53 protein-coding genes and 2 tRNA genes (2 of these 55 only partly in view) are annotated in these 57671 nt (G+C 33.9%); 30 read left to right on the forward strand and 25 right to left on the reverse strand.

Annotated features, from left to right (window positions below; genetic code table 11):
- Positions 1-1673, forward strand: partial view of a leucine--tRNA ligase gene (locus Y10_RS04095; protein WP_281764092.1) — the 3' portion only. Its footprint begins 1363 nt before the window's first position; only the last 1673 of its 3036 coding nucleotides appear in the window; the start codon falls outside the window, past its left edge; its stop codon occupies positions 1671-1673.
- A 236-nt stretch (positions 1674-1909) separates the two neighbouring features.
- Here the strand turns inward: Y10_RS04095 and Y10_RS04100 are convergent, their stop codons facing one another.
- Positions 1910-2266: an MmcQ/YjbR family DNA-binding protein gene (locus Y10_RS04100; RefSeq protein ID WP_281764093.1), complete on the reverse strand. Its 357-nt coding sequence runs from the start codon at positions 2264-2266 to the stop codon at positions 1910-1912.
- Positions 2263-2616 carry a DUF4260 domain-containing protein gene (locus Y10_RS04105; RefSeq protein WP_281764094.1) on the reverse strand — a complete coding sequence of 118 codons (354 nt, stop codon included), beginning with the start codon at positions 2614-2616 and terminating at the stop codon, positions 2263-2265. Before Y10_RS04105 ends, Y10_RS04100 begins: the two co-directional genes overlap by 4 nt.
- A 175-nt stretch (positions 2617-2791) precedes the next feature.
- Here Y10_RS04105 and Y10_RS04110 point away from each other — a divergent pair, with 175 nt between their 5' ends.
- From Y10_RS04110 to Y10_RS04120, 3 genes are all read left to right on the forward strand, one after another.
- Complete coding sequence (locus tag Y10_RS04110) at positions 2792-3874, forward strand: diphosphomevalonate/mevalonate 3,5-bisphosphate decarboxylase family protein (protein WP_281764095.1); 1083 nt, start codon at positions 2792-2794, stop codon at positions 3872-3874.
- Positions 3875-3901: 27 nt separating this feature from the next.
- Entirely contained in the window at positions 3902-4840 is a 939-nt protein-coding gene (locus tag Y10_RS04115; RefSeq protein ID WP_281764096.1) for a mevalonate kinase family protein, read from the forward strand.
- 79 nt (positions 4841-4919) lie between these two features.
- On the forward strand, positions 4920-5831 hold the full coding sequence (locus Y10_RS04120) for a geranylgeranylglycerol-phosphate geranylgeranyltransferase (protein ID WP_281764097.1): 912 nt from the start codon (positions 4920-4922) through the stop codon (positions 5829-5831).
- Between the two features lie 58 nt (positions 5832-5889).
- Here the strand turns inward: Y10_RS04120 and Y10_RS04125 are convergent, their stop codons facing one another.
- Positions 5890-7374 (reverse strand): cellulose synthase family protein, encoded by a 1485-nt coding sequence (locus Y10_RS04125; protein WP_281764098.1) that lies wholly within the window; start codon positions 7372-7374, stop codon positions 5890-5892.
- 539 nt (positions 7375-7913) lie between these two features.
- Between Y10_RS04125 and Y10_RS04130 the strand changes: the two genes are divergently transcribed.
- The 8 genes from Y10_RS04130 (at position 7914) to Y10_RS04165 (ending at position 15672) form a co-directional block, all read left to right on the forward strand.
- Positions 7914-9407 carry a sensor histidine kinase gene (locus Y10_RS04130; RefSeq protein WP_281764099.1) on the forward strand — a complete coding sequence of 498 codons (1494 nt, stop codon included), beginning with the start codon at positions 7914-7916 and terminating at the stop codon, positions 9405-9407.
- Entirely contained in the window at positions 9407-9808 is a 402-nt protein-coding gene (locus Y10_RS04135) for a response regulator (RefSeq protein WP_281764100.1), read from the forward strand. The genes Y10_RS04130 and Y10_RS04135 overlap by 1 nt, the downstream gene beginning before the upstream one ends.
- Before the next feature lie 122 nt (positions 9809-9930).
- Positions 9931-10425, forward strand: coding sequence for a hypothetical protein (locus tag Y10_RS04140; RefSeq protein WP_281764101.1), 495 nt, complete (start codon positions 9931-9933; stop codon positions 10423-10425).
- Between the two features lie 333 nt (positions 10426-10758).
- Positions 10759-11547, forward strand: a complete 789-nt coding sequence (locus tag Y10_RS04145) for a DUF4382 domain-containing protein (RefSeq protein ID WP_281764102.1) — start codon at positions 10759-10761, stop codon at positions 11545-11547.
- Between the two features lie 196 nt (positions 11548-11743).
- Positions 11744-12916: an erythromycin esterase family protein gene (locus tag Y10_RS04150; protein WP_281764103.1), complete on the forward strand. Its 1173-nt coding sequence runs from the start codon at positions 11744-11746 to the stop codon at positions 12914-12916.
- A gap of 57 nt (positions 12917-12973) precedes the next feature.
- Complete coding sequence (locus tag Y10_RS04155; RefSeq protein ID WP_281764104.1) at positions 12974-13972, forward strand: hypothetical protein; 999 nt, start codon at positions 12974-12976, stop codon at positions 13970-13972.
- Positions 13973-14021: 49 nt separating this feature from the next.
- A complete protein-coding gene (locus Y10_RS04160; protein WP_281764105.1) occupies positions 14022-14654 on the forward strand; it encodes a hypothetical protein in 633 nt (210 codons plus the stop codon).
- 25 nt (positions 14655-14679) lie between these two features.
- Positions 14680-15672 carry a hypothetical protein gene (locus Y10_RS04165; RefSeq protein WP_281764106.1) on the forward strand — a complete coding sequence of 331 codons (993 nt, stop codon included), beginning with the start codon at positions 14680-14682 and terminating at the stop codon, positions 15670-15672.
- A 53-nt stretch (positions 15673-15725) separates the two neighbouring features.
- Here Y10_RS04165 and Y10_RS04170 read toward each other — a convergent pair whose 3' ends face one another.
- The 8 genes from Y10_RS04170 to Y10_RS04205 form a co-directional block, all read right to left on the reverse strand.
- Positions 15726-16109 carry a hypothetical protein gene (locus Y10_RS04170; RefSeq protein ID WP_281764107.1) on the reverse strand — a complete coding sequence of 128 codons (384 nt, stop codon included), beginning with the start codon at positions 16107-16109 and terminating at the stop codon, positions 15726-15728.
- A gap of 143 nt (positions 16110-16252) precedes the next feature.
- Positions 16253-17380, reverse strand: coding sequence for a tetratricopeptide repeat protein (locus Y10_RS04175; protein ID WP_281764108.1), 1128 nt, complete (start codon positions 17378-17380; stop codon positions 16253-16255).
- Between the two features lie 96 nt (positions 17381-17476).
- Positions 17477-17926 carry an energy transducer TonB gene (locus Y10_RS04180; protein ID WP_281764109.1) on the reverse strand — a complete coding sequence of 150 codons (450 nt, stop codon included), beginning with the start codon at positions 17924-17926 and terminating at the stop codon, positions 17477-17479.
- A gap of 100 nt (positions 17927-18026) precedes the next feature.
- Complete coding sequence (locus Y10_RS04185) at positions 18027-19181, reverse strand: M56 family metallopeptidase (protein ID WP_281764110.1); 1155 nt, start codon at positions 19179-19181, stop codon at positions 18027-18029.
- Positions 19182-19201: 20 nt separating this feature from the next.
- Positions 19202-20659, reverse strand: coding sequence for a M56 family metallopeptidase (locus Y10_RS04190; RefSeq protein ID WP_281764111.1), 1458 nt, complete (start codon positions 20657-20659; stop codon positions 19202-19204).
- Positions 20660-20665: 6 nt separating this feature from the next.
- Positions 20666-21040 (reverse strand): BlaI/MecI/CopY family transcriptional regulator, encoded by a 375-nt coding sequence (locus Y10_RS04195; protein ID WP_281764112.1) that lies wholly within the window; start codon positions 21038-21040, stop codon positions 20666-20668.
- Positions 21041-21200: 160 nt separating this feature from the next.
- Positions 21201-23156 carry a DUF5689 domain-containing protein gene (locus Y10_RS04200; protein ID WP_281764113.1) on the reverse strand — a complete coding sequence of 652 codons (1956 nt, stop codon included), beginning with the start codon at positions 23154-23156 and terminating at the stop codon, positions 21201-21203.
- 25 nt (positions 23157-23181) lie between these two features.
- Positions 23182-25992: a carboxypeptidase-like regulatory domain-containing protein gene (locus tag Y10_RS04205; protein ID WP_281764114.1), complete on the reverse strand. Its 2811-nt coding sequence runs from the start codon at positions 25990-25992 to the stop codon at positions 23182-23184.
- A gap of 128 nt (positions 25993-26120) precedes the next feature.
- Here Y10_RS04205 and Y10_RS04210 point away from each other — a divergent pair, with 128 nt between their 5' ends.
- The 3 genes from Y10_RS04210 (at position 26121) to Y10_RS04220 (ending at position 28824) form a co-directional block, all read left to right on the forward strand.
- The gene (locus tag Y10_RS04210; RefSeq protein ID WP_281764115.1) at positions 26121-27173 is read left to right on the forward strand and encodes an endonuclease/exonuclease/phosphatase family protein; all 1053 of its coding nucleotides are present in this window, start codon (positions 26121-26123) and stop codon (positions 27171-27173) included.
- 134 nt (positions 27174-27307) lie between these two features.
- Positions 27308-28432 (forward strand): GAF domain-containing protein, encoded by a 1125-nt coding sequence (locus tag Y10_RS04215; RefSeq protein WP_281764116.1) that lies wholly within the window; start codon positions 27308-27310, stop codon positions 28430-28432.
- Between the two features lie 11 nt (positions 28433-28443).
- On the forward strand, positions 28444-28824 hold the full coding sequence (locus Y10_RS04220) for a DUF423 domain-containing protein (RefSeq protein WP_281764117.1): 381 nt from the start codon (positions 28444-28446) through the stop codon (positions 28822-28824).
- A gap of 11 nt (positions 28825-28835) precedes the next feature.
- Here Y10_RS04220 and Y10_RS04225 read toward each other — a convergent pair whose 3' ends face one another.
- From Y10_RS04225 to Y10_RS04240, 4 genes are all read right to left on the reverse strand, one after another.
- A complete protein-coding gene (locus Y10_RS04225; protein ID WP_281764118.1) occupies positions 28836-28970 on the reverse strand; it encodes a hypothetical protein in 135 nt (44 codons plus the stop codon).
- Between the two features lie 9 nt (positions 28971-28979).
- Positions 28980-31076 (reverse strand): ferrous iron transport protein B, encoded by a 2097-nt coding sequence (gene feoB / locus Y10_RS04230; protein ID WP_281764119.1) that lies wholly within the window; start codon positions 31074-31076, stop codon positions 28980-28982.
- Entirely contained in the window at positions 31073-31318 is a 246-nt protein-coding gene (locus tag Y10_RS04235; RefSeq protein WP_281764120.1) for a FeoA family protein, read from the reverse strand. Before Y10_RS04235 ends, feoB begins: the two co-directional genes overlap by 4 nt.
- 110 nt (positions 31319-31428) lie before the next feature.
- Positions 31429-32127, reverse strand: coding sequence for an SCO family protein (locus Y10_RS04240; protein ID WP_281764121.1), 699 nt, complete (start codon positions 32125-32127; stop codon positions 31429-31431).
- Between the two features lie 332 nt (positions 32128-32459).
- Here Y10_RS04240 and Y10_RS04245 point away from each other — a divergent pair, with 332 nt between their 5' ends.
- The 4 genes from Y10_RS04245 (at position 32460) to Y10_RS04260 (ending at position 36225) form a co-directional block, all read left to right on the forward strand.
- Positions 32460-34382 carry a M1 family aminopeptidase gene (locus Y10_RS04245; protein WP_281764122.1) on the forward strand — a complete coding sequence of 641 codons (1923 nt, stop codon included), beginning with the start codon at positions 32460-32462 and terminating at the stop codon, positions 34380-34382.
- A gap of 90 nt (positions 34383-34472) precedes the next feature.
- Complete coding sequence (rseP, locus tag Y10_RS04250; RefSeq protein ID WP_281764123.1) at positions 34473-35786, forward strand: RIP metalloprotease RseP; 1314 nt, start codon at positions 34473-34475, stop codon at positions 35784-35786.
- Between the two features lie 73 nt (positions 35787-35859).
- Positions 35860-35933, forward strand: a tRNA-Asn gene (locus Y10_RS04255).
- A gap of 218 nt (positions 35934-36151) precedes the next feature.
- Positions 36152-36225: transfer RNA gene (locus Y10_RS04260), tRNA-Asn, on the forward strand.
- A gap of 92 nt (positions 36226-36317) precedes the next feature.
- On the opposite strand, the gene Y10_RS04265 is transcribed toward Y10_RS04260, so the two are convergent.
- Entirely contained in the window at positions 36318-37808 is a 1491-nt protein-coding gene (locus Y10_RS04265; protein ID WP_281764124.1) for a serine hydrolase domain-containing protein, read from the reverse strand.
- Between the two features lie 100 nt (positions 37809-37908).
- Here Y10_RS04265 and Y10_RS04270 point away from each other — a divergent pair, with 100 nt between their 5' ends.
- The gene (locus tag Y10_RS04270; RefSeq protein WP_281764125.1) at positions 37909-38046 is read left to right on the forward strand and encodes a hypothetical protein; all 138 of its coding nucleotides are present in this window, start codon (positions 37909-37911) and stop codon (positions 38044-38046) included.
- A 109-nt stretch (positions 38047-38155) separates the two neighbouring features.
- On the opposite strand, the gene Y10_RS04275 is transcribed toward Y10_RS04270, so the two are convergent.
- Both Y10_RS04275 and Y10_RS04280 read right to left on the reverse strand, forming a co-directional pair.
- The gene (locus Y10_RS04275) at positions 38156-38977 is read right to left on the reverse strand and encodes a GLPGLI family protein (RefSeq protein WP_281764126.1); all 822 of its coding nucleotides are present in this window, start codon (positions 38975-38977) and stop codon (positions 38156-38158) included.
- 142 nt (positions 38978-39119) lie between these two features.
- Positions 39120-39911, reverse strand: coding sequence for a GLPGLI family protein (locus Y10_RS04280; protein WP_281764127.1), 792 nt, complete (start codon positions 39909-39911; stop codon positions 39120-39122).
- 119 nt (positions 39912-40030) lie between these two features.
- Between Y10_RS04280 and Y10_RS04285 the strand changes: the two genes are divergently transcribed.
- The 5 genes from Y10_RS04285 to Y10_RS04305 all read left to right on the forward strand — a co-directional run bounded on the left by Y10_RS04285 (position 40031) and on the right by Y10_RS04305 (position 45371).
- Positions 40031-41530, forward strand: a complete 1500-nt coding sequence (locus Y10_RS04285) for a sensor histidine kinase (RefSeq protein ID WP_281764128.1) — start codon at positions 40031-40033, stop codon at positions 41528-41530.
- Positions 41523-42209, forward strand: coding sequence for a response regulator transcription factor (locus tag Y10_RS04290; RefSeq protein WP_281764129.1), 687 nt, complete (start codon positions 41523-41525; stop codon positions 42207-42209). The genes Y10_RS04285 and Y10_RS04290 overlap by 8 nt, the downstream gene beginning before the upstream one ends.
- Before the next feature lie 141 nt (positions 42210-42350).
- The gene (gene ald / locus Y10_RS04295) at positions 42351-43448 is read left to right on the forward strand and encodes an alanine dehydrogenase (protein ID WP_281764130.1); all 1098 of its coding nucleotides are present in this window, start codon (positions 42351-42353) and stop codon (positions 43446-43448) included.
- Between the two features lie 139 nt (positions 43449-43587).
- Positions 43588-44286, forward strand: coding sequence for a zinc metallopeptidase (locus Y10_RS04300; RefSeq protein WP_281764766.1), 699 nt, complete (start codon positions 43588-43590; stop codon positions 44284-44286).
- Positions 44287-44387: 101 nt separating this feature from the next.
- Positions 44388-45371 carry an NAD-dependent epimerase/dehydratase family protein gene (locus Y10_RS04305; protein WP_281764131.1) on the forward strand — a complete coding sequence of 328 codons (984 nt, stop codon included), beginning with the start codon at positions 44388-44390 and terminating at the stop codon, positions 45369-45371.
- Positions 45372-45375: 4 nt separating this feature from the next.
- On the opposite strand, the gene Y10_RS04310 is transcribed toward Y10_RS04305, so the two are convergent.
- Genes Y10_RS04310 through Y10_RS04320 form a run of 3 tightly spaced genes read right to left on the reverse strand, consistent with a single transcriptional unit; the run spans position 45376 to position 47824 of the window.
- Positions 45376-45774: a DUF4296 domain-containing protein gene (locus tag Y10_RS04310; RefSeq protein WP_281764132.1), complete on the reverse strand. Its 399-nt coding sequence runs from the start codon at positions 45772-45774 to the stop codon at positions 45376-45378.
- Positions 45774-47105, reverse strand: a complete 1332-nt coding sequence (locus Y10_RS04315; RefSeq protein ID WP_281764133.1) for a dihydroorotase — start codon at positions 47103-47105, stop codon at positions 45774-45776. Before Y10_RS04315 ends, Y10_RS04310 begins: the two co-directional genes overlap by 1 nt.
- A complete protein-coding gene (locus Y10_RS04320; RefSeq protein ID WP_281764134.1) occupies positions 47102-47824 on the reverse strand; it encodes a polyprenol monophosphomannose synthase in 723 nt (240 codons plus the stop codon). Before Y10_RS04320 ends, Y10_RS04315 begins: the two co-directional genes overlap by 4 nt.
- A 109-nt stretch (positions 47825-47933) precedes the next feature.
- Between Y10_RS04320 and Y10_RS04325 the strand changes: the two genes are divergently transcribed.
- Together Y10_RS04325 and Y10_RS04330 are read left to right on the forward strand one after the other, a co-directional pair.
- On the forward strand, positions 47934-48593 hold the full coding sequence (locus Y10_RS04325; RefSeq protein WP_281764135.1) for a DUF4271 domain-containing protein: 660 nt from the start codon (positions 47934-47936) through the stop codon (positions 48591-48593).
- 21 nt (positions 48594-48614) lie between these two features.
- Positions 48615-49364, forward strand: a complete 750-nt coding sequence (locus Y10_RS04330; protein WP_281764136.1) for a uroporphyrinogen-III synthase — start codon at positions 48615-48617, stop codon at positions 49362-49364.
- Between the two features lie 81 nt (positions 49365-49445).
- On the opposite strand, the gene pckA is transcribed toward Y10_RS04330, so the two are convergent.
- Positions 49446-51050 (reverse strand): phosphoenolpyruvate carboxykinase (ATP), encoded by a 1605-nt coding sequence (pckA, locus tag Y10_RS04335; RefSeq protein ID WP_281764137.1) that lies wholly within the window; start codon positions 51048-51050, stop codon positions 49446-49448.
- Positions 51051-51142: 92 nt separating this feature from the next.
- The gene (locus tag Y10_RS04340; protein ID WP_281764138.1) at positions 51143-51526 is read right to left on the reverse strand and encodes a DUF423 domain-containing protein; all 384 of its coding nucleotides are present in this window, start codon (positions 51524-51526) and stop codon (positions 51143-51145) included.
- Between the two features lie 93 nt (positions 51527-51619).
- Between Y10_RS04340 and Y10_RS04345 the strand changes: the two genes are divergently transcribed.
- The 3 genes from Y10_RS04345 to tyrS all read left to right on the forward strand — a co-directional run bounded on the left by Y10_RS04345 (position 51620) and on the right by tyrS (position 54946).
- Positions 51620-52990: a saccharopine dehydrogenase family protein gene (locus tag Y10_RS04345; protein ID WP_281764767.1), complete on the forward strand. Its 1371-nt coding sequence runs from the start codon at positions 51620-51622 to the stop codon at positions 52988-52990.
- A gap of 133 nt (positions 52991-53123) precedes the next feature.
- Complete coding sequence (locus Y10_RS04350) at positions 53124-53594, forward strand: Lrp/AsnC ligand binding domain-containing protein (protein ID WP_281764139.1); 471 nt, start codon at positions 53124-53126, stop codon at positions 53592-53594.
- A 56-nt stretch (positions 53595-53650) separates the two neighbouring features.
- A complete protein-coding gene (gene tyrS, locus Y10_RS04355) occupies positions 53651-54946 on the forward strand; it encodes a tyrosine--tRNA ligase (RefSeq protein WP_281764140.1) in 1296 nt (431 codons plus the stop codon).
- 107 nt (positions 54947-55053) lie between these two features.
- On the opposite strand, the gene Y10_RS04360 is transcribed toward tyrS, so the two are convergent.
- Both Y10_RS04360 and Y10_RS04365 read right to left on the reverse strand, forming a co-directional pair.
- Positions 55054-56031, reverse strand: a complete 978-nt coding sequence (locus Y10_RS04360) for a LuxE/PaaK family acyltransferase (protein WP_281764141.1) — start codon at positions 56029-56031, stop codon at positions 55054-55056.
- An 86-nt stretch (positions 56032-56117) separates the two neighbouring features.
- A protein-coding gene (locus Y10_RS04365) for a T9SS type A sorting domain-containing protein (protein WP_281764142.1) crosses the window boundary here: on the reverse strand, positions 56118-57671 show its 3' portion. 81 nt of this gene lie beyond the right edge of the window; the window shows 1554 of its 1635 coding nt (coding positions 82-1635); its start codon lies off the right edge, out of view; its stop codon occupies positions 56118-56120.

The raw sequence follows: 57671 nt of genomic DNA on the forward strand, positions 1-57671 counted from the left end.
TTAAAAAAGCTATTGAGCAATTAGAGGCTATAGGTGCTGGTGAAGCAAAAGTAAACTATCGTTTACGTGATGCTGTATTTAGCAGACAGCGTTACTGGGGAGAGCCTTTTCCTGTGTATTACGTAAATGGAATGCCGCAAATGATTGCCGATGCGCATTTACCAATTAAATTGCCAGAGGTAGAAAAGTATTTACCAACCGAAACAGGGGAGCCACCATTAGGCAATGCTACTGTTTGGGCTTGGGATACCGTAAATAATGAAGTAGTGGCAAATGATAAAATAGACCATGAAACGGTATTTCCTTTAGAGCTTAATACCATGCCGGGTTGGGCTGGTAGTAGTTGGTATTTTAACCGTTATATGGACGCTGGTAACACCGAGGCATTTGCATCGCAAGAAGCATTGAACTACTGGAAAGATGTAGATTTATATATTGGTGGTAGTGAGCATGCTACGGGGCACTTATTATACTCACGTTTCTGGCAAAAATTCTTGTTTGATAAAGGAGTTGTGCCGGTAGACGAATATGCTAAAAAGCTAATTAACCAAGGGATGATTTTGGGAACTAGTGCTTTTGTTTGTCGCGCTAGTATATCTTTTGAGCCAATTAGGGAGATAGGGTTGATTAATGATATGCAAAAAGTTTATGACGTAATTGATGAATATTGTCACAAAGTTATTGATAATAAGATATATATATCTGATTCATTAGTTGAAGAATATAAAACAAACAAGATAGCGTGGAATGAGAACAAGTGTATTATTCAATGGAAACAAGATTTGTTGAGTATATTGGTGGAGAAAGGTTTTGATATTGTAGGTCTAGACTTAGTTGTCTTGGCTGAATATCATTTATTGCATGTAGATGTTAATATGGTAAACTCTTCAAATGAGCTAGATATTGAATTGTTTAGACAATGGAGGTCTGAATTTAAAGATGCTGAGTTTATTTTAGAAGATGGTAAGTATATTGTTGGGCGTGAGGTAGAAAAAATGTCGAAGTCTAAGTACAATGTAGTAAACCCAGATGATATTTGTGCAGAATATGGTGCAGATACCTTACGTTTATACGAAATGTTTTTAGGGCCATTAGAGCAAGCTAAACCTTGGAATACTGCGGGTATGACAGGGGTTTCCGGCTTCCTTAAAAAACTATGGCGTTTGTATACCACTGATGAAGGTTTTAGTATTTCTGATGCAGCGCCTACTAAAGAAATGTACAAAGTATTACACCAAACCATTAAAAAAGCAACAGAGGATATTAAGAATTTCTCTTTTAATACTTCGGTATCACAATTTATGATTTGTGTAAACGAACTTGGAAAGCTAAAATGTAACCATAGAGCTATTTTAGAGCCGTTGGCAGTATTAGTTTCTCCGTATGCGCCACACATAGCAGAAGAGCTTTGGGCAGGTTTAGGGAACGAGGATTCTATTGCTACGGTTGATTATCCTAAATTTGAAGAGAAGTACTTAGTAGAAAGCAGTAAAGAATATCCGGTTTCCTTTAATGGTAAAATGCGTTTTAAATTAGAGTTGCCTTTAGATCTTACAAAAGAAGAAATAGAGAAAATAGTATTAGAAGAAGAACGTACCCAACAACAATTGGCAGGTAGAACACCTAAAAAAGTAATTGTTGTTCCTGGTAAAATTATAAATATTGTGGGGTAAAGCCTTGCAGTACAAAAACAAAAAAAGCACACGGTAATGCCTAACTTACTTGTGTGCTTTTTGTTTTTTTTGCTATTTAAAAAAGACCAAAATGAATTGGTCTTAATTTAAGCTTGGGGGTGTTAAAACCTGAAAAACTATTCTTAGGTTGCTCACCTGGAATCTAATGTAGTTTATAGGTGTTTTCTTGCCTAAAAATTACGACGAAGTGCGTAAAAATCGGAGGAAAGGTGTTTTTATAACGTTGCCCGAATTTTTTTTGGTAAGCTTTTTATTACTTCGGTATACGAATGTTTAATTAATTCTTTCAGTAGTTTTTCATCTACATCTTTAGTGGTATAAACTGTGTTCCAATGTTTTTTGTTCATATGAAACCCAGGTACTATGCCTTCATAATCTTGTCGTAAGATTGCAGATTTTTCCGGTTGGCACTTTAAGTTAAGTGTAGGTTCTCCACCTTCCCAGTTTTTAAGCGAGGTAAGACAAAACATTTTACCGGCAACTTTAAAAACCAGCGTATCATTATCAAAAGGGAAAGACTCGGTTACACCTTTCATTTCAAGACAAAAAGTATATAACTGTTCTATATTCATTCGTTTCCTAATTTTCCTAAGTGCGTAAATTTAAAACCTTTCTCATATTTTAGTCCGTACCCAAATATTCTGTCTAGTGAGGCATGTGCAAAGAGTATAATACCTATAATGAGTAATATATCATTACTAATATACCAGCCCATAGCATACATAGCTAATGCTAAACCTTTATGGTGAAAAATATTATAGCTGAAGGCGCCTATTTTATCATTTATCAAGTAGCCAATCATGCCAATATCAGGAGTTAATATGAGAAGAAAAAACCATGCAAAATGAAGGTCTTGCTGGTAAAATAAATAAGTAGCACCTAATAGCATAGCCAGTTCTTCTAACCGTAAAGTAGTTTTCATAAGGTTGTGTTTGAGAGTATTAGTAATGTAAAGGCTAAAAAGTTACAAAACGTAGCAATAATAATAATGGTTTAGTAGGAAGTCTTAGGATAAATAAAATTAGCAGGTTAAACAGAAGGTTATTCAAAGAAACCGTGTATATTTGTTTTAGTCAAAGACAATTTAAAACTCTAGAATGTCTAAGAAACAATTTACACCTTCTAAATACCCTAAAACGAGCATAGAAGGTAGTGTTACCTGGAAAGCTCCTAGTAATATTGCCTTGGTAAAGTACTGGGGTAAAAAGCCTGTGCAACTTCCTGCCAACACATCTATTAGTTTTACATTAGATGCGTGTGCAACTACCACTACATTGTATTACAAACCTTTAGAAAAACGTTCTAAAGAGTTTGAGTTTAAAGTAATGTTTGAGGGAGAGCGCAAAAAAAGCTTTGAACCTAAAATTAAAAAGTTTTTTGAAAACGTAGATGGGTACTTCTTATTTTTAAAGGAGTATGAGTTTACTATTGAAACGTCTAATTCTTTTCCGCATAGTAGTGGTATTGCTTCTTCTGCAAGTGGTATGAGCGCATTATCATTATGTTTAATGAGTATGGAAAAAGAATTACAACCAGATATGACTGATGACTTTTTTAGAAGAAAAGCATCATTTATAGCAAGGTTGGGGTCTGGTAGTGCTTGTAGAAGTATTGAAGGGCCTATGATGTTATGGGGAGAGAATGAAGATATTAAAGGAAGCACTCCTGAATATGCTATCAACTACCCTCATAAATTAGATGATGTGTTTAAAACATTTCAGGATACAATTTTGCTTGTAGACAAAGGGGAGAAAGAAGTGAGTAGTACTGTAGGGCACGATTTAATGCACTACCACCCATTTGCTAAAAAACGTTTTAAACAAGCAGAAAAGAACATAGCTGCTTTAAAAAGCATTCTTAAAAAGGGAGATTTAAAAGGCTTTATAAGATTGGTAGAGAGTGAAGCGTTAACGCTGCATGCTATGATGATGACAAGTTTGCCTTATTTTATTTTAATGAAGCCAAACACACTATCAATAATTAACAAAATTTGGGAGTTTAGAGCCGCTACAAAATTGCATCTTTGCTTTACGTTAGATGCAGGTGCTAATGTGCACTTATTATACCCTGAAAACGAGAAAGAACAAGTTTTGGAGTTTATTAAGAGCGAATTAGTACAATATTGTGAAAATCAGCACTATATTTGTGATCAAGTTGGTAAAGGAGCTGTAAAACTCTAAACAAACGTTGCTATAAAGAGGGACATTATGAAAGGACCATTATTTTATTCTAAGATTATTTTATTTGGCGAGTATGGTATGATCAAGGATTCTAAAGGATTGTTGGTGCCATATAACTTTTATAACGGAGCTTTGAAGAATGATGGTAATACCTCTGAAACTGCTCAAAAATCAAATGCTAACTTGTTAGCGTATGCGCAATATTTAGAAAAACTACAAATTGAGCAACCTCATTTGGTATCGTTTGATTTGGAAGCTTTGAAAAAAGATATAGCTGAAGGTATGTATTTTGATAGTACCATACCACAAGGGTATGGTGTAGGAAGTAGTGGTGCTTTAGTAGCTGCTATTTACGACCAATATGCGCATAACAAAATTACAGTACTTGAAAATCTTACGAGAGAAAAGTTGTTGGAGTTGAAAGCTATTTTTTCTGAAATGGAATGTTATTTCCATGGAAAATCTAGTGGTTTAGATCCGCTAAATAGCTATTTAAGCATTCCAATTCTTATCAATTCTAAAGATCATATAGAACCTGCTGGCATTCCTTCTCAAAAGGTAGATGGTAAAGGTGCGGTGTTTTTATTAGATAGTGGAGTAACCAGTGAAACGGCTCCGCTAGTGCAAATATTCATGGAGAATATGAAGCAAGATGGTTTCCGTAAAATGGTGAAAGATCAGTTTGTACTTCATACAGATGCTTGTATAGATGACTTTTTGAAAGGGAATGTAAAGTCGTTGTTCCAGAATATTAAAAAACTTTCTCATGTTGTTTTAGATAACTTTAAACCAATGATTCCTGCAAGTTTTCATGAGCTTTGGCAAAAAGGTATAGAAACAAACGATTATTATCTGAAGCTTTGTGGCTCTGGAGGAGGAGGTTATATTTTAGGATTTACAGAAGACTTTGAGAAAGCACAGAAAGCTTTAGACGGGCACGAGCTAAAAGTTATCTACAACTTTTAATTAACTTGCTTCAAAAAGCTTGCCTTGCAGTAGTAATTGCTGTTGTATTGTTTCATCCTAATTAAATATAGAATAGTATATGGCTACCCGTAGTCCTCGTAAAATGGCGGTTTTAAAACTATTAAGTTTATTTTCTGTTATTAGAGGCTATAATATACTTGTTATTACGTTAGCCCAATACTTGGCTTCTATATTTATACTTGCCCCTGATTATTTAACGGTAAAGGATGTATTATTAGACCCATATTTATTTATGATTGTAACGGCATCGGCCCTTGCAATTGCTGGCGGGTACATAATTAATAATTTCTACGATGCCGAAAAAGATATTATTAATAAACCGCTTAAATCTAAGATAGATAGGTTGGTAAAACAAAACACGCAGTTATCTGTGTATTTTCTATTTAACTTTATGTCCATTTTTGCGGCAAGTTACGTGTCGTTTAGATCGGTAGTTTTCTTTTCGTTATTTATATTTTGGATTTGGCTGTATTCCCATAGATTAAAAAAGGTAATAGTTGTAGGTAATATGATTTCTGCAACCTTGTCTATTATACCATTTTTTGCTGTATTTGTGCATTACAATCATTTTGATTCTGCCATCTTCTTACATGCAACTTTTTTGTTTTTGCTCATTTTGCTAAGAGAATTTGTAAAAGACTTGGAGAACCTTACCGGAGATTTGCTAAACGATTATAAAACCATACCTGTAAAGTATGGAGAGCGCACCTCTAAGTTTATTATAAGTATTACTACCATACTTACTTTGTTGCCTAGTACCTTGCTTATAACCTTTTATAACATTGGTAAAATGGAGTATTATTTTTATTTTGCTATGGTAATGCTTATTCTGTTTATGTTGTATTTATGGAAAGCAAAAGACAAAAGAGGTTATCTGTTACTACACAATATTTTAAAATTTATAATTGTAAGCGGAGTGTTTAGTATATTACTTATAGATACTTCACTGGTTATTAACCGTATATTCTAAAAAAAATAAAAGCCCTTTCTACTGAAAGGGCTTTTTATATTGTGAGTTAACTTCTGCTTTATGCTTTAGAAGTTAATGAGTTCCAGAATACAAAAGCGAAACCAGAAAACAACATAAAGTGGAATGGGAACATACCAAAGTCGTTTAACTGAGTTGCACTGTACATACCAAATAAGAAATAGCACATTAAAACACCTTCTAAAATCATGTTTGGTGATAATTTAGTGTTAATATATTTATTTCCTTTCCAGGTGTCTTTTAAGTTGTTGATGTTGAACTTAGGAGTTCTTACAAATTCACTTCTTTTACCCATGTGGCCTTGAATAACAGCTACTGAGTTGTGCAGCGAAAAACCTAATGCTACCGAGAAAAATGTAAAGAACAGTTTTACATAGGATACAAAGCTGTCAAAGCCACTACCCTGTATACTTTTATAGGTAAACCAATAGCAAACAAATAAAATAATGGTACTAGCAATAAAGAAACTAGTAACTTCAAATACCCAGCTTAAGTGCCCAAATGAGTTTTTAATGTAAAGCATAGGGATACTTAATACAGCTACAATAAATACAAATAAAAACATAGAGCTGTTTAATAAGTGTAAAATACCGTGACACTTGGTTTTGAAATCTATAGTGTCAGAAGCTAAAACACGTGTAGCAGTTTTTCTAAAGTTTTCTGCTCCACCTTTGTTCCATCTAAATTGCTGTGATCTTGCAGCACTAATAACAACCGGTAATTCAGCAGGCGTTTCAACATCCTCTAAATATTTAAACTTCCAGTTTTTAAGCTGCGCTCTATAGCTTAAATCAAGGTCTTCTGTAAGGGTGTCACCTTCCCAGTTACCAGCATCAAGAATACATTGTTTTCTCCAGATACCTGCGGTACCATTAAAGTTAATAAAGTGTCCTTTAGAGTTTCTACCCACCTGTTCTAAGGTAAAGTGAGCATCTAAGGCAAAAGCTTGTATTCTTGTAAGTATCGAGTAATCTCTATTAATATGTCCCCAACGTGTTTGTACCACACCTATTTCAGGGTCTTTAAAGTAAATAACAGTTTTCTTTAACCAATCACTATCTGGTAAAAAGTCAGCGTCAAAAATAGCTATAAACTCACCTTTAGCAATTTCCAAACCTTCTTTTAAAGCACCCGCTTTAAAGCCTTGTCTGTTGGTTCTTCGTATGTGTTGAATATCTATGCCTTTTTCCTGTAGCGCTGCTATCAGTACAGCTGTTTCCTCAACAGATTCGTCTGTAGAGTCATCTAGTACTTGAATTTCAAGTTTGTTTAAAGGATACTCAATTTTAGAAATATTCTCCAATAAACGCTCTACAACATATTTTTCATTGTATAGCGGTAACTGAATAGTTACCATTGGTATTTCTTTAGGATCAAGTAAATTAAATTTTGGGGCTTCGTCTGTCTTCTTTTTAAAACCAAGGTAATTAAAAAGCAGATTTAGCTGAGCTAAACTGTATGAAAATATTAGTAATAAAGACACACAGTAAATAGCAATAATAATGTAGGAAATAGCTAAATTCATTTACTGAAGAGTTATCTGTTATAAATAGGTTTGTTAGTTGCAAATATAGCATCTTTTGCCTATCATAGTAATTTCTGAGGTTAATTCTTTATAAACAAAATACAATGTCAGCTACTGTTTACGTGAAGTTTATGAGATATCTTTCTTAATATTTTAAGAATATTTTAAGATTTTTAATCTACAAGAATAAATTAGAAGTATAAGGGCATTAATTTTAGTAATAACGTAAAAATAGTATCAATTTCAGAATCTCACTAAATGAGAATTTAACCTTATAAATTTTATAGAAATTGTAGCCAATTAGTAGTTAAATGTATCTATTTCCATTAAAATGTTTAAACAGTTTAAGGTAAGTAAGATGTTTTTAAGTTATAAATATGTTAGTCTACATAAGTTTACCAGCGTTTTAAATGTCACTTTGTAAGTCCCATGCGTAAAAACAATGGGAAAAGAATAATAGTCAAAAAAAAATGTTTATTTTGGAAATAAATTGAAAGCCCCCTCAATTTTACCCTTGCTAAAATTCTTAACCTAGTTGAATGGAAAATGAAGAGAAAACTTATAGCTCGTTGGATTTTTCACGGCTTATAGATGGCATTTCTATAGATGCAACAGGCTCACTCATGGGTAGTTGGGATGTTGATTTAGTAGAGCGTAAGCTACTGTGGAGTAAAGAAACACGCGAAATACATGAAGTTTCTGAAAGCTTTAAATGTACCATAGAAGAGGCTTTTCAGTTTTATAAAGACGATCAGTTAGCGTTGCTAAGAGAAAAATTTCATACGGCTATTTCTAATAATGACAGGTACGATGTGCGGGTAGTATTAACCACCCAATCTGGTAAGCAGAAATGGGTGCGTACTGTTGGTATACCAGTTTTTGAAAACGGAATTTGTGTTAGAGTTTATGGCCTTATCCAAGATATCTCACAAGAGGTTATATTAGAGAATATTGATAGAAAGCAAAAGGAGTTTTTTAAGAAAACTTTTTACGAAGCTTCTACATGTATGGCAATAAGTAATTTACAAGCTCAGTTTGTGCTTGTAAATAATAGTATGATTAATTTATTGGGTTATACGGCTAATGAGTTGCTGAAATTTACCTTTAGAGATATTACGCATCCAGATGATTTGGAAACCAGTAATAGTTCGTTTAAAGATTTACTATCAGGAGAACTAAAGCACTACAATGTAGAGAAGCGCTATGTAGATAAGGCAGGGACCACTATTTATGCAATGCTTTCTGTTTCGGTAATTAAAGATGAGGTAGGAGAACCATTGTACTTCTTAGTTCAAATTACCAATATTAGTAAACGTATAGAGGCTACCCAAAAATTACAGTCGTTATTAAATGTAACCGCAGACCAAAATAAGAGATTGCTAAACTTTGCGCATATAGTTTCGCATAATTTAAGATCGCATTCAGGTAACTTATCTATGCTAATGGATTTGATACAACAACAGTATCCTGAAATTTACAGCAACGAAATGATGCCATATTTAGGTAAAGCCATTGGGGAGTTATCAGAAACCATAGCTCATTTGCAAGAAGTGGTGTCTGTGCACACTAGTAGTGCCGATAATATAGAAAGTCTTAATTTGAGATTTTATATTGACAAAACTGTTAATGTACTTACAGCCTCTATCTTAGAGACTAAATGTAATGTAGAGGTGGTTGTAAGTGGAAATGAATATGTGAATTTTATTCCTGCATATTTAGATAGTATTCTTTTGAATCTTTTAAGTAACGCCATAAAGTATAGATCGGATAAGAGACCACCTGAAATAAAAATATATACAGAGAAAGAAGATGAGTATCTTGTATTGGCAGTTGCCGATAATGGCCTTGGTTTAGATTTAGAAATGCATGGAAAACAATTGTTTGGAATGTACAAGACTTTTCATAGAAACAAGAACAGTAGAGGGGTAGGATTGTTTTTAACCAAGAATCAGGTAGAAGCAATGCAAGGAAAAATTACGGTTGAAAGTAAACCTGATAGCGGCGCAACGTTTAAAGTATATTTTAAAATTTAATGAAAAAAATTAATCTGGCATGTATCATAGATGACGATCCGATTTTTGTTTTCGGAACGAAAAGGCTTATGGAGTTGGTTGGCTTTTGTGATGATGTAGTGGTTTATCATAATGGGCAGGAGGCTATTGATGGGTTTGCAAAACGGATTAACGATGGGTTGGCAATACCTGAAATAATTATGTTGGATTTGAATATGCCTATATTAGATGGTTGGTGCTTTTTAGATAGATTGAACAATTTAGAATTGCCTAAGTTTATTACTATTTACTTGGTATCGTCTTCTATTGACCCTGCTGATATGAAACGGTCTGAAAACTACTCGATGATAACTAATTACATTGTTAAGCCTATAACCACCGATAAATTAATGGAGCTTTTAGAAGCGTTTCAGGGAGGTTAAATTTTATAGTGAATAAAATTGAGGTTTTAGTAGGATTTAAAGTGTAAAAATTATAAATTGCCAATTATAAGAAAGATTATTGAGAAATTATAAACCCCTAGTGGTTTTAATTGTTTGAAGATATGAGAAGTTTTCTATTATTATTTTTAGTGTCGTTTGTTACATTTGGACAAGAAGTTGTAGATAAAGATGCAATGTTTAGTCCGGAACGAAAACGTTTTACTGAAACTTGTGTGAATTTCGCAAACGATATAGTGAGTGCAGATAGCACTACAGATTTTAATAAATATTTTACCAATGGCGTTTCTGGGGCTTATGCTACAGATTTAGCTAAGATTAAAAATCAAATTACTTCATTTGATACTGTAAATTATAAAGTGACAGCCGATTTAAACAACGCTAATGTATATGTAGTAGTGTTTGAATTAGGGGAGAATGCAGCGAGTCTTAAAAAATTATTTTTGCTGTTTGATGATAACGATAACCTTGTAGATGATTACATGGTAATTGCTGAGGGGTTAGAGCAAAATACAAAAGAAGAAGTAGTACCGTATTCTGGAAATGAATTGGAAATACCTACTACAACGATTACGGTAAGAATTGCCGATGCAAATTAGTACTTGAGGATTATATTATAAATAGTTTAGTTATTAGAATTTCCGGGAATCTACAGCCTTAACTTATGAGTAACTTACATGTGTTAGAGGTTTCTGGAAATTCTTTTTTTTTGTTTTTTCATTTCATAAAATCATTTCCGCGATTTTAATTTTGTTCTGAGCAATTGTGTATTTGTAAATAGCTTATAAACAGTTACGTATAACGTTTTTGTCTATGTTTCACCTTGTAGAGAATCATTTTATATTTGTTAAAACAAAGGTTAATAAACGTTAAGAACTGTGTAAGTGCTTAATTTTCTTAGTATTCTAGCATCAAATAAAATTTGAATTGCTATGAAAAGAATAAAATTATTTGCGCTTTTAATTGCTGGTGTGTGCACCTTGGGGTCATGTAGTGATAATGACGATGATAGAGTAGAAAGTGGAACTGCCAAAATGAGTGTTAAAATGGTAGATGCACCTGGAGATTATGACGCAGTATTTGTTGAAGTTGAGGGAGTAGTAGTAAAGTATGCAGGAGATACTGAGGTTGCATTAAATGTAAATAGTAATATTTATAATTTATTGGAACTTACCGGTGGTACAAACGCTCAATTAGCGTTAGACGATGAGATACCAGCGGGTACAATAAACCAAATTAGATTGGTTTTAGGAGACGATAATACGGTGGTGATTGATGGGCAAACATATGAGTTGGCTACACCAAGTGCACAGCAGTCTGGATTAAAGTTAAACTTAAATGAAACTTTAGAGGCTGGTTATGAGTATGAGTATATTCTTGATTTTGATGTAGACGAGTCTATTGTAGAGCAAGGTAATGGAGGCTATTCTCTAAAGCCAGTAATAAGAGCTACTGCTACAGCAGAAAGTGGTATTATAATGGGTAGTATTGTAGCACCATCAAGTTTCCCGGTATTAGTAACGGCAACAAATGGAACTACGGTAGTTTCTAGCTATGTTGATGCAAACGGAAATTATGCGCTTTACGGTGTGCCTGAAGGAACCTATACAGTAACTTTTACACCAGAATTAGGTTTAGGATTTGATATTATGATAGTAGATGATATAGTAGTTGTAAATGGAGAAACATCAACGGTGAGTGATGTTACCTTTGAGCTATAAAGATTTAGTATAGTTTAGTTGAGTTTTTAAAAGCCCTATCTCTTCAAGGAGATAGGGCTTTTTTGATTGATAATTAATCGAGATTTAATGTTTTGTGGGGTTACTCTTAAGCTGGGTTCTATTTTAAAATCTTGTTAAAACCTGTATTTGGTATGTACGTATATGCTCATACGTTTATCTTAGTAAGAAAAAACCAATGTACAATAAACTAGTTCTCTTACTTGCTTTTTTTATAAGCACTTTAGTGTTTTCTCAAGACACAAATTTTATTCCTTTGTTAACTATAAATCCTGCTGAGACTAATTTTTCTGACCTTAAGAAATTAGATGTCTATTTAAAAGATAAAACAATTATAGGCGTTGGAGAGGCTACCCATGGAACAAGCGAATTTACTACAATGCGCCATCGTTTTTTTAAGTATCTGGTAACAACACATGGCTTTAATACATTTATTTTAGAAGCAGATTATGGTGGTTGCATGCGCATTAATAACTATATACACGGGGCAGATGATGTGGTAACCCAAGCGCTCAATGAGGTGCGTTTATACCCTTGGCTAACCCAAGAAATGGTAGCTCTTATAAATTGGATGAAAGCTTATAATGAGGAGCATCCAGAGCATCAATTAAACTTTGTAGGGGCAGATATGCAAATGGCAGATGTAAATATTAAGCAGTTGTATAGGCTTATACCAGATGGAGGTCTTAAAGCCGAATTACAACCCTATACAGAAGGATTTAGAATTGTATATGAAAAGCAAGCTGAAATTGTTCCTATTGTTAAAGAGATACAGAAAGCATATACTGGTAATGAAATACAGATATTAGCAAAAGCTACGTTGCAAAATTTGGAAGTAGACTTTAGAAATGGCAAGGCAAGAAAAATGGTTGTGTATAGAGATGAGTGTATGGCTAATAACATCCTTTTTTATAAGCAATTATATCCGGAAACAAAGGCTATGTTTTTTGCACATAATACGCATGTTTCTTATGAGAATGATGGTAGTAAAGGAAGTGCTGGATATCATTTAAAAAAGGCTTTAGGAGATGCTTATTATACTGTTGGAATGGAGTTTCATACCGGAACGTTTCAAGCTGTTAAAATAACAGGTAAAGACAAAGGGCAAATTGGGGTATGTACAATACCAGATTCTAAACATAATTATTTGGGTAAGTATTTGGCTGCTTACGGAGACCTATTGTTTGTATTACAAAATCAGTTGCCAGACGAAATAAATAAGATGCACGCTATAGGAGCTTCGGTGAATGAAAGGTTAGATAATATTAGAGGAGAAACCAAATGGTTCGATGCCTTTATTTTTGTAAAAAATAGCACGGCAACATCCTACCATACACCAAAAAGTAAATAGAAAGATAAGAGAGATGAAAATAAATTAGTAATTTTTCCCGTTTAAAAATAAAGACAAATGAAATTTCTAAAGCCCTATCTTTTTTTACTTATTACTAGTACTGTTTTTTTGGTTTCATGCACCAATGGTAAAAATGAAGTAACACAGCAAAAGCAAATACCAGAAGAGCTAACTGCTACCATTCAAAAGTTAGATAATAAGGTTATGGGAAGTTTGTTATCTGGTGAAAAAGGGTTGTTAAACCCAATTGTAGCGGCTGATTATAAAGATATACAAAATGGAATCATAGATACGCTTATAAGAGGAGTGCAATATGCAGGTTTACAAGATGATTTTAAGGTGTTTGATAGATTTTATATTTCTAATAAAGAGCTTGATACGCTAGTAATTAAAGCCCAAAGTGGTGTTAATGCCTTTACATTAAAAAATACGAACGCTTACAAAGAACAAGTGATTTCTTTATTGCTGGTTACCAATGATAAAGATGAGTACTTGGTTGCTAATGAGTATGCTAAGGTAGCAGGAGAATGGAAGCTTACAAGGTTACGTTTTGGACAATATACGGTAGCAGGTAAAACCGCAACCCAGTGGTATGAAGAGGCAAAGAAGAATAGAGAGAAAGGTTATTTGGTAGATGCGGTAAACAATTTGTTACTGAGTTCAGATGTTGCCTATCCAATTGCTGGAGGTACTTGGGAGTACACCTTAGCTCCCGAAATAAAAAAATTCTATACCAGTACCTTGAGAGAGGCAGCAAAAAAGTATAGGTTACCAATGGAGTTAAGTACTATTGAGAGTAAGCCTAAAATTATTAATATTAGTCAGAAGCGAGTTTATGAAGGATATTTTCCGGTGATAAAATACATCACTACTATTGATTTAGAAGACACCGAACAGGCACGTTTAGAGAACGATAAAATACATGCGCAAATAGATTCTATATGCAAAGGTATTACAGCAGATAAAAAGTATTTGTTCTATACTGCTATTAACAGATCTCAAGGAAATTTAAAGCCACGTAAATCGCATCAATTTGTTAAAGAGCTAACAAACTAAAAGTTAGATTTTTAAATTTAGTTACATTAGCAATTAAAATACATAGTTCATGAAGTTAAGTTTCACATATTTTTTGGTAGGGTTTTTGTTTTTAACCCAAATAGGAGTTGCTCAAGAAAAAGAAAAAAAGAATTATAAAGATATTGTTAAGGAGGGTTTTATAGCGTATGATAGTATTGTAGTAAGTGGAGACTATGAGAAGGCAAAAGCAAGTATAACACCAGCGTTCTTTGAGTATATTTCGGAAGAGTTATATGTTGATAAGATGAATGAAATATATAACAATGAAGATTTTCCTATTACTACGTATAAAGCAGAGAATGTTGTGGTAGGTGATACTATTAATGTAGAGGGTAAGTATTATACTATTATTACGTATGATACACATCAGGATATTCCTTATGTACCTAAAGAAGGGGAATCTAAAGAGAAAAGTCAGGCTAAATTTGGCTCTATTAGAACCTTTTTTAAAAAGCAATATGGAGCAGATAAAGTAGAGTTTAATAAGAAAACCCAAAACTTTGAGGTGAAATTGTCTAAAGAGGCATATGCCATTTCAGATAACTTAGCAGAGTGGAAGTTTTTGGCAATAAACATTGATGGTATGGAGGGTGTTTATAGAAGAATTTTACCAGAAGATGTGCTACCAAAGACAGAAGAAGAAGTAGAGGTTGAAAAATAAACCTTATAAAACAAAAGGTATTTACATGATAAGATTAGTAGTAGTATTTTGTTTGTGTTTTGTAATGCAAAGCTTTGCACAAACTACCTATAAAGAAACCATAACCTTATTAGCTAATGAAGAAAAAGTATATGAGGTGCCTGGTGCTGATGGAGATGCTATACAGATAGAATTAGAAAGAGAAAAAGGAAGCAAAATAGATATGGAAGTAACCATATATCCGCAAAAGCCTTTTTTTCATGAGGATAATTTTAAAAAGACCAAACGTATTATAACTGTTACAAGACGTGGGGTATATGTAATAAAATTAAAAAACCCTAACGATAAGGAAGCTGTATTTAATGTGAATATTTTTTCTCAGAATTTTACGGGGTTCCCCGTTACGTTAGAACATACCCTAGTAAGGGATACTACCTATGCTTATTCCACTAATCAAATGAAGCGTATAGATAAACTAGATGCGCAAACCGTTCAAACCGAAAAGTTTTATTTGAATAGTAGAAGTAACGCATATTTAAAAGGGGGAAAAAATAAGGTTTTAGTGCCTATTATTTTGCCAGACAATACACAAGAGTGGTATTATGTTTTTACAGCCAGTAGAGAAGAAAATGAAGTGAAACAAACTTTAAATAGTTTCAATTTTGTAGCAGCTTTAAGTGGTTATATTAAAGAAGATAAAGATTTAAAATCGTCTATAGCAAGTATGGCAGCCCCTCCTGGTGCAGAAATTTGTGATATTTATCTGTTAGATGAAAGCAATGCAAAATTGTTTTCTAAGGATGAAGATTATACGTACGACATGGATGCTTCCAGAGAGAATTATAAATCGGGGGTAGTAACCGTAAGGGATGTAGAGGCTAAGAAACAGTATCTAGTAATTAGTAACCCGGATAATTTACATGGTATACATATAGCTTTAGAAGTAGTAGCCATTGTAAAAACAGAAGAAACAATGTTGCAAAGGGTTAATGTACCCGTAATTACAAGCCAAATAATACCAGTGGTTAAAGATCTTTAAGGGGGGAATTCAAAATAAAATGCTTCGTGGTTTAGTAACGAAGTGATTTACCTTTATTCTTTTACAGTATTAATAATAATAGGTAGCTTGCATTTAGAAGCTACTTTAATACCTGTTTTCTGCGCAGGGTAAACGGTTGGCAGTGTAGCTGTTTTTGCTTTTAGCAAACTATCTAGTTGAGGAAACATAGTATTGATTTGAGTACTCTTAGCAGCTTTTTGAAATTGTATGTTACCTGTATTATCTATAATAAAATATACATAAATGGTATCTGTAATATCTTCTGTAACTGTTACTTCTGATGTATTAAATATTTCTGAAAAGTAAGTAGCTAAATGGGCTTCAAAACAATTTTTTTGTGCGGTTTTAGTACTTGTTTCATCACAACCCTGAAATAGCGGATATACATCAACATCGTTCATGTTAATCTCTGCCATTTTTTTCTTTACCAATTCGCTCTCAGAGATAGGCTCTTTTTTTGACCACTGGCAAGAAATGCATGTTAAAACTAATAGTATGACACTAAGAAACTTCATCCAAATCCTTCAATAGTGTCGAAAATACGATTTTTTTGATTAAACTAATTACTTGTAGTAGCTATTTGCTCATTAAGTTCTTTAATTCTTTTATCTATACCGTTTAAAAAATAAGGAATATCTACATGTTCCTTGGCTTTTTCATAGTAGGTAAGCACTTTTTTAGGGTTGGTATAAAGCTTGTCTGCATTAACAGCAATTTTATAATACATAAAGGTATTTTCCGGGTTTTCTTTTAAAACAAGTTCATAGTACTTAATAGCCTCTTTATATTTTTCTTGTTGCTGGTAAGCAAACGCTAGGGAGTTGTATTCTTCTGTAAAAGTTACCGATTTTAGTGTAATGGCTTCTAGCAGTTGCTCTTCTGCTTTTTCATATTCATTAAGTTTTAAATAGCACTTTCCTATTTGAAATGGAATGTCTGGGTTATAAGGTTCAAAGTATTTTTGATTAGTGAATGCGTCAATAGCCTTTTCAATTTCAATAGCTTTGTAATAGCAAATGCCCAATCGTCTATAAATCGTAGCAGAGGTTTGGTTGTGGTCTATGAGCTTTTCAAAATAAGGAATGGCTCTGTAGTAGTCAGATTCATTATAATAATACACCGCCATAAGATTTATAAAATCTAAATTATTAGGGTTTGTGGCTAAACCTTCCTTTATAAGTTTCAAGCAATAATCGTACTGATGATTTAATAACGCTGCTGCAGCAAGTTTATAGCTAGCTTTTAAATAGTTTGTATCTAGTCTATAGGCATTTTTATAGTACGTATATGCTAAAGGTTTTTGATTTGTGTTTTCATAGACTAAGCCAAGGTTGTAATGTAATGTAGGGTTTAGTGAATCTTTTATTATTAGTTTATTGTAAAGATTTATGGCCTTCGTATAATCACTTGTTTTGTAATATAATTTAGCTAGTTCAAACTGCTGGAAGCTACTGGTGCTATCAATCTTAATTGCCATTTCATAATGTTCTTTGGCTTTCTCATAATTTTCTAAATTATGATATGCTTTGGCTATCATTTGTTGGTTATATGCTTTGGTGCTATCTATGCTATAGGCTTCAATAGCTTTTGAATAGTTCCCCATTTGGTAAAGCGTATCTGCCTTTTTAGTTTGTGCTTGCAACTGAAAAAATAGCAGCAGAAAGAGTGTGTTATAAAGTGCTTTCATGGTGATTGATGATGGTAGGTATTTATAAAATTATGTGTATAGCAATGGTACCCTTGTTTTATAAGAGACGTGTTATATATGTAATATGAGTATATATTAGTGTAACCTATATACAATAGGATAATCTAGTACAACATCTATGGGGTTGCCATCTTTATCTTCTGCAGGTTGAACATCCGGAAGATTTTCAAAAATGGCTCTGGTATTATCTTCTAAAATTTTAAGATTATTAGATGCACCTAAAGCTTTAACGGCTTTGATTACTATCTTACCCTCTTTAGTAAAAAGTAGGGTAGTAACAATTCTACCTTGTATACCATTATCTCTTGCTTCTGCAGGGTATTTGAAATTTTTAATAGTATGTTCATCAAGTTGCTTTCTTAAACAGGCCTTGGCATCTTTAGCTTTTTTGCAGTCAGCAAACATGGGTAATTTATAAGCTTGCTCTAATTGCACTGGTGCTATAGTAGCGTTTTCTTGTGCATTTCCCTTTGTTACTATACCAGATAGCATACATAAAAAACAAACAAAGAAAGTATTTTTCATATAGTTCATTGTAATAATTTTCTTTAAATATAAATATTTTATAGTAATCAGAGGAGCTTCCAGTTGTAATTCTTAACATTTAATCTACTAACTGTTCTCCTTAAAAATCTTCGTTTTTTCTGCTTAAGTAGACTTCGTAAGTGGTATTGTTTATCTTATTTAATAAACTGTCTTTGGTGTCACTATCTTTAAAATTTTTTATAGTTTCTTGAAAAAGTAATTGTAGCTCGTAAAATTCTTCTTTGCTTAGTTTTCTTTCTTCATTTTCAGTAAACTGATGTTCTAACACGAGCTCCACTGGCGATTTTCCTAAGGCTAACTTCTCTTTCATATTATTTTGAGCTTTAGCTTTTATTTGCTCATCTGTTAGGGTGTTGCCAAGCTGTAAAGTATCTTCTGAATTAGAAGTACAAGCTATGTTTATTAGTGCGCAAATTATTAGTAATGGTATAATACTTAGGTACTTGTAGAGCACTACTTTTTTTGATTTGGATTTTTGTAACATGTCTATTCGTTTTTTGATGAGTGATTGATTATAAAATTGATTGATGATGGAGATGTTTGATGTTTGAAAAACTTCAAGTAGCATGGTATTGTATTGTGCTGTACTGTGAGTATTAGTACAGCTGCTATCTGCTATAAATTCATGAAGCTCTGAAATACGCTTTTGATATATATACACTAAGGGATTAAACCAAAATAGTATGCGTTGTATTTCAAAATACAGTAGGTCATAGGTGTGTTTTTGTTTTATATGAACCAATTCATGACTTATTATATATTGGCGCTCTTGCTTTGTTATTTCATTACCTATAAAAAGATAGTTAAAGAAAGAAAAGGCTATACGTGAGTTGTTTACTGTAATAAGTGTATACGTTTCATTTTTGTTTAAATATCCTTTACGTTTTAAGTTATAGATTTTAATTATTTTAACTGCAAATAGTAACGTACTGATGAGTACTCCTGTTATGATAATGTACTTAACAACTAATAAATTGTCAGTTTGAGTTGCCACCACTTTATTTGATATTTCAGAGTTAGACGTAAAGAGGTCTAATCTCTGAAATATCAACATTGATGTGTTGGATTTTAGGAACCAAGTGCCTTTTATAAAAGGAATAAGATAAGCACATATAGGAGTTAGTAGCAAGTACCATCTGTTGTATTTAAAAAAAGTGAGTTTTTTTAATAATACATCATATACTAGTACTAATAAAAACTGAAATACTGCTGCTAAAAATAGGTGCTTAGCCATATCTTTTATGAGTTATTGTTTTAAGAAAGTTTAAAAACTATAGGGTATGCAAATGTTACATTTACAGGATCTCCGTTTTCATCTTCTGCAGGCATAAATGTAGGTAAGCTTTTTATAATTCTACTAGCCTCAGCCTCTAATGATTTATCAGGGCCTCTTTTACTTAATACTTCTACCTTACCCTTGGTATTAATTCTAAATAAGATATAAACTCTTCCTTGTACTTTTTTAGCAAGTGCTTCTTCTGGGTAATGGAAGGTGTTCATCACATGCTTATGTAGCATTTCTTTAAAACATTCAGAGGCATCTACAGCACTTTCACATTCTTTAAACATTGGTTTTTTATAGACTACCGTAAAAGGAACATCTGGTTCGTTTGTGCTTACGCCACTATCTTCTAGTTCTAGTACCGTTCTTGCACTAAAGTCATCAATGAGTGTTAATGTAGTGTAACCATCTTCAGAAAGTGAGTTTATGAGCTTTTGTTGGGTAGCTTTTTCTTCATCAGTTAAGTTTTTAAGGTCACCCACATGGTAGTCAATATTAGTGCCGTAATACTCAATCTTTGCATTTGTGATAGGTGTTTCTAATGAGGATGACTCATATTGGTTACAGGAAGAAACATAGACAGTGATAAAAATTAATAAGGGCACAACGGTTAAATACTTTAGTAAAGCCGTTTTTCTCGATTTTGATTTTTGTAACATAATAATTCGTTTTTTGATTAATGAATGATTGAAGAACTGATTAACAAAGGCAATGTTTTCTGTTTGAAAAGCCTCTGCTAAGAGCAGTTGGTATTGTTGTTTTTTGCCATTGGTAGATGATTTTTCATCGGCAATATATTCGTGTAACTCTGTGATTCGTTTTTGATAGATATAGATAAATGGGTTGAACCATAAGACAATTTTTAAAAGCTCAAAGTACACTAGGTCCCAACTATGCTTTTGCTGTATATGTACCATTTCATGCAGAAGAATGTGGCTATGTTGTTTTTCCTTTAGCTGATCTCCTAGAAACATAAGATTAAAGAAAGAAAAGGCAACTGTAGAGTTGGGTACAATTACTTCTATGTAATTGCCATGTAGTATGTGCTTTCCTCTATTTCTTATAGATTCTATTTTGTATAGTTTTATGAGAAATAGTATAAAACTGATTGCTGAACCTGTAACAAATAGCCAAAATGACCAATGAAATTGCTCGTACCAAGCAGTGTTTGTATGGGCAGTAACGGTTACTGCTTCTAAATTAATTAAAGTATCTGTGTTGTAAATGGAAATTCTGGGTATGGTATATTGTTTAGGTATCAGTTTCTCAAAGGTAGGTACACGTAAAAGAGGCAACAGTAACGATACTAGGGATGAAAGTAATACATATGCTCTGTTATAATTAAAGAAGGTAGCCTTCTTTAAAAACACATCATAAATAGCTAAGAATAAAGCCTGACAGGTTACTGCAAGTATGAGATACTGTACCATAGTGTATTATTTTTGTGAGTCTTCTTTTTGGTCTTCTATATTTTTTAAAATCTCTTCCATTTCTTGTAGGCTTATATCGTTTTTCTTCATAAAGAAAGAAACCATGCTTTTAAAAGAACCCTGGAAGTAGTTATCTAATATCTTAGTAAGGCTCTGGTTGCTATAATCAGTCTTTTTAATAATAGGGAAGTATTTATAACCTTTACCTATTTGTTCATGATCTACAAAGTCTTTGCTCTCTAAAATTCTAATAATTGTAGATACGGTGTTGTATTTGGGTTTGGGGTTTGGCAGTTGTTCAATAACCTCGTTTACGGTAGCTTTTTCTAACTGCCATAATACGTGCATTATTTCTTCTTCTGCTTTGGTGAGTTGCTTCATCTTTATCAACTAATTTTTTAGTTACAAGACAAATATAACTAAATTTTTAGTTTAAACTAATTTTTTAGTTGAAAAATTAACTGATGGAGAGTAGGTTAGCAGAGGTGCCAACAAAAAAGCCCCGCTATTAGCGGGGCTTTGGGTGTATTTTGGTTTCTAATTATTGTGCATTCACAACTACATTGTCAATTTCAATAGTAGTAGAAGCACTTGTAGTAGAAGTATATTTAAACGCTACATAAAGTGTACCACCTGCAGCAGCAGAAACATCTATGTCTCCAGAGTTAACCCAAGTGTTAAAGCTTGTAGTATCTGTATCTAAATTAGCAGATAACTGAGTCCAAGTACCACTTGTGTTAGGGTTTCCACCAGCATAGTCAGTAGACATATAAACCTCAATAGCATTACCAGCATATCTTCTTACGTTATCAAAACTAAATGTAGCAGAAGTGAAGCCTGTAAGGTCAATAGCATTACTAATTAACCAATCTTCGTTTGCAACATTGCTAGAAGAGTTACTATCATAACCAGACATAGCTGCACTATCGTTAGGGTTTCCGTAAGTAGTATAATACCAAGCTTGTGCACCTGCAACACTGTAAGCAGTCCAGTTAGCTAAAGTACCAGAAGCAAAATCGTCAGAGAAAACAGCACCTGTTCCTCCACCTCCGCCGGTTCCACCGCCAGAAGTTGATTCACCAATAAATACATTGTCAATTTGGTAAGTAGATGTTACACCACTATTTCCACCAACATATCTAAACCCTACATAAATAGTTTGACCAGCATATGCTGATAAATCATAATCACCAGAGTTGATAAAGTTAGCACCATAGCTAGAGGTGTTGTTAGCAGAAAGTGTTACGTCACTTGTAATTTCTGTCCAAGTAGTAGAAGTTAAGTCTCCGTTAAAATCTGTAGAAATGTAAACAGTTAAAGCAGCACCTGTATAATATCCGTCTTTAGTATCAAAGTTTAATACCGGAGCAGTAGCAGAACCATCTACAATAACTCCAGGAGTTACTAACCAAGAATCTACTGTGTTTTCACCAGAGTTGTAAGCAGAAATTTGTGCGTAGTTATTACCGCTAAAGCTTCTAACTTCATATAAAGTAGAACCGTCTACAGCGCTAATGTTTGCCCATCCTTCCATGTTTACAAACTCATCGTATCCAGCAGTTTCACCTTCATAATCTTCAAAGAAGTCCATTGTAAATGCATCAGCAGGGTTGTAGAAACCACTTGGACATCTTGCATTGTCAAAAGAAACATCATCTGTATCTCTTATGAATAATTGACTGTCTGAATTATAAACGCTATATACAGCTACAATAGAACCACTACCCGTTGGGAATAATTGTGATTTGAAAGAAGAATATCCACTATTTCTTAGAATAATAGTTGATTGGTCTTCACAAGAAACAAGGTTTCTGTTAACGGTATAAGTATCATCAGCATTTGCATAAGGAGAACCTACTTCAGCTCCACTTAATTGCATGTTATCAAGCTGTACTAATGTATTAATGTGGTCTTCGCTTAAATCAGAAAGACTTACTACAGTAGGCACTATTTCAGCTACTTCTGTAGATCTTTTAATGTAGTATAAGTACTCAGTAGCAGGAATTCTTGCAACAGAGTTACCATCTATATAACCAATATGAAGTGCTCCGTTTTGGTTTTCCATACCTAAAGCTGGTAGTAAATTACCATTTTCATCAGTTGCACCATATAAGTAAATATATACTTTTTGTCCTGGCTTATAATAATCATAAAGCGCAGCATCATCAATATCAATTTGAATACCAGCAGTTGGGTTTTCAGGGCTATCCTGAATCACTACAGTTTTATAGTAGTTACCTGCTTCATCGTTAGAAATCACATATCCTTCAAGTACATATGTTTCGTTAATAGCATCGTTCACTGCTGTGGTGAAGTCATATACACCACCATTGTCCATTGTCTTTACTGTGCTAATATTTGTGTTAACGTCAACGTCTGGCTCGTGCAAGCTAATGTTTGGAGAATCGTAGTCTCCATCCTGTGTACAAGCGGCAATAGTCATTGCAACCACTACTGCCGAAAGTAATACTTTTAAAAATTTTGTTGCTTTCATCATTTGTATAAATTATTTTTTTTGAGTTTTAGAATCTAAAATAAACGTTCATGAAATAGGTAGTACCGTATCCGTACCAGTATTTAGAACCGAAGATAGGGGTTTGTCTTGCCTTGTCTTCTTTTAAGCTTCTATAGTTAGCATTTCTACCTTGCTCAAAACCACCAGTTTTGTATTTTTCGTTTAATACGTTGTTAATGCTAGCAAAGAAACCAATGTAATATTTACGGTTTATTCTCCATGATTTACCACCTATTAGGTTTACGGTCATGTAAGAATTAAATTTCTCTTGTTTTAATAGCTCTTTAGCCACTTCAGCATCGTAGTCATTATATATTTGACCATCGTTGTTTGTGTAGAAACTAGAAGTTCTTGTAAGCGGACTCACATCTATATAAGCATTAGAGAAAAAGTTAGATGTAGCACCTATCCACCAGTAATCTGGGTCTCTATATTCAAAACCTACAGATAATGCACGTTGTGGTCCTGTAGCAACTTTATAGTTCTTTAAGTAAGAAGTATAAGTCTGAGATCTGTTACCAGCATCATCTGTTAAATATAAGTCTGGGTTGTTGTTATAGATGCTTTCCATAATAGACCCAGCAGCTTTTAATTTAATAGTTGGTGTTACTTGAGCTTCAATACCAAATTCTCCACCAATGTTTCTAGTGTCTATACCTGTTAAGATTTCTTGAATAAAAGCATTAGGGTCTGCTTGTACACCACCTGTAGAGAAAGAAACCCCTTCTGCATAGTAGAAAGAAATTTCGTTAGCATCTTCTATAGTGTTATAAAAACCACTAATTCTACCTTTTACTTTTGGTAATCTTAAAATATAACTTGCATCAACAGAAGTAATTACTTCTTCTTTAATACCGTCTACTATATTATGGTTTTCTCTAGCGTTAGAGAAGGTGTTTCTAATAGTAGGTGCTTTGGTCATGTATGCAGCATTTACATCTAATAAATGACGACCAGATATTTTATACGTCAATCCTGCTTTACCAGAAACTCCTGTAAAGTTTAATTTTTCTCCTTTACCATAAGAGTCTGTAGGGAAAGTACCTGATTGGTAAATACCATCTCTTTGGTAAGAAGTTTGTGTTACACGTCCAGCAACATAAAAATCAACTTTGTTGTATTTAAATTGTGCTTGTGCAAAACCTTCAACTACATCAGAGTAAATATTGTAGTTATACTTAAATTTATCTCCTTCACCTACAATACGGTTAGGATTCATTAAGTTGTTTTGAACAACGTCTGGTGTACCTTGTTCAATATCTCCAGATTCAGCAAAATTATCTACATCTAAAAAGCCATTACCTCCTAATAAGTCAATAATTTCAGCAAAGTTAGAAGAGTTCAAGTGCTTGTAAGTAGCAGATGCATTAAAGATAATATTTTCAGAAATGTCAGCCTTTAAAATTGTGTTTGCGTTAAAAAGCTTGTCATCGGTTCTGTCTTCATATAAAACATACGTAGAGTAACCACCAACATTAGCAAAGTTGTGTTGGTACATTTCATTCCAGTTAATTTGTCCGTTAGAAACAAATTCTTGTTGTGCTAAGTATGCATTTGTATAGTTAGGTCCTTCATCTAATCCTAACCAAAAACTAGGTAATTTTTGGTAGTAAGTAGGGCTAGGGTTAGAGCCCCCACCAACAGGTATCCCATCTTCATTTAAACGACTTCCGTTAAATTCAATACGGCTGTTCCCCATTTTACCAAATTGGTAAGCAACGTTTGTGTTTAAGCTTACGTTATCGCTAATATCCCAATAATGGTTTAACATAAATATAGGCTCTTCAACATCTTTAACTCTAGAGTTACGTTTTTCACCATCTTGGTAACCCCAGTACTCGTTATAACTGGTTCCTTTAAGGTCAAAAACTTCTTGTGTGTTAGGAGAAGATTTACCTCTTCTATTAGGAGCATACATAGCTGTAAAGTTTAAGCTATGCTTGTCGTTAAATTTATATTCTAAAGCAGTAAAGAAAGAGTTGGCGTTGTAAAAAGTACCATCGTTAAAACCTTCTTCACCCCATCTTCTAGTAGCAGCAACTGTAAATGCCCAACCGCTTTCTAATAAACCGGTAGAGTAGGTTGCCATAGCTCTGTTAGCATAACTTCTGTTAGAGTTAGAGTAAGCTACACGAACTCCTGGTCTGTATTTAGAAGCTCTTACATTAATATTGGTAGTACCAATTAAACCACCAAAATTATAGTTAGAAGGTGCTAACCCATTAGTAAACTCTTGGTCTCTTGTTACATCGTTTAAACCACCCCAGTTACCCCATTGTGGTCTTCCGTTGTACAATTTGTTCATTTCAATACCATTAAGCATTACCTTACCTCTGTCGGTATTTAACCCTCTTACTCTGTAAAAAGAAGGGCTAAAATCAAAAGCAGCAGCATTTAAATAGGTATCTCTAGATGCTTGTAAAATACCAGAAGTTACATCGGCACCGTTACCTTCATCTGTTAAGTTGCTTTCGGTTAAAGCAATAAGGTTGGTAGCCTGCTCTTCTGTTAAATCTTTTTCTAGAAATATCATACCTAGGTCTAAACCTTCAGCTGGTACTTCTACTGGTAATGAATTAATCAAGTAACCTTCAGCAATAATTGTTAAACTTTGCAGTCCTGTTGGTACTTCGTTAATCGTAAAGACTCCGTCTTGATTGGTGTGAACCATCAGTGTGGTGCCTTCTACAGTAACCTCTACATTAGATAGTGGTTCTTTTCCCTGAGTATCTACCACAGTACCCGTAACTGTTACGTTTTGGGCAAAAGCAAATGTGGTAAAAATGCTTAAGAGAAAAAATGCTAGTCTTTTCTTCATAAAAAAATTAATTAAAAAAATCGTCTTTTGTTAAATCATAAAAATATGTTAACGCGGCAAATGTAGTAAAATTCACAGAATTATTTACTTTTGCTCTGTTTTATAACACTTAGATAACACATTGAAGAATGAATAGATTAAGAGTATTGTTGTTTGCCTTTTGTGCAGTGGTATGGTCATTAAAGATAAATGCACAAGAGAAGAAAACCTTTAGGGTTAGAACGGTTGCCTTTTACAACGTGGAAAACCTGTTTGATATATATGATGACCCTAAGAAGTTTGATGATGATAGAACCCCTGAAGGTAAAGACCATTGGACAGAGGAAATCTATAAAGACAAAATTAAAAACACTGCAAAAGTAATTGCTGATATAGGTAAGGAAGTTACTGGGTCGGCTCCTGATATTATTGGAGTTGCAGAAATTGAGAATGAGCGTGTATTGAATGATTTGATAAATGACCCTCAGTTAAAAAAGTTTAATTATGGGTTTGTTCATTTTGATTCTCCTGACGAACGTGGAATTGATGTTGCATTATTGTATAAGAAAAATGTATTTACTCCACTAAGTTTTGATCATATACCTTTAATGTTACGTGATGCTGATGGTGATAGAGATTATACCAGAGATCAGTTATTGGTTACTGGTATTTTAGATAACGAAGAAATACATTTTATTGTAAACCACTGGCCATCTAGAAGTGGGGGAGAAGCTAAAAGTAGATCTAAAAGAGAAGCTGCTGCTGCCTTAAATAAGAAGATTATAGATTCTCTTCAAAACTTAAACCCTGATAGTAAAATTATTTCGATGGGAGATTTGAATGACGACCCTACTAATTCTAGTATGAAAAATATACTTAAAACTAAAGGTAAAATAAGTAAGGTAAAAGGGAAAGATTTATATAACCCAATGGAAAGTATGTTGAAAAAAGGATTAGGTTCTTTGGCATACAGAGATTCTTGGAATTTGTTTGATCAAATTTTCTTTACTGCTGAATTACTAAAAGAGGATAAAAGCTCTTTCCGTTTTTACCAAGCACATATTTATAATAAGCGTTATTTAATACAAGCAGAAGGTAAGTATAAGGGGTATCCTTTTAGAAGTTATTCTAACGGAAATTATACTGGTGGGTATAGTGACCACTTTCCTGTTTACATTTATTTGATTAAGGAATCTAAATAAAGTATTAAAAAACAACTACATAAGTTAAAGCCGTTCTAAATTAGAGCGGCTTTTTATATTTTTAATGTAATATTATGCTTATTGGTTTATTTTTATCTTATAAAAAAGAAAAAACTTGTTTGTCCCCGCTATTTATGAAACGAGAAGAAGAGCGTTTACAGAAGCTTATTAATTATAGGTTATCGCATGATCCGTCAGAGGAAATTTTAAATTCTTTGACAGAGTTTGTTTCTACATTATTTGATACCCCCATTAGTTTAATCACCTTTATAGATGGAGATACCTTGTTATTTACTAATTGTAAAGGTTTAGAAGATAATGAGGTTGCTTACAATGACTCCTTTTGTAAGTATACGGTTTTAAACCCCGATGAGGTTTTTGTAATTGAGAATGCTAGAACACATGAACAGTTTAAAACTAACCCACACGTGGCAGGGAATAAACGTTTCCAATTTTATATGGGAGCAGCACTAAAGTCAACAGCTGGTGAGGTATATGGAACGCTTTGTATTTTAGATAAAGAACCTAAGAAAATTTCCGAAAGAGAAAAGAAAACCTTTAAGCTAGTAGCTGAAAAGGTGATGGATTATCTGAATATGAAAAAGCGTTTGGAAGATAATAAAAAGGAAATAGCAGAAAGTGCCGAAAGCCTTATTAAACTTACTTCTAACGTACCTTTAACTATATTTCAGTTACGTAGAAAACGGGATGGTACTTATAGGTATGATTTTATTAGTTTGGGAGATTATGATAACGGTTTTGGAAGTCAATTAGAAGAGTTGAGGGAGCGCCCTGAAATTGGATTAAGTGTTGTGTTTGAAGAACATGTGGATGAGTTTAGAAATTCTTTAGAAAAGTCTTACCAAGAATTAATAGAGTGGTGTTGTGAGTTTAAAGTGCATCTAACTAACGGGTATGCTTGGTATAAAACAAAAGCAACTCCAGAAAAACTTAAGAATGGCGATGTGGTATGGTATGGTTATTTCGAGGAAATTACCAATCAGGTAATCTACGAAGAGGCCATGGAGCGTATTGCTTTTGATATATCACACGTGTTGCGAAAACCAGTAGCAAATTTGATGGTGCTTTCAGAGCTTATTTTGCAAGAGAAAAATTTAAAGGAAGATCAGTTAAAAGAGTATACTGTGTTTATTCGGGAAATTTCTAATGAATTGAATAAATTTACACACGAGTTAAATTCTGTTTATGAAAAGAAATGGAATGCTTTGGTTAACGGTAATGATACTTGCGAAGAGTAAAATAGTATAATATGATTATAGCACAAATAGCAGGCGCTTTATTTGGTTTGCTTTCAGTAGTTTTAGGGGCATTTGGAGCGCATGCTTTGAAAGGTAAGTTTACCGAACAGCAACTAGTAAGTTATGAAACAGGGGTAAAATACCAAATGTACCACGCTATAGTTTTGTTGATATTAGGGTATCTGCCGTTAGGTCAAGTAAAAGCGCTTACAGTTTGGTTTTTTATTTTTGGAACCCTATTGTTTTCTGGTAGTATTTATTTACTGTGTTACACAGGCTATAAAGGAAACAAATGGAAGTTTTTAGGACCTGTAACTCCTTTAGGAGGCTTACTTTTAGTAGTAGGTTGGGCACTGCTGTTATACAATGCCCTAGTACCTATTTTTGTTTAATGTGGTAGTTCTTAGTGGCAACCACAATCATCTTTACCACATCCTGAGTTTCGGTTAATTTTTTGTCTTTTAGGCATGTTGTATTTGTAAAATAAATACAAAAGGGCGCCTAGTACACTTGCGTAAACTAAAATTTCTTGCATCATCTTCTTTTCTTATTTTAAAATTTGAAAGGCTATCAAGGCAACTATATACGCAAATCCTGTCATACTAACTAGTTGTATTGAAGGCCATTTCCAACTATTGGTTTCTCTTTTAACAACGGCTAAAGTACTCATACATTGCATTGCAAACGCATAAAATAGCAATAAAGATACTCCTGAGGCTAAGTTAAAAACTTTAAATCCGTCAGGTCTAATTTCAGAAGCCATTCTGTTTTTAATAGTGTTTTCATCATCAGAGCCTACACTATAAATAGTAGCTAAGGTACCTACAAACACCTCTCTTGCTGCAAAAGAACTCACAATTGCTATGCCAATTTTCCAGTCGTACCCAAGAGGTTCTATTACAGGTTCAATGGCTTTACCAACAATCCCTATATAAGAGTTTTCTAATTGGTAAGAGCTTATATGTTTGTTTAATTCTTCTTTGCTAATATTTTGGTCTTGGTATTGAGCGGTTATAATACTTTCTGCATTTTCAAACTTTTCAGAAGGTCCGTTAGTAGCTAAAAACCATAAAATAATGGAAAGGGCTAATATTATTTTACCAGCACCTAGCACAAAGCTTTTAGTTTTTTCAAAAACAGTAATACCAATATTTTTTAATAGTGGAATTTTGTAATTAGGCATTTCTACCACAAAGAAAGAACGTGTTCTAAATTTTAAAATTTTGTGTAAAATGTAAGCAGATATAATAGCCATTAAAAACCCTAAAATGTATAAACTCATCAAGGCAAGTGCTTGGTAGCTTAATCCTAGTAAGGAGCCTTCTGGTATTACTAACGATATGATAATAAGGTATACAGGCAGTCTTGCAGAACAAGTAGTAAACGGAGTTACTAAAATGGTAATAAGGCGTTCTTTCCAGTTTTCAATATTTCTAGTAGCCATTACTGCTGGTATAGCACAGGCAGTACCAGAAATTAACGGAACCACACTTTTACCACTAAGTCCAAAGCGTTTCATTATGTTATCCATTAAAAAAACAACCCTGCTCATATAGCCTGTCTCTTCTAGTATGGAAATAAATAAAAATAAAAAGGCTATTTGTGGAATAAAAATAACAATACCTCCAATACCTGGTATGATACCTTCGGCAATAAGATTGGTAAAGGCTCCGGAAGGTAAATTTGTTTTGGTCCATTCTCCTATAAAAGAGAAAGAATCATCTATGAGGTTCATAGGAACTTCGCTCCAACTGTATATAGCCTGAAATATAAGAAGCAGTATTAAAAAGAAAATAGCAAAACCCCATACTTTATGCATTAAAACCCTATCTAAAACAGATCTAAGATCTTTAGCGGCATTAATGTCTTTTCTGAAGGTTTCTTTAAGTACTCCATTGATAAACTGATAGCGTACAATGGTTTCCTTTTGCTGCATTCGCTTTAAATCAGAGCGTGATTTTGTAGAGAAATTAGAAGTATCTTTAACTAAATTTCTATCTAACTTTACAAAATTCACATCTTGTGTTATAACCAACCAAAGCTTGTAAATAGATTGATTAGGAAAAGCCTTTTTAAGTCCGCCAAAATACTCTTGGTCTATTACTGAAGAATTAACACATGGTTCAGCAGATATATTCTTGTAATCTAAAATTAGGTCTTTCAGTGTATCAATACCGGTACCTTTTCTTGTGCTTACCAGAACTACTTTGGTATTTAAGCGTTTTTCTAAAAGTTCAAAATCTACAGAAATTCCTTTACGCTCCATTCTGTCGGCCATATTCACCACCAAAATACAAGGTATTTCTAAATCTTTTATTTGGGTAAATAAAAGTAAATTTCGCTTTAGATTTTCTACATCTGCTACAATAACAGCTACATCTGGGTAGTCTTTATCGTTTTTGTTAAGGAGTAGTTCAATAACAACATTTTCGTCTAATGAAGTTGCATTTAAACTATAGGTTCCTGGTAAGTCTAGTATATGTGCTTTAACGCCTCTAGGTAGCTTACAAACACCTTCTTTTTTTTCTACGGTAATACCAGGATAGTTACCCACTTTTTGGTTAAGTCCGGTTAAGGCATTAAAAACGGATGTTTTACCTGTGTTCGGATTCCCTATGAGGGCAACTTTAATTTGCTTGCTCATAGTGTAGGGGTATTTTCTATTTTCTCAATTTCAATCAATTGTGCAGTTTGTCTTCTAATGGCAAGAAAAGATCCATTTATGTTTAAGTACATGGGGTCTTTAAATGGAGCAAATTGAATTAATTCTACTTCATTTCCGGGAAGGCATCCCATCTCATATAATTTTAAAGGTATTTCTTGGTGAGATATATCTTTAATAATTCCTTTTTCTCCTCGCTTCAAATCTGAAATAGTACGTTTCAATTTTCTTATTTAGATTGATTTTAATTAAGCAAAAGTACTATAAATAATGCAGTTAACAAAAAAGTTTAGTATTAATAAGCTATACATGGGTAAAGCGATGTTTATTTAGGTTACTCAAACTCTTCTTTTTCAAGTTTTTTAATGTCAATTAAGAGTTTTTGGATGTCTTCTTTTTTAGTGCCATCGTAAAAACCACGTATTCTTTTTTTAGTGTCAACCAAAACAAAATTTTCGGTATGTACCATGTCGTAGGGGCCACCATCTCCATCACTTTCTGCGGCTAAGTAACTTTTACGGGCTAATGCATAAATTTGCTTTTTATCGCCGGTAACTAAATTCCACTTACTGTCATTAACGCCTTTTTCAATAGCATATTTTTTTAGTTGTGGTACCGAGTCTTGCACCGGGGTCACACTATGTGAAAGTAGCATTACATGGTTGTTGTTTAAAATTTCTTTTTGAATATCTGCCATGTTAGCGGTCATAATAGGGCATATTCCAGGGCAGGTTGTAAAAAAGAAATCGGCTACATAAATTTTCCCATCGTAATTTTTTTGCGTAATCGTATCTCCGTTTTGGTTTACTAATTTAAAATTGGCAATGGTGTGGTATTTTTTGATGTATTGTACGGTGCTGTCTACCAATTTTTCATTTACGTCTGTAGGCTGAAAAATAGGAAGTCGTTCTGCGGCTTCTCTCCCTGGTTTACTTAAAAAGTAATATATAGCTAAAAATGTAATAACCAGTAGGATGCTTAAAAATGAAATAAGCGCTATTAAAGAGGTGCTTTTTTTTGCTTTTAGAGTCATGTTTTTTAATGCGTAAAACGATGGGCAAATTTACAGATTTATGATGGTTTGGTTTGTTAAAGTGTTGAAATATTGATGGCATACTTAAAACCAAGTTTCTTTTTCTTACGTATATATATCAAAAATACATGACCATTAAAGTAACAAATGTTACATGATTGAATTTTGGAATGTTAGATTGTTTATTAAAAATTAGGTTTTGTGTTGCATTTATAAAAAATGCACTAAATGTGTGAATTTTCGACAAAACATCAGTGAGAATTATGGTTTGATGTTTTTTATCGAATAAAAATTATATATTTACAATACCCAAATTTACTATTGCTTAAAATATGATTAAAAGATTACTTTTTATAACGTTAATGTTATGTGGTTCTTCTATTCTATTTGCGCAAACCCTTGAAGAGTTTAAGCAAATTGTTAATAGTGAAATGAATAGAGCCGAGGGCAAAATGCAAGCCCCCGTGAATGTTAATACCGAAAACTACGATTTAAAATATACGCGCCTAGAGTTTGATCTTGATCCTGCGGTGAATTATATAGACGGTGTTGTAACTACTTATTTTGAGGCAAAAGAAGACTTAACATCTATTACTTTTGATTTTAGCAATGCACTTCCTGTAAGCTCTGTAACCAGAAATGGTGTTTCGCTTACCTATTCTCAAAATGCTAATGATGAGTTAGTGGTTAATTTTCCTCAAATTATTACAACAGGTTCGCTAGACTCGCTGACTGTAAGTTATGCGGGTACACCTTCAGCAACACAAGCCGCCTTTACAGCATCATCACACAATGGTGTGCCTATAATATATACATTGTCAGAGCCTTATGGTTCTAAAGATTGGTGGCCTTGTAAGCAAGATTTGAATGATAAGATAGATAGTATTCAAGTAAAAATAACAGCACCTTCTCAGTATGTTTCTGTATCTAATGGGTTAGAAACTAATGTTGTAGATGATGGTTCTTTAAAAACAACCACTTTTGAACATAAGCACCCAATACCAGCATATTTAGTGGCTATTGCCATCACTAATTATCAGGTGTATTCTCATACGGTAGGTTCGGGCGCTGATAGTTTTGATATTATCAACTATGTATATCCTGAAACTTTAGCAACCGCACAAGCATCTACTCCTGCAACCGTAGATATTATGAACTTATTCCAAAATTTGTTTGAAGTATATCCGTATCATGATGAAAAATATGGTCATGCCCAATTTGGTTGGGGTGGTGGTATGGAGCATACTACCGTTTCGTTTATGGGAGGTTTTAGTCGTGGATTAATAGCTCATGAGTTAGCACACCAATGGTTTGGAGATAAGGTTACTTGTGGTAGTTGGAGAGATATATGGTTGAATGAAGGTTTTGCAACGTATTTGGCTGGTTTGGTTGAAGAGCATTTAGATGGTCCTTCTGATTTTCTAAACTGGAAACAAGCAAAAATTTCAAATATCACTTCTAATGTTGGTGGTTATGTGTATTTACAACCTAGTGATACTGTTAATGTGAGTAGAATTTTTAGTGCTCGCTTGTCTTACAATAAGGCTTCTATGGTGCTGCATATGCTACGTAAGAAAGTAGGAGATGCCGATTTCTATCAAGGATTACAAAATTATTTAGCTGATCCGAATTTATCTTATGACTATGCTCATACCCCAGATTTTATCTCGCACATGGAAAATCAGAGTGGTATGGCTCTACAAGAATTTTTTGATGATTGGATTTACGGGGAAGGATATCCTATGTATGATATTAATTGGACGCAAAATACGGGTGCAATAGATGTAGTGGTAAACCAAACGACTTCTATGCCAAGCTCTGTAGACTTTTTTGAAATGAATATTCCAATTCGTTTAATTGGTGATTCTGGGCAGGTGCTAGATGTTACGCTTGATAATACCACCAACGGGCAATCGTTTAACGTGCCGGTAAGCTTTCCTGTAGTTAGTGTTGAGTTTGACCCAGAATATGACCTTATTTCAAAATTTAATACAGTAACTTTAAGTTCTGATAAGATTAATATTTCAGAGGTAGATATTAATATATTCCCAAACCCTGGAGAAAATAAATTTTCAATTGAGAAACCAGAGAATGTTTCTATAAGTCATGTAAAGATTTATGACACTGCTGGTAAGCTAGTATCGGTAACAGATGGTATGGCTGTTATAGATGTTTCTTTGTTAGCATCTGGCGTACACAAGGTATTAATTGAAACCAATAGAGGTACAGTGCAAAAAAGTTTCGTAAAAAATTAACGAAAATTTTAAAGTAAATAAAGCGTTTAAATTTTTAAAGTAAGGTGAAAACCTTACTTTTGTGCGTTTTACACGTAGAGAAAGAATTATATGAATCCGATTTTAGTCAAGACATTACAGCTATTACTTAGCTTATCAATATTAATTGTACTTCATGAGTTAGGGCATTTTATCCCTGCTAAATTATTTAAAACCAGAGTAGAGAAATTCTTTTTGTTTTTTGATGTAAAGTTTGCGCTTTTCAAGAAAAAGATTGGAGATACTGTTTATGGTATAGGTTGGTTGCCTTTAGGTGGTTATGTGAAAATTGCTGGAATGATTGATGAAAGCATGGATACCGACCAAATGCAAGGGCCAGCACAACCTTGGGAGTTTAGAAGTAAACCGGCATGGCAGCGTTTAATTATTATGATTGGTGGGGTAACCGTTAACCTTATTGTAGGTTTTGTTATTTATACCATGCTTATTTATAACTCTGGTACTATTGAAATAAAACCAGACCAAATGCCGCAAGGCTTTATGGTAAACGACATTATGAAGCCTTATGGTTTTCAGGATGGGGATAAGATATTGAGTATTAATGGTAAGGAGCTAGAAAACCAATTAGATATTAATAGATACTTATTGGTAAGAGATGTATCAAATGTAGAAGTACAACACCAGAGCGGTGTTACAGAGGTGCTACATTTACCAGATACCATAGGTATGCATATTTTTAGACAAAATGTAATGATGCCATTTGCTACCTATAGCAATACGGTTATAGATACAGTGGTTACCGATATGCCTGCTTATAAAGCTGGTATAATGAAGGGAGATAAGGTACTTAGTGTTAACGGAACGGAGGTTACTTATTTTAATGATATCTCACCGCTTATACAGCCTAACTCGCCTACCAATGTGATTGTTGATAGAAATGGGGCACAAGAGACTATAGAAGTTACTGCAGATGCTAACGGTAAGTTGGGTATTAGTAGTAATGAGTTGATAGATTATAGCCATAAAGAATATAGTTTTGGAGAAGCTATTAGTGAAGGAGCTTCTTATGGATATTGGACATTGCATGATTATGTAGTGCAGATGAAATTTATTTTCACCAAACAAGGAGCATCGCAAGTTGGTGGTTTTGGAAGTATAGGTAATATGTTTCCACCGGAATGGGACTGGACAGCTTTCTGGGAGAAAACGGCTCTTATTTCTATCATCCTTGCTTTTATGAATATTTTACCGATTCCTGCATTAGATGGAGGACACGTATTATTCTTGTTGTATGAAATGATTACCGGTAGAAAACCAAGTGATAAATTTTTAGAGTATGCGCAAATGGTTGGTTTCTTTATAGTTATTGCATTGGTGTTATATGCAAACGGAAACGACTTATATCGACTTATTTTTAAAGGCTAAAAAAAATTAAAAAAATGTTTGGAGTGAATTAAAAAACTCCTATATTTGCCACCGCTAAAATAGAGAAGCACATTCCTCCTTAGCTCAGTTGGTTAGAGCATCTGACTGTTAATCAGAGGGTCCTTGGTTCGAGCCCAAGAGGGGGAGCTTTAAAAAGCAAAAGCAGTAGCATGAAAATGTTGCTGCTTTTTTGTTTTAACTACAATGTATACGTTGATTTAGGTTAGCTACTTCGAGTACTTTACCCTAAAGATAGTTACTCCCTAAAAATGTTAAACTTTATTTTAAGAGATTATTGTTGCTTATCTATTGGGAGAAATACTAAAAAAATGTATATTTGCCACCGCTAAAAAGGCAAAGTAAATTCCTCCTTAGCTCAGTTGGTTAGAGCATCTGACTGTTAATCAGAGGGTCCTTGGTTCGAGCCCAAGAGGGGGAGCTTCAAAAAATAAAAGCAGTAACATGAAAATGTTACTGCTTTTTTGTTTACTCAAGAATCAAGATTAAGAGTTTTGTGTGTGTCTAGAAAGATTACTCTATCTTTTTGTATTCTAGAGAGCCTGTATGCAGTGTATTGTTTTCTACATTAAAATTTCTTTTAAGTACTCCTGTTGAGCTAGTGAAGCCTCCAGATGGGTTATTATATATCTTACCTTTTAATGTACCCCATGTAAAATAATAACATCTATCTTCTTTGGTAATTGTAATATTGGGCCAATTCTTAGTACTCTTATAAGTACCAATTAACCTGTCGTTTTCTTTGTTGTCTTTAGCAAGATCACTTTGTGATGGGTATGCAATATTGTTTTCTTTTGTGTAGCTTTTATTAAAATCTACTACTTCAGTGTTAAAAATACTATCTGCATCTTTTGTGTTTAAAAGATTATAAGCATAATTAGCTATAAGATGAGGTAGTAAATAGGCCCTGTTGTCATTAGAAAAGGCTATGATGCCAATTTTTCTATCTGGCATGAATGAGCTATGAAAGGTAATGCCTCCTAAGTTTCCAAATCGGGTTAGTATCTTCTCGTTTTGATAATTTGCAATATCCCATCCTAAACTGTATCCGGTTCGCTTATAGGTAAAGTAAGTTCTATCTTGTTCCGTGGTGGGTTCATGAAGGTCTTTCCAGTTTTCTTGGGTTAAAAGAAGTGAGTCTTGGCGAATGTTAGCAGACATCCATTTTGCCATATCATTCATGGTAGAGATAATACCTCCAGCTGCATGCATAGTAAAATCGGTTTTGTCAAAACTTTTAAGAATAATGCTGTCGTTGCTACATAATAGGGAAGGTCTAATGGTTTCGAATTTAAAATCGCTAACATTTGCGCTGGTGTTCGACATTTTTAATGGATCGAAAATTTTGGTCTCCATTTGAGATTTCCAGGTTTTGTTTGTGTTATAATCTACCACTAACCCGGCAATAATAGGACCTATGTTGGAGTAACGAAATTTACCAGATGGATCATAGAGAAAATCTGTGTTGAGGTCTGAGATTAACTCTTCATTATTACCACTATATCCTAAGTAAGCAGTTTTCCAGGCCATGGAAGTACTGAAAGTTCCATGTGTATGGTTTAAAAGGTTTTTAAGACTAATAGCCTCTGTATCTATTTCATTCTGATAGGTAAGTTGAGGTAGGTTTTTATGGAGTGATGAGTTGAGATCTAAAGTACCTTCTTCTTCTAGTATTTTTAATAGGGTTCCTGTAAAAGATTTTGTGGATGAAGCTATGTATATAGGCGAATCTAAGTTGAGGTCTGTAGGTGTACCGTTTAATAGCTCTCTGTTGAGTGTAAAGGAATAGGCAATTCCTTGTTCATTTACAATGGCAAATAAGATATCTCCGTGTAAATTTTTGTCTTTATAGATGTTTGATACTTTATCTTCAAATTTCGTTGCAAATTCAGGGTGTTGTTGTTTAAATGTATCTTGAGGAGTGGGTTTATTAGGTGAAGTGCAAGAAGTTATTAAAAAAACTGAAAGGAGTAAAACAAGAGTTGTTTTTTGAATGAATTTCATGATGGGTATTTTGATTATTTTATAGAATAAGGATACTCAAAAGTGGCAGTTGTTACAGTTTTGTAATAAAATGGGGTGTAGAGTATCCTCTAGTCCAAATGTGAAACCTTTACTAGATACGCTTGAGTGTTTAGTAAAGCCGGCGGAAGATATGACCCATTTATTTGTGATACCCAATACAGAAATGGGAGGTTCTAAATGGTTTGATGCAGTAAGTAAGGAAACTTTTGAGAATTAAAGTATACGGTTAGTAATTATTAATGAAAAAAAGGGTAACTAATTAGTTACCCTTTCTGATTTCAAATGAATAAAAAAATTGATGAGAATGAACCCTTTAAAGTTTACTGTTATTTAGATATTTCAATGGTAATTTCATTTCCATTGCGTGTTTTTTTGGTGTGCTGTTCTACCCATTGTTTCATCTTCTTATCGCTAATTTCATCAAATTCTGTTTGCGTTACTTCTTTGCCTTTGGTAGGAGCCTCAATTTCAATATCTTTTTTGTTGCTAAGTGTTACCTTGTTACAAACTAATGTTTTACTACCATCGTGTATTTCTAGTATAAGCCCTGGTAATCCTTGATAATTTTCAGGTCCGTTGCTAATGGCTATTTCCGGAGTATACCAGGCAGTAATAGTTATGGTTTCTGTGGTGTGTTCGGTAAGTTCTTTTGTGTTGCTAAAGTTTATTTTTTGATGCTCCTGTGTATAGGTAGCTGTGGCTTTATAACAGGTATAATTACCTATGGTTTTAGTTTCGGTACCCAATTGCCATTGGCGGGTACTAAGTGTATCTTTAATTAGAAATACTTTTCCCATTAGCTCAGTTTGATTGGCAAAAGAGTGCGTTTGTAGGTTTTTATAGAGGATGTCGCTTCCGCCAGCAGTCATTACAAATACACCTCCGTTTTGGGCTGCTGGGTTAGGTGTATTTAATTTTGCTTCTTGTTTGTAAACAGACTCTTTTGTGTTAAATACAAGGGTATATTCCTTTTGCATTTGGCTTTGAATTTGTGCACGTATTTTATCTTTCATTGCATCATTCATTTGAGCGTTGGATGAAGAGTCTAATTGAAACTGCATTTGTACATGTTCAAAATACGTAGCTTCCCCTTGTTGAGAAAAGCAACACTGCACTAATAACACAAATAATAAGCATATAAATTTCATAATGGTATGTTTTAAGATTGATGATGAAAATTTTTCAAGTAAAGCTTTCATAAGAAACCACCTCGAATGATGATTCAAATATCGTAATTGTAATTTTTGAAATACGTTAATAAGGGTTAACTAGTGTTAAACCAGGGCATGTTTATTTAGTAATATGTAATCCTCCTTTTCCGTCTGAGTAACGTTCGACAAATTCTCTTAGCTTTTGTGTTTTTAAGGCATCAAAGTCGGCTTGGTTGATTTCTTTACCTCTTTTCGGAATTTTAATTTCTATAGTTTCTTTATTTGATAAGGTTATTTTATTACATAGAAAGATCTTGTTATCATCATGAACTTCTAAAATTAAACCAGGTAAACCGCTGTAGTTTTCGGGACCGTTGCTTATGGGTATTTCGGGGGTGTACCAGGCAGTTACTTCAATAGTATCAATATTAGGTTCGTTGTAGGTTCTGCCGGGTATTTTTACTTCGTCTCTGTCTACAGTGTAACTTCTGGTAGCCTTGTAGCAGGTGTAATTACCAATTGTTTTTGTTTCACTATTTAATGTCCATTTTGTAGTGGGTAAGCTATCTTTTATTAAAAAAAGTTTCCCCATAAGGTCTATTTTATACAAATAAGTTTTGGTAGTCATGTTTTTATATAAGACATCACCAGGGTTATATGAAGTAGGGAAACGATTGCTTTTTGCAGGAGTATCTAGCTGAGCATTTTGTTTGTAAACTGATTCTTTGGTGGTAAAAACAAGCGTATATTCTTTTTGGTTCCGCTTCATGGCAGCTTCTAAAATTTTGTTCTGTTCTTGTTTGCTTATTTTATTGTCAGGAGAAAAACTAATACCTGTGCTTATACGCATAAAGTAAGTTGCTTCTCCTTGTTGAGCAAAGCTTAAGCTAAGGGTTATTGTCCAAAGAGTTGCAGCTAATAAATATTTCATAACAAGGTTTGTTTAATTGTTGAGTTAAAATTCGGGTTTAATTGTGTTGGAATAGGTTAACTACTGTTAACGAGTGTTAACCGGTGATTTTATGATTTTAAAAAACTTACTTTTGAGGTATGAATAACCGTAAGTATCAATATATTCTGTATATTATTATTAGTACCATTGTGCTCACTTTGGCAGTACAGATGTATTGGAACTATAAAAGTTACGTACTTAATAAAGAGCAGTTTAAGAAAGATGTTCAGTTGGTGTTAGATAATGCTTTAGAAAAGTATTATGTAGACTTGGCTTCTAATTCTAGTGTAACCTTATTTTCAAAAGCTCAGGTAGCTTCTGAAAAAAGTAACGGACTCCCTACTATAGACAAGTTAGCGGAACGCTTGAATGATAGTATGTTGGTGCAATGGAATAGAGGTGTTAAAAATGATAGCTTTATTCATGTAGGAAAAGATGGGGGGATAACCAATCAAGGTGCCAGAATAGGAAGTTATCTAGAAGATAGTTTGGCTATAACGCCAGATAAAATTAAGAGCATTCATGTGTATAAGAATGACACTGTTGCTAATAATTTGCAACAAAGAGTTACTTCTATATTTATTTCTATTCAGGAAGATGAGATAGATTTTAATCGTTTAGATTCATTGATAACTATAGGGTTACAAGAAAAATCATTTGATTTTCCGTATGCTTTAACACAGTATGAAAACGATTCTTTAGTGAATACTTTTTCTGGAGCAGTGATGCAGCCCACTTTCTTAAAAATGGAATCGGTATCTAATTACTTAAAAGAAGACGAATCATTACAAATACATTTCCCAAACAAAACCAGTATTATTTTAAAATATAGTTTGGTAGGTATCAGTATATCGGTGGTGTTGGCAATTATTATTATAGGATGTTTGGTGTATCTGCTCTACATTATTAAACAACAAAAAGAGTTGTCTGAAATTAAAGATGACTTTTTAGGGAATATAACGCATGAGTTTAAAACCCCTATAGCTACTATTTATGCTGCTCTAGAGGGTATGGATAACTTTAATGCATTAGAAGATAAGGCAAAGGCTAAACGGTACGTACAGCGTTCTAGGCAGCAATTGGATAAGCTTAGTGGTATGGTAGAGAAAATATTAGAGACCGCCAGTTTAGAGAGTTCTCGTATTCATTTAGAAAAAGCACCTGTAGTAGTACAGCAACTTTTAGAAAGTTTAGTGCTAACCTATAAGATGTCGGTAGTAAATAAACGCATTAGGTTAAAAGTAACGGCTACTAAAACTATGGTTAATGCAGATGTATTTCATTTAGAAAATGCATTGAATAATGTATTAGATAATGCTGTTAAGTATGGGGGTGATAATATTGATGTTACTGTGCAGGATGGTGTAGAAGAGGTATTCATAAACATTTCAGATAATGGAGGTTCATTAACCACACAGCAAGCAGAGCGAATATTTGAGAAGTTTTACAGGGTACCAAAAGGAAATGTGCATGATGTTAAAGGGTATGGCATTGGGCTTTATTATACCAAAAATATTATAGAAAAACATGGAGGAACTATACAGGTGTTTGTAGGTTCTGGTAAAACAACTTTCGAAATTAAATTGCCTTATGAGTGAAAAAATAACCATTCTGTTGGCAGAAGATGAAGAGGTGCTGGCAGAGATTGTAAAGGAGAGTTTAGAAACTCGGAATTTTAATGTGATTCACTGTGCTAATGGTAGTGAAGTGCTTTCTGCTTATCAGGAGTATATGCCAGCGTTATTAGTGTTAGATGTAATGATGCCTATTAAGGATGGTTTTACTGTGGCACATGAGATACGAAATATTGATGCTGAAATACCTATTATATTTTTAACGGCCAAATCACAAATTAAAGATGTGGTAAAAGGGTTTAATGTTGGTGGAAATGATTACCTAAAGAAACCTTTTAGTATGGAAGAACTTATTGTGAGAATACACAATTTGTTGCGTTACAATATAAAAGAAGAAAAGGAATCTACGGGGATTGTTATAGGAGATTATATTTTAGATGTAGATAAGCAAACATTACAGTATAAGGAAGAGGGAGGTGTAGTGTTAACGCATAAAGAAGCGCAACTTTTATTTCATTTAGCTAGTGTGAAAAACCAGTTGTTAGAGCGAACGTATATTTTGAACGAGCTTTGGGACACGGATGATTTTTTTACTGCTAGGAGTATGGATGTTTACATTACCAAATTGCGCAAAAAGCTAAAGAAAGATGAACGTGTTAGTATTATTAATGTGAGGGGCTTAGGGTATAAACTTATTTGTTAAGTGTAAAATAATTGATTTTCAATATTTTAAGATGATTCTTGAAGGAATATTGAAACTTATAAACATTCATTTATATTTTTTTAACTTTTGTTTGAAAATTTGTTGTATTTCCTGAATTTTGCGCCTTAACAAGACAACGTCATGAAAATAGGAATTCCAAAGGAAATTAAAAACAACGAGAACCGAGTAGGTATGACACCTGCTGGGGTTTTTGAACTCATTAAAAACAATCATACGGTATATGTACAGTCAACCGCGGGCGAAGGCAGCGGTTTTTTTGATGCTGATTATGAAAATGTAGGAGCTACCATTTTGCCTACTATTCAAGATGTGTATGCACAGAGCGATATGATTGTAAAGGTAAAAGAGCCTATTGAAGAAGAGTATCCGCTTGTAAAAGAAAATCAGGTGGTGTTTACCTATTTTCACTTTGCATCTAGCGAAGCTTTAACACTGGCTATGCTTAAGAGTAATGCAGTATGTATAGCTTACGAAACCGTAGAGGATGATGAAGGTACACTACCGCTTTTAACGCCAATGTCTGAGGTGGCTGGTAGAATGGCTATACAGCAAGGAGCAAAGTATTTAGAAAAACCAATTAAGGGTAAAGGAATTCTTTTAGGAGGTGTACCAGGAGTGCCTCCAGGAAAAGTACTAATTTTAGGTGCTGGAGTAGTAGGTATTCAAGCGGCTAAAATGGCAGCAGGTTTAGGTGCGCACGTAACTATTTTAGATGTGAACATGAAACGTTTACGTTACGTAAACGACATTATGCCTAACCACGTAGTAACAGAATTTTCTAGTGAGTTTAATATTCGTAAGCATATTAAAACACATGATTTGGTAATTGGAGGGGTATTATTAAAAGGTGCTAAGGCGCCAAAGCTTATTACCAGAGATATGTTGAAAGAAATGCATCCTGGAGCTGTAATAGTTGACGTGGCAGTAGACCAAGGTGGTTGTATAGAAACCACTAAAGCAACTACCCATGAAGACCCTACTTTTATTATAGATGATGTAGTACACTATTGTGTGGCTAATATGCCAGGTGCGGTGCCTTATACTTCTACCGTAGCTTTAACCAATGTAACCTTACCTTATATTTTAAAACTTGCCAACAAAGGTTGGGAGGTTGCTTGTAAAGAAGATGAAGGTTTAGAAAAAGGATTGAACATAGTACACGGTAAATGTGTATATGATGAAATAGCAGAGGCATTTGGCTGGAATGTTACTTGTTAACATTTTTTAACTGTCAAATTTGCCGTTTTCATATTTGGCTTGTTTTTTGATTTCTTCCAAATGATTTATCTTTTAGAAAATTAGGAAGAAGATGATTAATCTCGCTTAGGCGAGTCAAAAAACAAGCTAGAATATGGGAATTTACGGATATTACATTTTAATAGGAATCATTGCCTTAGTAAGTATGGCAGTGAGCTCTAAGTTAAAAAGCAAATTTAATTATTACAGTCAGGTTCGGTTAAGAAACGGAATGAGCGGTGCTGAAATTGCACAGAAAATGCTGGCAGATCATGGTATTTTTGATGTTAAAGTAATCAGTACACCAGGTATGCTTACCGACCATTACAACCCGGCTAATAAGACTGTGAATCTTTCAGAGTCTGTTTATAATCAGCGTAACGCGGCAGCCGCAGCAGTAGCCGCTCATGAATGCGGACACGCAGTGCAACACGCAAAAGCTTATCAATGGTTAGGATTACGATCTAAATTGGTGCCTTTGGTTAGTGTAACTTCAGGAATGTCTCAATGGATGGTTATTGGTGGTTTAATATTAGGGGCTGCTGCACATATAGGTTTTGGGTTTTATATTGCCGTAGCAGGACTTATTTTTATGGCATTGGCAACTGTTTTTAGTTTTGTTACCTTGCCTGTAGAGTATGATGCCAGTAACAGAGCGTTGGCTTGGTTAAAAAATAAGAACATGGTTACGCAGCAAGAATATGAGGGCGCAGAAGATTCTTTAAAATGGGCTGCAAGAACCTACTTAGTTGCTGCTATTGGTTCGTTAGCACAGTTACTGTACTGGGCGTTACAAGTTTTTGGAGGACGAAGAGATTAAATAATAGAGTATATAGTTTTAAAGTGACCTAATGGTCACTTTTTTGTTTCTATAGCTAAAACAGCTTGTTAAGAAACGTTTAGTTTGTGTATTTTTACCTTATGATTTTAGTTACTGGTGCAACAGGAATGGTAGGTGCTCATTTAGTACTGAGTTTGCTTAAAGAAGGGAAAGCTGTTAGAGCTTTGTATCGTTCTGAGGAACGACGTATGGAATTGGCTGAAAGTAGCTTGTTTAAGTCGTGTCCTGAGCATTTTGATGCCATAGAATGGGTGTGTGCAGATGTTAGAGATGTGCCAGCACTAGCAGAAGCCTTTGTAAATGTAAAAGAGGTGTACCATTGTGCTGGGTATATATCTTTTAACCCAAAAGATTACAGACAATTAAGAACCGTTAATATTGAAGGAACGGCTAATGTGGTAAACTTATCTATTTCTGAAGGGGTAGAGAAATTATGTTTTATCAGTTCTATAGCTACCTTAGGTAATCCTAAGAATGGTGTTATTTCAGAAGGTTGTTTTTACAATCAGGAAGAAGACCATAACGTATATGCTATTACCAAATATGGTGCAGAAATGGAAGTTTGGAGAGCTTCTCAAGAAGGGGTAAAGGTGGTTATTGTAAATCCGGGGGTTATTTTTGGTACGGGTGTGCAAAGTAAAAGTATGGATGTTTTTACCCGTGTTATAAAAGGATTGTCATATTATACCGAGGGAGGAAGTGGTTTTGTTGGAGTGGCTGATGTTGTGAAAGCGTGCAGGTTTCTTATGAATGGTAATTATGTGAACCAGCGTTATGTGTTGGTATCTGAAAATTTACCCTATAAAACAATGCTAACTTGGGTGGCAACTGCATTGGCAGTGTCGACGCCTTCAAAAAAAATAACTAAAGGAACACTGAAGTTAATACAGTTTTTAGATGCTATTAAAGGTGTATTTACCTTTGGTAACAGGCATTTTACAAAGTTTACGGTAGCCTCATTAGATGAAGTGACTAACTATTCAAACGAGAAAATAAAGGAAACAGGTTTTCAGTTTCAACCAATGAAAGAAGTTATAGAAACCTGTGCTGTAGCTTATAAATAGGTTCTTATTTTTTCTCGTTTTTGTCTGTCTTTATATTTTGTTTTCTTCTAGCTAAATCTATTGAATCTTTTACAATATCAAGTTGCTTTTCAATTCGGAATTTAACGCGTTCGTACATTTTTCCGTATTCTTCAGGGTTTTTAGAAGCGTAGTAAACACTGCTGTTGGCAAACTGAAGACTATCTATTTTATATTTTTCAAAAAGATATTGCTGTGCGTCTATGTTATTTTTCTCTAACACATCGCTCTCTACTGCTTTTAAGGCATTTAACATGCTTAAATCATAGATGATTTTTTCCATGGTATTAGCAGGAATCAAATCATCTGGCTCATCTACAAGGTTTTGCTTACAACTCACAAAACCTATCCCGCAACATACTAAAAGCAATAAAATCTTTTTCATTATCTATTAAAAGTTAAGCGTTTTGCATTTTTAGTCTCAGAAATCGTACCATTTTCATATGCTAAGTGACCATTCACAAAAGTATGGGTTACTGCAGAGGAGAATTCAGTACCTTCAAACGGAGACCATTTACAAGCGTATTCAATATTATCAGTACTAACTGTCCATGGAGCTTTAGGGTCGATTAAAACCAAATCGGCATAATATCCTTCTCTAATATATCCTCGTTCTTTTATATCAAATAAAATAGCTGGGTTGTGACACATCTTCTGGACCATTTTTTCAATAGGAAGTTTACCATTATTTACGGCTTCCATCCATGCAACTAGTGCATGTTGTACCAGTGGTCCGCCAGAAGGGGCGCTTGTATAAACCTGCTTTTTCTCTTCCAAAGTGTGAGGGGCATGGTCTGTTGCTATAATGTCTACACGGTCATCTAGCAATGCTTTCCATAAACCATCTTTATCTTTTTGTGTTTTTACTGCGGGGTTCCATTTGATAAAAGTTCCCTTAGTATCATAATCTGCATCGGTAAACCATAAGTGGTGTAAACAAACTTCAGCTGTAATTTTCTTTTCAGCTAGTGGAATATCGTTTCTAAACAAGTTTGTTTCTTTCTCTGTAGAAACGTGAAAAACATGTAGTCTAGCACCTGTTTTTTCTGCTAAGGCAATAGCTTTAGAAGAAGATAAATAGCATGCTTCTTCACTTCTAATAATTGGGTGATATTTTATAGGAATATCATCACCAAATTTTTCTTTATATAGGGCAAGGTTTCTTCTAATGGTACCTTCATCTTCACAATGTGCAGCAATCACCATGTCGGTATTAGAAAAAATGGTTTCAATTACTTGCTCATTATCTACCAACATATTTCCTGTAGAAGAGCCTAAAAATAGTTTTACTCCTGCACAAGAGGTTTTGTCTAGCCTTTTTAATTCTTCAAGGTTATCATTAGTACCACCAAAAAAGAAAGAATAGTTAGCGTAAGAACTTGCCTTGGCAATAGAAAACTTACCTTCTAATTTTTCTATGGTAGTGGTTTGTGGGTTGGTATTAGGTTGCTCCATAAATGTAGTAATACCACCTGCAACAGCAGCTCTACTTTCAGAGGCAATGTTACCTTTATGTGTTAAGCCTGGCTCTCTAAAGTGTACCTGATCATCAATAACACCTGGAATCAAATAGTGTCCGTTGGCATCAATTACCGCTGCTGAGCTGTCGGTAATATCTGTTGCAATTTTTTCTATTCGTTCGTTGTTAATTAAAACATCGGTAGTTTTTACAATTCCCTCATTTACCATTCGGGCATTTTTAATCAGATACTTCATTTTTGAAAAAGACTTTTAATTTTCATTGAAATTACGCCAAACACAGCTTCATAAATAATAGAACCTGTCATTTTTGAAATTCCTTTTACTCTGTCTGTAAAAATAACAGGAATTTCTATGATAGTAAACTTTTTAAGGTATGCTTTAAATTTCATTTCTATCTGAAATGCATATCCTACAAAGTGAATTTTAGATAAATCTATGCTTTCTAGTACTTTACGTTGGTAACAGATAAATCCTGCTGTGGAATCGTTTACACTCATTCCTGTAATTAATTTCACATACTTAGAAGCTCCGTATGACAGTAAAATACGATTTAAAGGCCAATTGACTACTGTAATACCTTTTACATATCTAGAGCCAATAGCTACATCTGCCCCTTTGTTTTTGCAAGCCTCTAGTAATAACTCTAAATCATCTGGTTTATGAGAAAAATCGGCATCCATTTCAAAAATGTACTCATAGTGTCTTTCTAATGCCCAATGAAACCCGTGAATGTATGCAGTTCCGAGTCCCGATTTTTTAGTTCTTACCTCCAAATGAATCCTATTTGGATATTCCTTAGCTGTTTTTAAAACTAATTCGGCGGTACCGTCAGGTGAGTTATCGTCTACCACTAATACATCAAATAAAGAGGGTTGCAACATAACTGCTTTTAATATAGCCTCTATGTTTTCCTTCTCGTTGTATGTTGGTATTATTACAAGGCTTTGTGCCATGGCGTAAAAATTTTAGCAAAAATAAACTTTTCTTAAAATTTGTTAGGGAGCAAGCTTTCTTTATCTTTTATTTAACAGAAAAATGTAATTTTAGCGTTTTTAAAAAGAGTTGGAGGCAATAGAGAAAACCATAGTGAATAATGATGTAATTACGTACACCTTTTTAGGGGTAATAGTGATTATGTGGTTTGTAAGAGCTAGATATACTAGAAGTTTGGCTGAGTTTTTACAATTGCCTTTTAGTAATAAATACTTTTCTTCTGCATTAAAAGAGAAAAATCCAGAACGTTCATTTACTATTATAATGCTTAGTGTACAAATAGTAAGTGTTAGTATTTTACTTTGGTATTTGTTAAAACACCAGTATTTCAGTTTTTACTATTTACAAGAAGTAAACTTTTTTATAGTACTTGGGTTGGTAGCGCTATTTGTTATATTTAAAATGTTACTGCAAATGCTGGTTTCTGTTATTTTAGGTATTAATAAGCTGTTTTATCAGTATTTATACACTAAAATTAGCTATTTAAACTATAGTTCTTTGTTTTTGTTAATTGGGTTGGCATTCACTATTTATAATAAAAAAGTATCAATAATTATATTGTTGGTGTCTATTTTTGTGTTTCTCATAGTTAACATATTTGGTTTTTTAATGATGTTGAAAAATTATCAAAAATTAATCCTCAATCGTTTCTTTTATATTATTTTGTATCTTTGCGCTTTCGAAATAGCACCTATTTTAATTTTAGGGGCTTATATAACAATTTATTAGCGACAATAAATAAAGGTATAGATGAAAGTGAAAACAATTTTGGTTTCTCAGCCGGAACCTAAAGTAGAGCACTCACCATATTCTCAATTAGAAGAGAAGCAAAAAGTAAAAATTGATTTCAGACCTTTTATTCACGTCGAAGGAGTAGACGCCAAAGACGTAAGACATCAGAAAATTGATTTGGCTAACTTTACTGCTATAATACTTACCAGTAGAAATTCTGTAGATCACTTTTTTAGAGTTGCAGAAGAAATGAGATTCAAGGTGCCTGATAGCATGAAGTATTTTTGTCAATCGGAAGCAGTGGCTTATTATTTACAAAAATACGTGGTGTACCGTAAGAGAAAAATTTATGTAGGGAAAAGAAACTTTACAGAATTAGCTCCATTAATTAAAAAGTATAAAGACGAGAAGTTTTTATTACCTTCTTCAGACATACTTAAGTCTGATGTTCCTGATACGTTAGATAGTTTAAAGGTAAACTGGACACGCGGAGTTTTTTATAAAACTGTGGTAAGTGACTTATCTGACTTAAAAGATGTGTATTATGATATACTTGCATTTTTTAGTCCATCAGGTATTGAATCTTTATTTAAGAATTTCCCTGATTTTCAGCAAAACAATACACGTATAGCGGTATTTGGTAATACTACACAAAAAGCTGCCGAAGAAGCAGGTTTGCGTATAGATATTTTAGCACCAACACCAGATACACCATCTATGACAATGGCTTTAGAGAAGTATATTGTTGAGGTGAACGGTAAAAAATAATTTTATATAGGTATTCAAAAGGGCTAACGAAAGCCCTTTTGAATTAACCTTACTAACTAACTACGGTAAATAAAACTAAAATTATCTTGGTGCTCCTGCTAATATTTCGTTATTAGCATAGTCTTCAAATTTCTTGAAATTTTCTTTAAAGGCATCAGCCAATTGATGTGCCTTCTTGTAATACCCTTCATCATTGTTCCAGGTTTGTCTTGGGCTTAATACCTCGTCTGGTACATTAGGACAAGAATTAGGTAGTGCTACCCCAAATACAGAATGTATACGGTAATCTCTATCGTTAATATCTCCTAAGTCTCCATTCATTGCCGCAGTGATCATGGCACGGGTATATTTAAGTTTCATACGGTGTCCTACTCCGTAAGGTCCACCTGTCCAACCTGTGTTTACTAGCCAAACATTAACGCCTGTTTCTTTCATTTTAGCAATTAACATTTCTGCGTATACGGTTGGGTGTAAGGGCATAAATGGTGCTCCAAAACAAGCAGAAAAGCTTGGTACAGGTTCATTAATACCTTCTTCTGTTCCTGCAACTTTAGCAGTGTACCCAGATATAAAGTGGTATGCTGCCTGTCCTGGTGTTAGTTTAGAAATAGGAGGTAACACACCAAAAGCATCTGCTGTTAAGAAAAAGATGTTCTTTGGGTTTTCTCCAATAGAAGGAATTTGAATATTTTCAATATGTTCAATTGGGTAGCTTACACGTGTGTTTTGTGTAATAGAAGTATCTTCAAAATCTACGGAACCGTCAGATTTTAAAATTACATTCTCTAGGATAGCGCCTTTTTTTATAGCGTGGAATATTTCGGGCTCTTTTTCTTCCGATAGGTCAATTACCTTAGCGTAACAGCCACCTTCAAAATTAAACACGGTATTTTCTGGTGTCCAACCATGCTCATCATCTCCAATAAGTTTTCTGTCTGGGTCGGCAGATAGCGTAGTTTTACCTGTACCAGAAAGTCCAAAGAAAATAGCGGTGTCACCTTCTTTACCAACATTAGCACTACAGTGCATAGGGAAGGTTTCTTTTTCTACGGGTAGTATAAAGTTTAAGGCAGAGAAAATACCTTTTTTAATTTCCCCAGTGTACCCCGTGCCACCAATTAATGCAATCTTTTTAGTAAAGTTAAGAATAGCAAAATTATGTTGTCTAGTACCATCTACGGCTGGGTCTGCTTTAAATTCAGGAGCGTTGATTACAGTCCAATCTGCCTCAAAACTTTCAAGCTCTTCATTGGTAGGTCTTAAAAACATATTATAAGCAAACATATTACTCCAAGGGTAATCTGTTATAACTCTAATATTCATTTTGTAACTAGGGTCTGCACAAGCGTAGGCATCTCTAACGTAAACTTCTTTTTCAGAAAGGTATGCGGTTACTTTATCGTATAATTTGTCAAAGGCATCACTTTCAAAAGGAATATTAATGGAACCCCACCATACCTTATCTTTAGTAACATCATCTTTTACAATAAAACGATCTTTAGGTGATCTACCGGTAAATTCTCCAGTGTTAATTGCTAGGGTACCATTGTTTGTTTCTACTCCCAAACCTTTTTCAATGGTAATCGCTTGCAGTTCTTCAGGACTTAATTGATACTGTGCTTTAGCCTTGTTAATTCCTAAATATTCTAAGGAAATAACAGAGGGCATACTGCTTGTGTTTGCCATAATATACTTGTTTGTTGTGTTTATGTTGTTAAACAAATTTAGCAATAAAACATAACTACAACGTTTTAAATTGGCATTTTCCTGCTATTTTGCTATCTATAGTCTTTAAAACTGAGTGCAAATAAGCCCCAACCAACAATCATGGCCACACCACCTAAAGGGGTTATAGGACCTATAAAACTAATATTAAATGGTATAAAGTTTTTAAAAGTTAATAGGTATATAGATCCTGAAAAAAGTAGCACACCTGTAAGCATGAAAATGAAAATTTTCTTCTGTTTGCTTGCAGGTATCTTAGCTAAACCTACAGCTAAAAGTGCTAATGCATGATACATTTGGTAGGTAACTCCGGTTTTAAAACTCTCTACTTGTTCAGGGGTTACTAATTTTTTCAATCCGTGGGCACCAAAAGCACCAAGTACAACAGCGATTAGGCCTAAAAATGCTGCGGTGGCTAATATTTTTCCAGTTTTCATATTTTAGAAATATAACAATTCATTAAATTTAAAGATACTTTTATAACAATTAGTAGCTTACCGTGCTAAGTTACATAAGATTACTTATTTATGATGAGATCAGTTTTAGTTTTTGGAGCGGGCAAATCAACCACGTATTTATTTAAATACCTTGTAGGTAAAGCTTTAGAGGAAGATTTACAGATTTGCATTGCCGATAAAAATTTTGAAAATATTTTACCAGAAATAAAAAGTAGTGAATATGTAGTACTAAAAACACTAGATATTCAAGACGAAGCTAAAGTGGAAGCCTTGGTACAAGAGGCGTCTATAGTTATTTCAATGCTACCCGCTTTTCTTCATATTATAGTAGCCAAATGCTGTTTAGCGTACGGGAAAGATTTAGTAACAGCCTCTTACATAAGTGATGAAATGAAACAACTGGAGGGGAGTGTAAAAGAAAAAGGTTTAACCTTTTTAAATGAGGTTGGTCTAGACCCCGGGATAGACCATATGAGTGCTATGGAGATAGTAGACGATATTCAAAAGCAAGGAGGAGAGGTGCTGTTATTTGAATCTTTTTGTGGTGGTTTATTAGCGCCTGAAAGTGATACCAACCTTTGGAATTATAAATTTACGTGGAACCCTAGAAATGTGGTGTTAGCAGGGCAAGGAGGTGCAGCTAAATTTATACAAGAAGGTACCTATAAGTATATACCTTACCATAAATTATTTAGAAGAACGGAGTTTTTAGAAATTGAAGGCTTTGGTAGTTTTGAGGCTTATGCAAATAGAGATTCTTTAAAATATAGATCGGTTTACGGGTTAGATAATATTTTAACCTTTTACCGAGGTACCATACGTAGAGTTGGTTTTTCAAGGGCTTGGAATTTGTTTGTGCAATTGGGTATGACAGATGATAGTTATACAATAGAAAACTCTGAACATATGAGTTATAGAGATTTTCTTAATTTGTTTTTAGCCTATTCACCTACAGATTCTGTAGAGCTTAAATTAAGACATTATTTAAAGATAGATCAAGACGATGTGGTTTGGCAAAAATTGGTTGAGTTAGATGTGTTTAGTACTTTTAAAAAGATAGGAATTAAAAATGCTACACCTGCCCAAGCATTACAAAGTATCTTACAAGATAGTTGGAAATTAAGTCCGGATGATAAAGATATGATAGTGATGTATCACAAAATAGGCTACGAAATTTACGGAGAACGTAAGCAAATCGATGCCCATATGGTGGTAACGGGTACAGATGCTGCCTATACTGCAATGGCTAAAACGGTTGGGTTACCATTGGGTATTTCTGCTTTGTTGGTGTTAAATAAGAAGATTACAGAAACTGGTGTTTTACTACCTATAAATAGAAATATATACGAGCCTGTTTTAAAAGAATTGAAAGCACAAGGCATTTCATTTACGCATAAAGAGGTGGCTTACATGGGATATAATCCTAACAACGTTTTTGGATAATTATAATTTGTACTAGCCTGAAATGCATTTTATTAGAAAAAGGGTGGCTTAAAATACTATTTTCTTAATTATTCTTAAAGGTGTTTCATTATTAAATTAAATATGTATTTTTGGTTTCAAATGAGAATACAAAATGAAGTCTGAAAAAAATACTGTAACCATTGACGGGATTGATAAAAAGATTCTGAGATATTTAATGGACGATGCTAGAAAGCCTATTTTAGAAATAGCCAGAAAAATTGGTATATCGGGTGCGGCAATACACCAAAGACTTCGAAAGTTAGAGCAAAGTGGCTTGCTAGCCGGTTCTAAGTTTGTTATTAATCCAAGAGTTTTAGGGTATTCTACCATGGCCTTTGTGGGTATTTATTTAGATAAAGCTATGAGAAACCCAGAGGCGGTGAAAGTGCTTAAAGATATTCCAGAGGTTCTAGAATGTCATTATACAACAGGTAATTGGAGTATTCTTATAAAACTACTATGCAAAGATAATGAGCACCTAATGAATGTGCTTAATCATAAAATACAAAGTATAGACGGAGTTTCGCGTACAGAAACTTTTATTTCCTTAAATCAGCAAATAGATAGGCAAATAGGTATTTAATCACTTGAAAGAACACGCCAAATCCATTATATTTGCTGCTTCTTAAACACAGTATAATGGCTAAAAATTTTGTTGAAGAACTTACATGGCGCGGAATGATTCATGATGCCATGCCGGGTACCGAAGAACATTTAATGGAGGGTATGAGAGCTGCTTACGTTGGTATAGACCCAACAGCTGACTCTTTACATATAGGACACCTAGTAGGGGTTATGATGTTAAAACATTTTCAGGAGTGTGGACACAAACCGTATGCTTTGGTGGGTGGTGCTACCGGTATGATTGGTGATCCATCTGGGAAATCTAACGAACGTAATTTGTTAGACGAAGAAACACTACGTCATAATCAGGATGCAATTAGAGAGCAACTTTCAAGATTTTTAGATTTTGATTCGGACGCACCAAATGCTGCTAAGCTGGTAAATAATTATGACTGGATGAAGAACTTCTCATTCTTGTCTTTTATTAGAGATGTAGGGAAGCATATTACCGTAAACTATATGATGTCTAAAGATTCTGTAAAAAAACGTTTGTCTTCTGAATCTGCAGAAGGGATGAGTTTTACAGAGTTTACCTACCAGTTAGTACAAGGGTACGACTTTTTACATTTGTACAGAGATGCTGATTGTACTTTACAAATGGGAGGTAGTGACCAATGGGGTAATATTACTACCGGTACCGAGCTTATTAGAAGAATTGGTGGTGGTAAGGCATATGCAATGACCTGCCCATTAATTACCAAAGCAGATGGTACTAAATTTGGTAAAACTGCAGGAGGTAATATTTGGTTAGATGCAGAGCGTACTTCACCTTATAAATTTTATCAATATTGGTTAAATACATCTGATGAAGATGCTGAGAAGTATATTAAAATTTTCACTTTCTTAGGGAAGGAAGAAATTGAAGCTTTAATAGCTGAACATAAAGAAGCGCCGCATATGCGTGCTTTACAGAAAAAATTAGCAGAAGAGGTAACTACTATGGTACACTCTGCTGATGAGTTAAGTAAGGCTCAAAAAGCATCTGATATTTTATTTGGTAAATCTACTTCTGAAGATTTAAAAGGGTTAGATGAAAAAACCTTTTTAGATGTTTTTGAAGGAGTACCACAAGCCGAGGTTGACATGGCTGATATTGAAGCTGGATTGGATATGATTGGTGCCTTAGCAGCTAAAACTGGCTTTTTAGATAGTAACGGAGCTGCAAGACGTGAGTTGAAGCAGAACGCTATTTCTGTAAATAAAGAGAAAGTAAAAGAAGAATATACCATTACAAAAGAAGATCTTATTAATAATAAGTTTGTGCTTTTGCAACGTGGTAAGAAAAACTATTATGTGTTAGTGGTAAAATAAGTTCGCTAACTTATAGCTGTTTTAGAATAAGTTTGTAAAGCATTTAATTCTTTTATAGCGTAAAATAAATAGCAGAGTCTTGTGTTTATACGCAAGACTTTGTTGTTTTATAAAACCATTAGATTACAACCTCTGATATCTGAATTATCAAAACGGCCAATTACTTCAAAAGAACCATTAGGGTATACTTTTCCTAAGTCTTGTGTGGCTATAAAAGAGCACGAATTAATATTGGCAAGGTCTATTACGTTAATACCTCCGTTTTTCCCATTCGGTAATATAGTTAAAGCGTCTTCAGTATCTCGGGTTAAAATTTTCATCCAGGGAGGGCATTCAAATATACCATCTCCTTTAGAGTAGCCTTGAGCAAGTAATTCTGTCATACCATATTCTGAGTGGATGTGCTTTACGCCAAATCCGTTGCTTAGTACTTCATGTAGCTCTTTTCTAATCATTTCTTTGCGTTTTCCTTTCATGCCTCCGGTTTCCATGATAATGGTATTTTTCAATTCAAAATCATAGCTTTCAATAAGGTCTAGTAATGCAAAGGAAACTCCTATTAGTAACACTTTTTGCCCGCTGTTGTCTAAAGCAATTAGCTTGTCTTTAAGTTCTTTTAAATTATGTAAATAAAAGCCGCTATTAGGGTTGTTACTTTGTTTTATAAGATCATCTACCATGTAGATAAGAGAAGAGCCTGTACGCTCTAAATATGACGGTAATAAGGCAAGTACGGCGTACTCTTCAATGGCACCATAGAAGTAATGAAACCCTTTTCTAAAACTTTCTTCGTAAACGCTTACATCAGTAACCATGTGTTTGCTAGTAGTACTGCCTGTAGTTCCGCTACTGGTAAATGTTATCTCTACTGGGTTTATGGAGGCTAATACCGCATGCGATTTAAAAAATTGGATAGGTAAAAAAGGTATTTTTTCTACACTATCAATACTTACAGGGTTGGTGTTTAAAAGATTACAAAACAACCTATATACTTTGTTGTGTGTATACTGGTGGTTAAAAACCTTTAGTGCAGCAACTTTAAAATCAGTTTCATTTTTTATATCAAATATAAAATCGGTATTCATGTATTGTCAACTTAGAAAAATCAAAATTACATAAAATAAAAAAGCTCTCTGTAATAGAGAGCTTTTTTGTTATAAGGTAGGGTGACTTACTTAATAACTAATTTTTGAGTAGTAGAAGCAGCACCTTGAGTAATCTGTAAAATGTAAACACCTCTTTGTAAAGCAGAAACATTAACAGTATTGTTAGTAACTGTTTTGTTTACAACTTGTTTTCCTAAAAGGTCATAAATTTGAACATTCATATCTGTTGCAACAGTACTAGAAATGTGTAAAGTACCGTTAGTAACAGGGTTAGGATATACTTTAAAAGTTACATTGTTGAATGTATCATTAGCTAACATAAAGTCAGATAAGCTACGAGCATAAACTTGAGGAGATCCATTATATTCTGAAACTAAAACTTGTAAGTTATTAGCAGTGTAAGGAATTACTTCACCAATATAATCAGCTTCAGAGAAGTTAGTTCTGAAAGTAATAGCAGATCCATCATTAATAGTATAGTTGCTAGAAGAAGCAAATGTAGCAGATCCGTCAGCATCAGTAAAAGTCACATTACTAATAGAAACTAGCATAGACTCGTACATATCCCAATCAGTTAATAATGTAGCAATATCTATAGAGGTAGGAGTTATAGGAGTTCCTGCAGTTGTGCTAGGATCTTCAGTAGGGATAAGTTCTAATACTCCGTTATAGTCTAAAAGTGTACCTGTTAAATCTGAAACTACATCACCTTCAATCATTGTAGAAAGTACAGAACTACCAGCATCCCAAATTAAAATACCACCAGTAGTATCTTCAAGGTATATTTGAGTACCAGCCGAAATAACTCTACTATAAGTAACAACAGGAGTACTTTGTAATTCGTAAATAGTAGTAGTACTGTTGTCATTTGCAAAAGCAGCTTTTAAAGCAGCAATGTCAGCTATTTGAGTAGCACCAGTTGTAACAGTGAAACTAACAGAAGCAGTAACAGCAGGGCTTAATGGGTTATGGTTATTATCTACTAATTCCATATCAACTGTATGAGAACCATCCGTTAATCCTGTAAGCGCAATAGAGTTTAAATCGTACTGCATAACAGTAGCGCCACCGTCTATTGTGTAGTGAATGTGTCCGTCGCCAGATCCGTTAGCTACAGCAAAGTTAGCTACTGTAAATTCGATAGTAACGTCACCAGAAGTTATTAAATCTCCGTCAGTAGGGTTTGTTATAGCTAAAGATGGAGTAGACTGTGCTATTACAGTGTAATTGTCAACAATAATGTTAGAGCTAGTTGTAAAAGTATCAGTGTCGTAAAATCTAAGACCTACTTCAATTGATGCATCAGCCGTAGCTGTAAATTCATGGGTAATGGTTTGCCAAGTACCTACTAAAGCAGGGTCTGAGTAAGAATAATAACCATCAACATAAAGTCTTGCTCTAGAATCTGCGTCTACTTGATAAATATCAACAGATACTACATAAGTAGTACCAGCTACAATGTCAACTGTTTGTCTAAAGTCGGTATTACCTTGCGTAGCTGTAGTAACTTCAAAGTTAGCAGCATAAGTACCCTGACTTACAGTACTAGTTTCTTGAGTGATTGTTGTACCAGACTCAGATGTCCAAGTGTCTAGAACTCCACCTGTCCAACTTTCGAA

It is taken from the genome of Neptunitalea lumnitzerae (genome assembly GCF_027924185.1).
Lineage (GTDB): Bacteria > Bacteroidota > Bacteroidia > Flavobacteriales > Flavobacteriaceae > Neptunitalea > Neptunitalea lumnitzerae.

What these genes read in the sequence shown, in the direction of transcription:
- Y10_RS04310 (WP_281764132.1), bottom strand. Translation starts at nt 45,774, where the DNA reads ATGAAAAAGATTTTATTGCTTTTAGTATGTTGCGGGATAGGTTTTGTG.
- Y10_RS04245 (WP_281764122.1), top strand. Translation starts at nt 32,460, where the DNA reads ATGATTAAAAGATTACTTTTTATAACGTTAATGTTATGTGGTTCTTCT.
- Y10_RS04140 (WP_281764101.1), top strand. Translation starts at nt 9,931, where the DNA reads ATGAGAAGTTTTCTATTATTATTTTTAGTGTCGTTTGTTACATTTGGA.
- Y10_RS04275 (WP_281764126.1), bottom strand. Translation starts at nt 38,977, where the DNA reads ATGAAATTTATATGCTTATTATTTGTGTTATTAGTGCAGTGTTGCTTT.
- Y10_RS04125 (WP_281764098.1), bottom strand. Translation starts at nt 7,374, where the DNA reads ATGAATTTAGCTATTTCCTACATTATTATTGCTATTTACTGTGTGTCT.
- Y10_RS04155 (WP_281764104.1), top strand. Translation starts at nt 12,974, where the DNA reads ATGAAATTTCTAAAGCCCTATCTTTTTTTACTTATTACTAGTACTGTT.
- Y10_RS04265 (WP_281764124.1), bottom strand. Translation starts at nt 37,808, where the DNA reads ATGAAATTCATTCAAAAAACAACTCTTGTTTTACTCCTTTCAGTTTTT.
- Y10_RS04145 (WP_281764102.1), top strand. Translation starts at nt 10,759, where the DNA reads ATGAAAAGAATAAAATTATTTGCGCTTTTAATTGCTGGTGTGTGCACC.
- Y10_RS04105 (WP_281764094.1), bottom strand. Translation starts at nt 2,616, where the DNA reads ATGAAAACTACTTTACGGTTAGAAGAACTGGCTATGCTATTAGGTGCT.
- Y10_RS04185 (WP_281764110.1), bottom strand. Translation starts at nt 19,181, where the DNA reads ATGGCTAAGCACCTATTTTTAGCAGCAGTATTTCAGTTTTTATTAGTA.
- Y10_RS04330 (WP_281764136.1), top strand. Translation starts at nt 48,615, where the DNA reads ATGAAAGTGAAAACAATTTTGGTTTCTCAGCCGGAACCTAAAGTAGAG.
- Y10_RS04100 (WP_281764093.1), bottom strand. Translation starts at nt 2,266, where the DNA reads ATGAATATAGAACAGTTATATACTTTTTGTCTTGAAATGAAAGGTGTA.
- Y10_RS04170 (WP_281764107.1), bottom strand. Translation starts at nt 16,109, where the DNA reads ATGGCAGAGATTAACATGAACGATGTTGATGTATATCCGCTATTTCAG.
- Y10_RS04320 (WP_281764134.1), bottom strand. Translation starts at nt 47,824, where the DNA reads ATGGCACAAAGCCTTGTAATAATACCAACATACAACGAGAAGGAAAAC.
- Y10_RS04225 (WP_281764118.1), bottom strand. Translation starts at nt 28,970, where the DNA reads ATGATGCAAGAAATTTTAGTTTACGCAAGTGTACTAGGCGCCCTTTTG.
- Y10_RS04285 (WP_281764128.1), top strand. Translation starts at nt 40,031, where the DNA reads ATGAATAACCGTAAGTATCAATATATTCTGTATATTATTATTAGTACC.
- Y10_RS04360 (WP_281764141.1), bottom strand. Translation starts at nt 56,031, where the DNA reads ATGAATACCGATTTTATATTTGATATAAAAAATGAAACTGATTTTAAA.
- tyrS (WP_281764140.1), top strand. Translation starts at nt 53,651, where the DNA reads ATGGCTAAAAATTTTGTTGAAGAACTTACATGGCGCGGAATGATTCAT.
- Y10_RS04110 (WP_281764095.1), top strand. Translation starts at nt 2,792, where the DNA reads ATGTCTAAGAAACAATTTACACCTTCTAAATACCCTAAAACGAGCATA.
- Y10_RS04165 (WP_281764106.1), top strand. Translation starts at nt 14,680, where the DNA reads ATGATAAGATTAGTAGTAGTATTTTGTTTGTGTTTTGTAATGCAAAGC.
- Y10_RS04200 (WP_281764113.1), bottom strand. Translation starts at nt 23,156, where the DNA reads ATGATGAAAGCAACAAAATTTTTAAAAGTATTACTTTCGGCAGTAGTG.
- Y10_RS04210 (WP_281764115.1), top strand. Translation starts at nt 26,121, where the DNA reads ATGAATAGATTAAGAGTATTGTTGTTTGCCTTTTGTGCAGTGGTATGG.
- Y10_RS04175 (WP_281764108.1), bottom strand. Translation starts at nt 17,380, where the DNA reads ATGAAAGCACTTTATAACACACTCTTTCTGCTGCTATTTTTTCAGTTG.
- Y10_RS04180 (WP_281764109.1), bottom strand. Translation starts at nt 17,926, where the DNA reads ATGAAAAATACTTTCTTTGTTTGTTTTTTATGTATGCTATCTGGTATA.
- feoB (WP_281764119.1), bottom strand. Translation starts at nt 31,076, where the DNA reads ATGAGCAAGCAAATTAAAGTTGCCCTCATAGGGAATCCGAACACAGGT.
- rseP (WP_281764123.1), top strand. Translation starts at nt 34,473, where the DNA reads ATGAATCCGATTTTAGTCAAGACATTACAGCTATTACTTAGCTTATCA.
- Y10_RS04350 (WP_281764139.1), top strand. Translation starts at nt 53,124, where the DNA reads ATGAAGTCTGAAAAAAATACTGTAACCATTGACGGGATTGATAAAAAG.
- Y10_RS04135 (WP_281764100.1), top strand. Translation starts at nt 9,407, where the DNA reads ATGAAAAAAATTAATCTGGCATGTATCATAGATGACGATCCGATTTTT.
- Y10_RS04215 (WP_281764116.1), top strand. Translation starts at nt 27,308, where the DNA reads ATGAAACGAGAAGAAGAGCGTTTACAGAAGCTTATTAATTATAGGTTA.
- Y10_RS04345 (WP_281764767.1), top strand. Translation starts at nt 51,620, where the DNA reads ATGAGATCAGTTTTAGTTTTTGGAGCGGGCAAATCAACCACGTATTTA.
- Y10_RS04160 (WP_281764105.1), top strand. Translation starts at nt 14,022, where the DNA reads ATGAAGTTAAGTTTCACATATTTTTTGGTAGGGTTTTTGTTTTTAACC.
- Y10_RS04220 (WP_281764117.1), top strand. Translation starts at nt 28,444, where the DNA reads ATGATTATAGCACAAATAGCAGGCGCTTTATTTGGTTTGCTTTCAGTA.
- ald (WP_281764130.1), top strand. Translation starts at nt 42,351, where the DNA reads ATGAAAATAGGAATTCCAAAGGAAATTAAAAACAACGAGAACCGAGTA.
- Y10_RS04120 (WP_281764097.1), top strand. Translation starts at nt 4,920, where the DNA reads ATGGCTACCCGTAGTCCTCGTAAAATGGCGGTTTTAAAACTATTAAGT.
- Y10_RS04195 (WP_281764112.1), bottom strand. Translation starts at nt 21,040, where the DNA reads ATGAAGCAACTCACCAAAGCAGAAGAAGAAATAATGCACGTATTATGG.
- pckA (WP_281764137.1), bottom strand. Translation starts at nt 51,050, where the DNA reads ATGGCAAACACAAGCAGTATGCCCTCTGTTATTTCCTTAGAATATTTA.
- Y10_RS04290 (WP_281764129.1), top strand. Translation starts at nt 41,523, where the DNA reads ATGAGTGAAAAAATAACCATTCTGTTGGCAGAAGATGAAGAGGTGCTG.
- Y10_RS04305 (WP_281764131.1), top strand. Translation starts at nt 44,388, where the DNA reads ATGATTTTAGTTACTGGTGCAACAGGAATGGTAGGTGCTCATTTAGTA.
- Y10_RS04340 (WP_281764138.1), bottom strand. Translation starts at nt 51,526, where the DNA reads ATGAAAACTGGAAAAATATTAGCCACCGCAGCATTTTTAGGCCTAATC.
- Y10_RS04115 (WP_281764096.1), top strand. Translation starts at nt 3,902, where the DNA reads ATGAAAGGACCATTATTTTATTCTAAGATTATTTTATTTGGCGAGTAT.
- Y10_RS04205 (WP_281764114.1), bottom strand. Translation starts at nt 25,992, where the DNA reads ATGAAGAAAAGACTAGCATTTTTTCTCTTAAGCATTTTTACCACATTT.
- Y10_RS04240 (WP_281764121.1), bottom strand. Translation starts at nt 32,127, where the DNA reads ATGACTCTAAAAGCAAAAAAAAGCACCTCTTTAATAGCGCTTATTTCA.
- Y10_RS04130 (WP_281764099.1), top strand. Translation starts at nt 7,914, where the DNA reads ATGGAAAATGAAGAGAAAACTTATAGCTCGTTGGATTTTTCACGGCTT.
- Y10_RS04190 (WP_281764111.1), bottom strand. Translation starts at nt 20,659, where the DNA reads ATGGTACAGTATCTCATACTTGCAGTAACCTGTCAGGCTTTATTCTTA.
- Y10_RS04280 (WP_281764127.1), bottom strand. Translation starts at nt 39,911, where the DNA reads ATGAAATATTTATTAGCTGCAACTCTTTGGACAATAACCCTTAGCTTA.
- Y10_RS04150 (WP_281764103.1), top strand. Translation starts at nt 11,744, where the DNA reads ATGTACAATAAACTAGTTCTCTTACTTGCTTTTTTTATAAGCACTTTA.
- Y10_RS04315 (WP_281764133.1), bottom strand. Translation starts at nt 47,105, where the DNA reads ATGAAGTATCTGATTAAAAATGCCCGAATGGTAAATGAGGGAATTGTA.